Here is a 57,671-nt window from a genome sequence, read left to right as displayed (position 1 = left end):
CGGCTCCATCGCGAACCGGAAGACCCGCTGGACGGGCTTGGTGCACAGCAGCGTGACGACCGCCGCCGCGAGGACGGTCACGAAGATCTCGCCGGCCGGCTGGTGCAGCCAGGTGTGCTCGTACCAGCCGCGGTAGTCACCGGCCTTCACCAGGAAGCCGTGCAGCAGATAGCCGTAGAGCGTGCCCGCGCCGAGCGCCGTGAACCACATGTGGCGGCGCGGCACCCAGGCGAAGAAGCAGGCGGTCAGCAGCAGCGAGCAGCCGAACATGGCGAGCGTCATGACCGGCCCGGACCACCAGGGCGCGCCCAGTTCCTGCGCGGCGTCGCGGTGGTAGAACCACGCGGTCGCCATGCGCGGCACCGCCCACCAGCCGAACGCGAGGGCCAGCGCGAACACCGGCACGGCCAGGATGCGCACCGAACGCCGCCGAACCATGTGGAAGTGCTCGGGCTTCATGCACAGACCCAGCACGAAGTACGGCAGGAACTGCAGGACGCGCTGGAGGTCGAGGTCGTCGCCGATCTCCGGCGACATGGACGCGAGCATGGCGATGACGAGCGCGAGGGGCAGCGGGTGGCGCACCAGCTTCCAGACCGGCGTCGTCACCCGCCACAGGAACAGCGCGACCAGGAACCACGTCAGATACCAGGGGTCGAGCAGGCTGACCTCCTGCCCGGGGTCGTGGTCGACGACCCTCTTGAAGAGGGGATACGCCGTCTCGAAGAGGATGTACGGCACGGCGACGCCGGTGATCAGCCGCTTGAGCCGGCTGGGCCGCATGTCGAAACTGCGGGAGAAGAAGCCGGAGATGATGATGAACGCCGGCATGTGGAACGAGTACACGACCGTGTACGCGGCCTCCAGGACGCGGCTGTCGCCCTTCAGCGGCTCCCAGGCGTGACCGATGGCGACCAGCACGATGGCCAGGTACTTGGCGTTGTCGAAGAACGCGTCGCGCTGCTTGTTCTGCTGCGTGCTCCGGGGCTTGCTCTGCGGCGGGCGCGGCTGGACCGCTCCCGCGTCCGGCGGCTGTGCCGGGGGAAGCGGCGTCCTGCGACGGCCGTACGGTCGCAGCGAGTTCGTCACGGACCCTCCCACCGAGAACTCGGGAGTCCGGTCCGGGACCTCGCCGCGCTTGCGGGGGACGAGGCGGCGTGAAACATCTGAGGCACCCTAGCGTCGGGCGTGGGTTTTCGTAAAACCCTCGACGTCATTCCTGGTTTATGGCTGCGGATACCCCGGATTTCGCGGGAGTTGACATCCCGGTTGGCGTGACGACCGGCACACGGCTCACCCGATCGTGTACATCATATGCGCCCCACTTGTCACACTTCATCCGCCCTAAGTGGGGCATAAGACCAGCAGGCGACTCTTGCGGAATGTCCTCTTCCACGCCTCTTTGCCGGTCCCCGGCCCGGCCGTTGACGCTGCCTAGCAGCAATTCGAATTAGCTGCGAACGCGTTGTGTGGAGACGGAAACGATCCGACCGAATTCCTGTGCGGATACGTCGGCGAATTCCGGTCGGACACACGGCCGGTGAGGTTCGTACGGTCATCCGGGTACCCGGCGCGGCGCCGGCGAACCGGGCCGGTGCGGCCGGACGTTGCGTCACGGGCCGCATAGGGCGGCCCGGTTGGTGGCACGATGGTCCTGGCGGGGGTTGCCGCGGCACACCCCCGGGCCGGGAGAGCGGACGACCGAGGGTGTGATCAGTTGTGGCCATTTCGCTGTCAGTGGTGCTGCTGTTGGCGATCATCCTGGTGGTGCTGCTGAGAGGAGGCTCCCTCAAGGCCGGCCCCGCCATAGTCGCCGTACTGTTCGGCTTCTTCCTCGCCTCGACGGGCATGGCGCCGTCGATCAACAGGTTCATGAACTCCATAGCCGAAACGATCAACTCGATCAGCTTCTGAGCCCGGGCCCGGCCGCCCGGCCGCGGAAAACGCCTCGGGCCCGGTTCCTGGGAACCGGGCCCGACGGCCGTTGCAGAGCGGGCGACGGGAATCGAACCCGCGTAGCTAGTTTGGAAGACTAGGGCTCTACCATTGAGCTACGCCCGCACGTGGTGCGCCGCAGGTCCGGGGACCGCGGCACAGAAGGCATCGTAGCGGGTCGCCCCCCTTTGGCGCACACCCGCCCCCGCGCGGCACGCGCGCGCGTCGCGTCCCTCGCCCCGCGCGCCCCCGCCGCCTCCCGCGTACGCCACGACGCTCCGCGAATGCGGCCGACGCGCCGCCCGGCGGCATGTACCCTACGTGTCGCACCAGACGGGGTGTGGCGCAGCTTGGTAGCGCGTCCGCTTTGGGAGCGGAAGGCCGTGGGTTCAAATCCCGCCACCCCGACCAGACACGATCAGCCATGATCACCGCAGGTGATCGCCTTTTGGGCCGTGTACCGGCTGCCGTTACTATGCAAGCTGCACGCCCGTGTGTCTCATCGTCTGCAGTCCTCCGGGCGGCGAAATCGGCCGGGCCGCTCTGGCTCCGGCAGAAACCAAGCAGTCAGCCACAAGGAGACCGAACCGTGAAGAGCGCCGTGGAGACCCTGAACCCGACCCGGGTTCGGCTCACTGTCGAGGTGCCCTTCGAGGAGCTCAAGGACAGCCTCGACGCGGCGTACAAGAAGATCAACCAGCAGGTCACGGTGAAGGGCTTCCGCAAGGGCAAGGTCCCGGCCCGGGTCATCGACCAGCGGTTCGGCCGCGGTGCGGTGCTGGAGGAGGCCGTCAACGACGCGCTCCCGAAGTTCTACACCGAGGCGGTCAACGAGGCCGAGCTGAACCCGCTGGGCCAGCCCGAGGTGGACATCACGGAGCTGAAGGACGGCGAGACGCTGAACTTCACCGCCGAGGTCGACATCCGCCCGGCCATCGAGATCCCGGACTACTCCGGCATCGAGGTCGAGGTCGACGCCGTCGAGGTCACCGACGAGGACGTCGAGAAGTCGGTCGAGCAGCTCCGCGAGCGCTTCGCCTCCACCTCCCCGGTCGAGCGCGCCGCCGAGGACGGCGACGTCGTCACGATCGACCTGGAGGCCAAGGTCGACGGCGAGGTCCTCGAGGACGGCGTCGCCAACGGCGTCTCCTACACCATCGGCTCCGGCGAGCTGCTCGACGGCATCGACGACGCCGTCAAGGGCCTGTCCGCCGGTGAGCAGGCCACCTTCACCTCCGAGCTGAAGGGCGGCTCGGCGGCCGGCAAGGAGGCCGAGGTCACCGTCAAGGTCACCCAGGTCGCCGCGCGCGAGCTGCCGGAGCTGGACGACGAGTTCGCGCAGCTCGCCTCCGAGTTCGACACCCTCGAGGAGCTGAAGGCCGACAGCCGCAAGCGCCTGGAGAACATGAAGCAGTTCGACCAGGCCACGCAGGCCCAGGAGCGCGTCCTGGACAAGCTGCTGGAGCTGGTCGAGGTGCCCGTCCCCGAGAAGCTCCTCGAGGACGAGGTCAACACCCGCAAGCACAACCTCGAGCACCACCAGCTCGGCCAGATGGGCCTCGACCTCGCCAAGTACCTGGAGATCCAGGGCAAGACCGAGGAAGAGTTCGACAACGAGACCCGCGAGGCCGCGATCAAGGGCATCAAGACCCAGTTCGTGCTCGACGAGCTGGTCAAGCGGGAGAACCTCAACGTCAACCAGGAGGAGCTCACCGAGCACCTCATGCGCCGCGCCGCCTCCTCCGGCATGTCCCCCGACCAGTTCGCCCAGGCGGTCGTCGAGGGCGGCCAGGTGCCGCTGCTGGTCGGCGAGGTCGCCCGCGGCAAGGCCCTGGCCGTCGTGGTCGAGGCCGCCACGGTGAAGGACACCAACGGCGAGATCATCGACCTGGACGACGAGGACGAGACGGACACCGCGGCGGCCGAGACCGCCGGCGAGCCCACCGAAGCCGTGGCCGAGGAGAAGCCCGAGGCCTGAGCCCTCGGCACTCCACAGACGCCGCACAGCCGGGCCCCGAGACGCGCGAGCCTCTCGGGGCCCGTGGCGTACGCGCTACGCCCCCGGCGAACACCCCCGTTCCCGGGACTCCCCGGAGGGACCAGCGCGTTAGGGTCCATGAATACCAGGCATGAATACCAAGGGCAGTGGAGTCACCGAAGGGCTCCAGCCCGCAGGGAAACGTGAGACGGCCCGGCGCCGTCGTAAGACGAGCAGGTGGATACGTGACGAATCTGATGCCCTCCGCCGCCGGCGAGCCTTCCATCGGTGGTGGCCTCGGCGACCAGGTCTACAACCGGCTGCTCAACGAGCGGATCATCTTCCTCGGCCAGCCGGTGGACGACGACATCGCCAACAAGATCACCGCACAGCTGCTGCTCCTTGCCTCCGACCCGGACAAGGACATCTACCTCTACATCAACAGCCCCGGCGGCTCGATCACGGCCGGTATGGCGATCTACGACACCATGCAGTACATCAAGAACGACGTGGTGACGATCGCCATGGGCCTGGCGGCCTCGATGGGCCAGTTCCTGCTCAGCGCGGGCACCCCGGGCAAGCGCTTCGCCCTGCCGAACGCCGAGATCCTGATCCACCAGCCGTCCGCCGGTCTCGCCGGCTCCGCCTCGGACATCAAGATCCACGCCGAGCGGCTGCTGCACACCAAGCGGCGGATGGCCGAGCTCACGGCCCAGCACACGGGCCAGACCATCGAGCAGATCACCCGGGACTCGGACCGCGACCGCTGGTTCGACGCCTTCGAGGCCAAGGAGTACGGCCTCATCGACGACGTGATCGCGACGGCCGCCGGTATGCCGGGCGGCGGCGGCACCGGGGCCTGAGCCGACTCCGCGGGGGTTCACCGGCCCGTGGGGCGACGCACCGCCCCCCGGGGCCCCAAGGCCCCCGCGAGGCCCGCAGGCGGCGCTCAGCCCGCCCGGCGGGCTCCCGGCGCCCCAGCCAGACCCGGCCGACCGCCACAGCCCTTTTTCAGGAGAAACCGTGAACGAGTTCCCCGGCAGCGGCAGCTACGCCCGAGCCGAGTACACCGGCCCCTCGGCCGAGTCCCGCTACGTCATCCCGCGCTTCGTCGAGCGCACCTCCCAGGGCGTCCGCGAGTACGACCCGTACGCGAAGCTCTTCGAGGAGCGCGTGATCTTCCTCGGCGTCCAGATCGACGACGCCTCCGCCAACGACGTCATGGCGCAGCTGCTGTGCCTGGAGTCGATGGACCCCGACCGGGACATCTCGGTCTACATCAACAGCCCCGGCGGCTCCTTCACGGCGCTGACGGCGATCTACGACACGATGCAGTTCGTCAAGCCGGACATCCAGACGGTCTGCATGGGCCAGGCCGCCTCGGCCGCCGCAATCCTGCTGGCGGCGGGCACGCCCGGCAAGCGCATGGCGCTGCCGAACGCCCGGGTGCTGATCCACCAGCCGTACAGCGAGACCGGCCGCGGTCAGGTCTCCGACCTGGAGATCGCCGCCAACGAGATCCTGCGGATGCGCTCGCAGCTGGAGGAGATGCTGGCCAAGCACTCCACCACGCCGATCGAGAAGATCCGCGAGGACATCGAGCGCGACAAGATCCTCACGGCCGAGGACGCGCTGCAGTACGGCCTGATCGACCAGATCATCTCCACCCGGAAGATGAACAACGCCGAGGTCCGCTGAGGCGGAACAGGTACAGTCTGCTGCCCCTTGGCACGGTCCATGTGGAAGTGAACCGTGCCAAGGGGGGCCCGAACGAGGGGCCAGGCAAGGTACCGTCGGACATAAGGCAGCACCAGGAGCCGCTGGACCGCGAACGTCCAGTGGGCTCCCAGGCGAAGGGGAAGCACACCGTGGCACGCATCGGTGACGGCGGCGATCTGCTCAAGTGCTCGTTCTGCGGCAAGAGCCAGAAGCAGGTCAAGAAGCTCATCGCAGGGCCCGGTGTGTACATCTGCGACGAGTGCATCGACCTCTGCAACGAGATCATCGAGGAGGAGCTCGCCGAGACCAGCGAGGTGCGCTGGGAGGAGCTCCCCAAGCCCCGCGAGATCTACGAGTTCCTCGACGGGTACGTGGTGGGCCAGGAGGCCGCCAAGAAGTCCCTGTCGGTCGCGGTGTACAACCACTACAAGCGGGTCCAGGCCGGTGAGAACGGCGGGGCCCAAGGCCGCGACGACGCCATCGAGTTGGCGAAGTCCAACATCCTGCTGCTGGGCCCCACGGGCTCCGGCAAGACCCTTCTCGCACAGACCCTCGCCCGCATGCTGAACGTCCCGTTCGCGATCGCGGACGCGACGGCGCTGACGGAGGCGGGGTACGTCGGCGAGGACGTCGAGAACATCCTGCTGAAGCTGATCCAGGCCGCGGACTACGACGTCAAGAAGGCAGAGACTGGGATCATCTACATCGACGAGATCGACAAGGTGGCCCGCAAGAGCGAGAACCCGTCGATCACCCGGGACGTCTCCGGCGAGGGCGTGCAGCAGGCCCTGCTGAAGATCCTGGAGGGCACCACGGCCTCCGTCCCGCCGCAGGGCGGCCGCAAGCACCCGCACCAGGAGTTCATCCAGATCGACACGACGAACGTGCTGTTCATCGTGGGCGGCGCCTTCGCGGGCCTGGAGAAGATCATCGAGTCGCGGGCCGGGGCGAAGGGCATCGGCTTCGGCGCGACGATCCGCTCCAAGCGGGAGCTGGAGTCCAAGGACCAGTTCGAGGAGGTCATGCCGGAGGACCTGGTCAAGTTCGGCATGATCCCCGAGTTCATCGGCCGCCTCCCCGTGATCACCTCCGTCCACAACCTGGACCGCGAGGCCCTGCTTCAGATCCTGGTCGAGCCGCGCAACGCGCTGGTCAAGCAGTACCAGCGGCTGTTCGAACTCGACGGCGTGGAACTGGACTTCGAGCGCGAGGCGCTGGAGGCCATCGCCGACCAGGCCATCCTCCGCCAGACCGGCGCCCGCGGGCTGCGCGCCATCATGGAGGAGGTCCTGATGTCGGTGATGTACGAGGTGCCGTCCCGCAAGGACGTGGCCCGGGTCGTCGTCACGGCGGACGTGGTCCACTCCAACGTCAACCCCACCCTCATCCCGCGGGACGCCCGCGGCCGGGGCACGGGCGAGCAGAAGACGGCGTAGCCGCCCGGAGCGCACGGAAAAAACGGAAAAAGGGGCCCCGGTCGCCAAGACCGGGGCCCCTTCGCCGTCGTGCGGTGCGCGTCAGGCCTTGACGCGGACCTCGGGGCGGAGCTTGGCCGTGATGTCGATGGCGACGTCCTTGGTGACGCCCTGCGTGGCGTCGCCCGGCGAGACCATCGCGATGGTGCTGTAGTCGGCCCAGGCGCAGAACCAGTCCGTCTTCATCTTCTTGGTGGCCGCGTCCTCGCCCTTGACGGCCTGGCACTTCATGACCGCGCCGTCCAGCTCGGCCTCCTCGGGCTCGCCGACGACCTCGGACTTGTTCTTGGAGTCCTCGGCCTCCTTCTTGAAGTTCGCGAAGAAGGTGTCCAGGGCGGCCTCCGGGTCGGAGATCTCACCGTAGGCACCGGCGAGCGTGATGCCCTTCGCGGTGGCCAGCTCGGCCGGGTCGGGGGCCGTGGACGGGTCGCTGGGGTCGTAGCCGCTCAGGTCCGCCGTCGTGTAGAAGCCGATCACCGACTTGCCGTTCTTGACGCCGCTCTTCTCCAGCTCGTCGGCCGAGTCGCTACTGGCGCCCGCGCCCTCCTTGGAGGCCCGCGAGTACTCGTCGAGCACCTTCGCCGGCGTCGACAGCTTGTGCGCGCCGTCGTCCTCCAGGCCGCCCGCGCCGCCGCCCCCGCCGATCACGAAGTAGGCGCCCACGCCGATCGCCGCGACGACCGCCACCGCGCCGATGATCAGGCCCGTCTTCTTCCTGCCGCCGCCCGGGGCCGGGGGCTGGGGCATGCCGTACGGGGCCTGGCCGTGGGGCGGCTGCTGGCCGTACGGGGGCTGCTGGCCGTAGCCCGGCTGCTGGCCGTACGGCGGGGCCTGCGGGGGGACGCCCTGCTGCGGGTAGCCGTAACCCGGCTGGGGCTGCTGCGGCTGCTGGGGGTAGCCATAGCCGGGCTGGGGCTGCTGCGGCTGCTGGCCGTAGGGGCCCGGCTGGCCGTACGGCCCGGGCTGCTGGGGCTGCCCGCCGTACGGGCCCGGCTGGTTGTGACTCATCTCTGGGTTCCCCTCCAGATACTCATGCGGTTCGAACATCCTGGCCTACACCTGGCGTGCGCAGGTCACCGGGTACCGCACCGTTACAAAGGAATCGCGTTTCGGGACTGGGCCGTGACACCTCTAAACTGACCCCCGTGACCGAGAACACTCAGCAGCCGCACGCAGCGCCCACGACCGAACTGCCGACCCAGTACACGCCGGCCGAGGTAGAGGGGAAGCTGTACGAGCGCTGGGTGGAGCGGGGTTACTTCCAGGCGGACGCCAAGAGCGACAAGCCGCCGTACACCATCGTCATCCCGCCGCCGAACGTCACCGGCTCGCTCCACCTGGGCCACGCCTTCCAGCACACGCTGATGGACGCCCTGACCCGCCGCAAGCGCATGCAGGGCTTCGAGACGCTGTGGCTGCCCGGCATGGACCACGCCGGCATCGCCACCCAGAACAAGGTCGAGCAGCAGCTCGCCGAGGAGGGCAAGTCCCGCCAGGACCTGGGCCGCGAGGCGTTCGTCGAGCGCGTGTGGCAGTGGAAGGAGGAGTACGGCGGGAAGATCCTGGGCCAGATGCGCCGCCTCGGCGACGGCGTCGACTGGTCCCGTGAGCGCTTCACGATGGACGAGGGGCTGTCCAGGGCCGTCCTCACCATCTTCAAGAAGCTCTACGAGGACGAGCTGATCTACCGCGCCGAGCGCATCATCAACTGGTGCCCCCGCTGTCTCACCGCGATCTCCGACATCGAGGTCGAGTACCAGGAGGACGACGGCGAGCTGGTCTCCATCCGGTACGGCGAGGGCGACGAGAGCCTCGTCGTCGCCACCACCCGCGCCGAGACCATGCTCGGCGACACCGCGGTCGCCGTCCATCCCGACGACGAGCGGTACCGGCACCTCGTCGGCAAGAAGATCAAGCTGCCGCTGACCGACCGGTCCATCCCGGTCGTCGCCGACAGCCACGTCGACCCCGAGTTCGGCACGGGTGCCGTCAAGGTCACCCCGGCCCACGACCCGAACGACTTCGCCATCGGCCGGCGCCACGGCCTGGAGTCGGTCACGGTCATGGACGAGCGTGCCGTCATCACCGCGCACGGCCCCTTCCAGGGCCTCGACCGCTACGAGGCGCGCGCGGCGATCGTCGGCGCGCTGCGCTCGCAGGGCCGGATCGTCGCCGAGAAGCGGCCCTACGTCCACAGCGTCGGCCACTGCTCCCGCTGCCGCACGACCGTCGAGCCGCGGCTGTCCCTGCAGTGGTGGGTCAAGGTCGGCCCGCTCGCCAAGGCGGCCGGTGACGCCGTCCGCGACGGCCGCGTCAGGATCCACCCCGAGGACATGTCGAAGCGGTACTTCGACTGGGTCGACAACATGAACGACTGGTGCATCTCGCGCCAGCTGTGGTGGGGCCACCGCATCCCGATCTGGTACGGCCCCGAGGGCGAGGTCGTCTGCGTCGGCCCGGACGAGGAGCCGCCGGCCGGCGAGGGCTGGCGCCAGGACACCGACGTCCTCGACACCTGGTTCTCCTCCGGCCTGTGGCCGTTCTCCACGCTCGGCTGGCCCGAACAGACCGAGGACCTGCGGAAGTTCTACCCGACCGACGTCCTGGTCACCGGCCACGACATCATCTTCTTCTGGGTCGCCCGGATGATGATGTTCGGCCTGTACGCCATGGACGGCGAGGTGCCGTTCCGGACCATCGCCCTGACCGGCCTGGTCCGCGACGAGCGCGGCAAGAAGATGTCGAAGTCCTTCGGCAACGTCGTGGACCCGCTCGACTGGATGGACACGTACGGCTCCGACGCCGTCCGCTTCACCCTGGCCCGCGGCGCCAACCCCGGCACCGACGTGCCGATCGGCGAGGACTGGGTCCAGGCCTCCCGCAACTTCGCCAACAAGATCTGGAACGCCACCCGCTTCGCGCTGATGAACGGCGCGACGGTCGAGGGCCCGCTGCCGGACGCGTCCGCGATGTCGGCCACCGACCGCTGGATCCTGTCCCGGCTGAACAAGACGGTCGCCGCGGCCGACGCGTTCTACGACGACTTCCAGTTCGCCAAGCTGTCCGACGCGCTGTACCACTTCGCGTGGGACGAGGTCTTCGACTGGTACGTCGAGCTGTCCAAGACCACCTTCCAGGCGGGCGGCGAGGCCGCCGCGGTCTCCCGGCGGGTCCTCGGCGAGGTCCTCGACGTCACGCTGCGGCTGCTGCACCCGGTCGTCCCGTTCGTCACGGACGAGCTGTGGACGACGCTCACCGGCGGGGAGTCCGTGACCGTCGCCGACTGGCCGGCGGACTCGGGCTTCCGGGACGAGGCCGCCGAGCGCGAGATCGCCACGCTCCAGCAGGTCATCACCGAGGTCCGGCGCTTCCGCGCCGACCAGGGCCTGCAGGCCGGCCAGCGCGTCCCGGCGCGCCTGACGCTGGACGGCACGCCGCTCGCGCCGCACGAGCCGGCCATCCGGCAGCTGCTGCGCCTGCAGCCGGCCGGCGAGGACTTCGCGGCGACGGCGACCCTGCCGGTGGCGGGGGCCGAGGTCGCGCTGGACCTGTCCGGCGCGATCGACGTGGCCGCGGAGCGCAAGCGGCTGGCGAAGGACCTCGCGGCGGCGCAGAAGGAGCGCCAGCAGACCGAGGCCAAGCTGGGCAACGAGGCCTTCCTCGCCAAGGCGCCGGACCACGTCGTGGAGAAGATCCGCACGCGCCTGGCCACGGCGGAGGAGGACATCGCGCGGATCGAGGCGCAGCTGGAGAAGCTGCCGCCGGCGTAGGACTCCGTACGTGGAGGAGGGCCCCCGGTGCCGGCACGGCCCGGGGGCCTTCACGCACCTGCCCGCAGCGGTGCGGCCGCCGGGCCCCCGTAGACTGGCCCCGTGAGTGAGCTCCCCCCGCACGACCCCGAGCAGCCCGATCCCGCCGAGGCGTTCGACGAGATCGTCGCGGCCGAGACCGACCGCGATCCCGACCTCGCCGTCATCGAGGCCGGCAGCCGCACCCTGCGCACGCTGGGCGGCCCGCCCGACGCCGACGTACCGGCCCGGCCCGCCGACCCCGAGGTCGACCAGGCGCTGCGCGAGGTCGAGGCCGAGCTGGCGACGCGCTGGGGCGAGACCAAGCTGGAGCCGTCCGTCAGGCGCATCGCCGCGCTGATGGACGTCCTCGGGGAGCCGCAGCGGACGTACCCCTCCATCCACATCACCGGGACCAACGGCAAGACGTCCACCGCCCGCATGATCGAGGCGCTGCTCGGCGCGTTCGACCTGCGCACCGGGCGCTACACCAGCCCGCACGTGCAGTCGGTCACCGAGCGGATCAGCCTGGACGGGGCGCCCGTCTCCGCCGAGCGGTTCATCGAGACGTACCAGGACATCAAGCCGTACGTCGACCTGGTCGACACCCAGCAGGACTACCGGCTGTCGTTCTTCGAGGTGCTGACCGGCATGGCGTACGCCGCCTTCGCCGACGCGCCCGTGGACGTCGCCGTGGTGGAGGTCGGCATGGGCGGCTCCTGGGACGCCACGAACGTGATCGACGCGGACGTCGCCGTGGTCACGCCCATCGACCTCGACCACACCGACCGGCTCGGCGGGACGCCCGGGGCGATCGCCACGGAGAAGGCCGGCATCGTCAAGCAAGGCGCCACCGTCGTCCTGGCGCAGCAGCCCGTCGACGCGGCGCAGGTACTGCTGAAGAAGGCCGTGGAGGTCGACGCCACGGTGGCCCGCGAAGGGCTGGAGTTCGGCGTCCTCGCCCGGCAGGTGGCCGTCGGCGGGCAGCTGCTCACGCTGCGCGGTCTCGGCGGCGAGTACCCCGAGGTGTACCTCCCGCTGCACGGCGCGCACCAGGCACACAACGCGGCCGTCGCCCTCGCCGCCGTGGAGGCGTTCTTCGGGGTCGGCGCCCAGCGCGCCGAGCCGCTCAACGTCGACACCGTGCGCAAGGCGTTCGCGGCCGTGGCCTCGCCGGGCCGGCTGGAGGTCGTCCGGCGCTCGCCGACCGTCGTGCTGGACGCCGCGCACAACCCGGCGGGCGCGCGGGCCACGGCCGAGGCGATCGGTGAGGCCTTCCAGTTCAGCCATCTGGTCGGTGTCGTCGGCGCGAGCGACGACAAGGACGTACGCGGGCTGCTGGAGGCGTTCGAGCCGGTGTTCGCCGAGGTCGTCGTCACGCAGAACTCCAGCCACCGCGCGATGGACGCCGACGAGCTGGCCGCCGTCGCCGTGGAGGTGTTCGGGGAGGACCGCGTGCAGGTCGAGCCGCGGCTGCCGGACGCGCTGGAGGCCGCCGTCACGCTGGCCGAGGAAGAGGGCGAGTTCGCCGGCGGCGGCGTCCTCGTGACCGGCTCCGTCATCACAGTCGGCGAGGCCCGGCTGCTTCTGGGGAAGGGCTGACAATCCCGTGCGTACGCTCTGTTCCACGACGCTGATCAGTGAGTTCCTGATCATCGGATTCGCCGGTCTGGTCGCCATGAAGGACCCCGACCTGTCCACGTCCACGGTGTGGACGGTGTGCGGCGTCGCGATGTTCCTCAGCCTGGTGCTGTGCGGCATGGTGACCCGGCCGGGCGGTGTCGTGCTCGGCTGGGCGCTGCAGATCGCGCTGATCGCGGCCGGGACCGTGGTGCCGCTGATGTATTTCCTCGGGGTGGTGTTCGCCGCGCTGTGGTGGGCGTCGGTGCACTTCGGGCGGAAGGTCGACGAGGCGAAGGCCCGGTTCGCGGCCCAGGAGACGGAGAACGGTTCCGCACAGGCTGACGCTGTGTGACAGCGGCCCGGACACGCCCGGTAACCTCATGACCCCGCACACCCTTTGATCCGAAGGAGCCCGCCCGTGAGCCAGCGCACCCTCGTCCTCCTCAAGCCCGACGCGGTCCGTCGTGGCCTGACCGGCGAGATCATCAGCCGTGTCGAGCGCAAGGCCGGCTGGCGGATCACGGCGCTGGAACTGCGCACCCTGGACCAGGACACGCTGGAGCAGCACTACGGCGAGCACAAGGGCAAGCCGTTCTACGAGCCGCTGGTCGAGTTCATGTCGTCCGGCCCGGTCGTCGCCATGATCGTCGAGGGTGAGCGGGTCGTGGAGGGCGTCCGCGCCCTGGCCGGTCCCACCGACCCGATCGCCGCGGCGCCCGGCTCGATCCGCGGCGACTACGGCGTCATCGTCCGGGAGAACCTGATCCACGCCTCCGACTCCGAGGAGTCCGCCGAGCGCGAGGTGAAGATCTTCTTTCCGGGTCGCGCCTGACACTCCCGGCGACACGCGAAACACCGGCACCTGACGCCACGTCAGCACAATGCCCCGTCTGACCTGGGGCGGCCGCGAAACGCAGGCCGCCCTTCGGCATACGCGTGCCGATCGGGGGAACGAATGCCCCCGATGGCCCGTTCCACAGGCGGGGCGGCAGGTCATCTGCTGACAATGGCGAAGACCCTCGCGCAGTGTCCGTGCAGGCGCGTCTACCATGGAAGCCTTCACGTCACAGCACCCACTTCGCCGACCTGAAAAGCCCTCAAAAGCTCGTGGGAAGGCCAGACGAATCCTGATGGGGAACTCAATGTCGTTCATCGGCCGTGACATGGCTGTCGACCTCGGGACCGCCAACACGCTGGTGTACGTCAGGGGTCGCGGGATCGTACTCAACGAGCCGTCCGTCGTCGCGATCAACACCAACACCGGTGGCATCCTCGCGGTCGGTGCCGAAGCGAAGAAGATGATCGGGCGCACGCCCGGCAACATCGTTGCCGTGCGTCCGCTGAAGGACGGCGTGATCGCCGACTTCGAGATCACCGAGCGGATGCTCCGCTACTTCATCCTGAAGATCCACAAGCGGCGGTATCTGGCTCGTCCGCGGGTCGTCGTCTGTGTGCCGTCCGGCATCACCGGCGTCGAGCGCCGCGCCGTCATCGAGGCGTCGTCCCAGGCCGGCGCCCGCCAGGTGCACATCATCGAGGAGCCCATGGCCGCGGCCATCGGCTCCGGCCTGCCGGTCCACGAGGCCACGGGCAACATGGTGGTGGACATCGGCGGCGGCACGACGGAGGTCGCGGTCATCTCCCTCGGCGGCATCGTCACCGCCCAGTCCATCCGCGTCGCGGGCGACGAACTGGACAACGCGATCATCCAGCACATCAAGAAGGAGTACTCCCTCCTGCTGGGTGAGCGCACGGCCGAACAGATCAAGATCACGATCGGTTCGGCGTACGAACTCGACTCCGACGAGCACACCGAAATCCGCGGCCGGGACCTGGTGTCCGGGCTGCCGAAGACCGTCGTCGTCTCCGCCGCCGAAGTGCGCAAGGCGATGGAGGAACCGGTCAACGCCATTGTCGACGCCGTCAAGACGACCCTGGACAAGTGCCCGCCGGAGCTGTCCGGCGACATCATGGACCGCGGAATCGTTCTGACCGGCGGCGGCGCCCTGCTGCGCGGCCTGGACGAGCGGCTGCGCCGGGAGACCGGCATGCCGATCCACATCGCCGAGGACCCGCTGGACAGCGTGGCGCTCGGCTCCGGCAAGTGCGTCGAGGAGTTCGAGGCGCTCCAGCAGGTGCTGGACGCCCAGCCGCGCAGATGACACGACTCTTCGATTCCGCCGTACGGGATGTTCTTCTCTCGTGCGGCGGATCGTTGATGGAGAGACATCGATATACAGACATTGATATAGAGACGTCAATGCAAGAGACGTCAATGCAAAGACGTCGACACAGAGACGTCGGCAGAGGGACATGGGCCCCAAAAGGGGTCCGTCGCACATTCCGACGAGGAAGGCACGGCCGCCGCACGTGAGGGACACACGAGAGAGCCGGCTGCTCCTGGTGCTGCTGATCGCCATCGCGTTCGCACTGATCACGGTGGACATCCGCGGCGGGGAGGACTCACCGGTCGACGGTGCCCGGAAGGCCGCGGCCACCGTCTTCGGTCCGGTCGAGAACGGGGTGGCGGCCGCGGTCGACCCGGTCGGCAACGCGGTCTCCGCGATCCGCGACTCCGGCGAGCGGCACGACCGGATCGCCCAGCTGGAGAAGGAGAACGCGGCCCTCAAGGCGACACTCGGCAGCGACGACCGCAGCCGCAGCCGCCTCAAGCAGCTCGACAGCCTCCTGAAGACGGCGGGCAAGGGCCAGTACGGCATCAAGGGCGCCCAGGTCATCGCCATAGGAGCCGCCCAGGGCTTCTCCTGGACCATCACCATCGACGTCGGCGCCAACGACGGGGTCCGGCGGGACATGACCGTCCTCAACGGCGACGGACTGGTGGGCCGCGTGACGACCGTCGGCCCCGACACCGCCACCGTGCTCCTGGCCACGGACCCCGACTTCACCGTCGGCACCCGCATGGAGAACGGCGACGAACTCGGCTTCGCCGCCGGGCAGGGCGACCGCCCTCTGCGCGTCGAACTCCTCAACGGCAAGGCGGAGGTGAAGAAGGGCGACCGCCTCGTCACCTTCGGCTCCCAGGCCGACCGGCCCTTCGTGCCCGGCGTGCCCGTCGGCGTCGTCTCCCGCGTCGACCCCTCCGGCGGCGACCTGACCCGCACCCTGTACGTCACGCCCTTCGTCAGCTTCACCAAGCTCGACATCGTCGGCGTCGTCGTCCAGGCCCCGCAGAAGGACCCGCGCGACACCGTGCTCCCGGCCAAGCCCAAGCCGACCCCGACGCCCACCGTGACGGTGACGGTCACCCCGTCCGCCGAGGCGCCCGCCGACGGCGACGTCCCGCAAGAGCAGTAGGAGCTGTCACCCATGCGCGCCAACCGGATCCTGCTGTCCTCGTTCTTCGTCGTCGTCGCCCTGGTGATCCAGGTGAGCGTCCTCGCCCGCCTGCACCTGCCCGGCGCCGTGCCCGACCTGATGCTGCTCACCGTCCTCGGCCTCGCCCTGGTCTACGGGCACGTCGGCGGCGCCCTCGTCGGCTTCGGCGCCGGACTGCTCGCCGACCTCGCCCCGCCCGCCGACCACGCCGCCGGGCGCTACGCCCTCGTGCTGTGCGTCATCGGCTATCTCACGGGCCTCGTCAAGCCGGACAACGGCCGCCTGCGGTCCGCGACCGGCCCCATGGTCGTCGTGGTCGCCGCCGCCGTCGGCTCCACGCTGCTGTACGCGGGGGTCGGCGCCCTCGTCGGCGACACCGCCGCCCGCCACGTCGGCCTCGGCAGCCTGCTGTTCACCGCCGTCCTCTACGACCTGCTGCTCGCCCCGTTCGTCGTCCCCGGCATCATGGCGCTGGCCCGCCGCGCCGACAACGACCCGCTGGCCGACACCGGCTCCGCCGCCAACAGCACCGACATCTCCTCCGGCTGGCTCGCCTCCGGCACCGGACTGCGCATCGGCAGCCAGCGCGGCGGCGGCCTCGGCGGCGCCCTGAAGGTGAAGACGGCGCGCGCCCGGGTGGCCCGCGCCGGACGCATCAAGGGGGTCAAGCGGCTGTGACCGCGGCGCCGTACACGACTCGTATCCGTATCCCTGTCCGTACCCGTATGGGCACGCGCACGCGTACTCGCACCGAGAGGGGGAGGCGGCCCAGTTGAGCAACATCCCCGAGACCGGCCGGACTCAACGCGTCCAGATCCGGCTCGTCGTCATCCAGGTCCTCGTCCTCTCCCTGCTCGGCACCCTCGCCGGCCGGCTGTGGTACCTCCAGATCCGCGAGGGTGCCGCATACGCCAAGGAGGCCTCCGGCAACCACGTCCAGCAGGTCGTCCAGCCCGCCGTGCGCGGCTCGATCCTGGACGCCCGGGGCGTGCCCCTCGCCGACAACGAGACCCGGCTCGTCGTGTCCGCCTCCCGCACCGACCTGCTGAAGATGAAGGACGACGGCGACGCCGTCCTCACCAAGCTGGCCGGCGTCCTGGGCATGACGCCCAAGGAGGTCAAGCAGAAGGTCCGGCTGTGCGACGCCAAGACCCCGCAGCCCTGCTGGAACGGCTCGCCCTACCAGCCGATCCCCATCACCGACGAGGCCACCCCCCGGCAGGCCCTGCAGATCCGCGAACGCGCCGAGGACTTCCCCGGCATCTCCGCCGAACCGCAGGCCGTGCGCCGCTACCCGGCCCCCGGCAAGGCCAACACCGCCCAGGTCCTCGGCTACCTCTCGCCCGTCACCGACGAGGAGATCAAGAAGGCCCAGAACACCGACTCGCCCTACCTGCGCTCCGACCAGGTCGGCCGGTCCGGCCTGGAACGGCAGTACGACAAGCAGCTGCGCGGCAAGGCCGGCGTCACCCGCTACGAGGTCGACAACCTCGGCCGCGTCATCGGCAAGGCCGAGTCCGACCCGGCCGAGGCCGGCTCCAGCCTCGTCACCAGCCTGGACGCCCGCGTGCAGCGCATCGCCGAGTACGAGCTGAACGAGGCGATGAAGGCCGCCCGCAAGGAGCACGACCGCAACACCGGGACGAACTACAAGGCCGACTCCGGTGCCGTCGTCGTGATGGAGGCCAAGACCGGCCGCGTCGTCGCCATGGCGTCCAACCCGACGTACGACCCGAACGCCTGGGTCGGCGGCATCTCCGCCAAGGACTACGCGCGGCTCACCGGCAAGAAGTCCAACTACCCGCTGTTCAACCGCGCCATCCAGGGACAGTCGGCGCCCGGCTCCATCTTCAAGGTGATCCCGACCGCCGCCGCGGTCAACGCCGGCTACTCCTTCAACGGCCCCTACGAGTGCTCCAGCAGCTACTCCATCGGCGGACAGGTCTTCAAGAACTTCGAGTCCAAGGGGTACGGCGCGATCAGCCTCGGCCGCGCCCTGGAGGTGTCCTGCGACACCGTCTTCTACCGGCTCGCCCACGAGGAGTGGAAGCGCGACGGCGGCACCAAGCCGAAGAAGAAGCCCAACGACTGGTTCTACAAGACCGCCCACCAGTTCGGCCTCGGCAAGGAGACCGGCATCGACCTCCCCAACGAGGTCACCGGCCGCGTCCCCGACCGCCAGTGGAAGCTGGACTACTGGAAGGCCAACAAGGACGCCTGGTGCCGGACCGGCAAGAAGAACGGCAGCTACGCCGAGAAGATCGCCTACGAGAACTGCCTCGAGGGCAACCGCATGCGCGCCGGTGACTCCGTCAACTACTCCATCGGCCAGGGCGACACCCTCGTCACGCCCATCCAGATGGCCAGCATCTACGGCGCCATCTCCAACGGCGGCACCGTCTACCGGCCCACCGTCGGCAAGGCCGTCATCAGCGCCGACGGCAGGACCGTCACGGAGATCCAGCCCAAGGCGGCCAGCAGGCTGCCGATGACGCAGAAGACCCGCGACGAGATAGACGATGCCCTCGAGGGAGTCGCCACGCGCGGTACGGCCGCCTGGCGGTTCGAGGGCTGGCCGCAGGACAAGATCCCGATGCACGCCAAGACGGGTACCGCCGAGGTCTACGGCAAGCAGACGACCTCGTGGTTCGCCACGTACACCGAGGACTACACGGTCGTCATGACCATCTCCCAGGGTGGTACGGGCTCCGGCGCCTCGGGCCCCGCCGTCCGCAAGATCTACAACGCGCTGTACGGCGTCTCCGAGGACGGCGACATCAACCCGAAGAAGGCCCTGCTGCCGGCCCCGCAGAAGAGCCTGCCGAAGGTCAGGACGGACGGCACCATCGCCGCCCCGAAGCTCCCCGCCGACCCGGCCGCGCCCCTGAAGAAGGAGAAGGCCGGCGAGTCCGGCACCACCACGCCCGACGGACAGCAGCAGCCCGCCGGGACCGCCCCGCCGCAGACCGGGGGCAACCAGGACACCCGCAGGCGCCCGCGCAGGCGCGGCGGGACGAGGGGAAGCGGCGGGCCGCAGGCGTGCGGCAGGCTCACCAACAGCGGCAGGCTCACCAGTAACGGCGGGGCGAAGGGAAGCCGGAGGGCCCGACCATGACCGGCGTCAACAGCTTCCAGGTCTCCGGCTACGGCCCCAAGCGCGCGGGCTGGACGCGCCTGTTCGCCCGCGACTCGGCGGCGCGGCGGCTCGACTGGCCGCTGCTCCTCGCGTCGGTCACGCTGTCCGTGATCGGCTCGGTCCTGGTCTTCTCCGCGACCCGCAACCGCACCGACATCAACCAGGGCGACCCGTACTACTTCCTGGTCCGGCACATCATGAACACCGGCATCGGGCTCGCCATGATGGCCGGCATCGTCTGGCTCGGCCACCGCGCGCTGCGCACCGCCGTGCCGATGCTGTACGGCGCCTCCCTGCTGCTGATCCTGCTGGTGCTCACGCCGCTCGGCTCCACCGTCAACGGCGCGCACTCCTGGATCGTCCTCGGCGGCGGCTTCTCGCTCCAGCCGTCGGAGTTCGTGAAGCTCACGATCATCCTCGGCATGGCGATGCTGCTGGCGACCCGCGTCGACGCGGGCGACCGGCAGCACCCCGACCACCGGACCGTGCTCCAGGCGCTGGGCCTGGCCGCCGTGCCGATGCTCATCGTGATGCTCATGCCCGACCTCGGGTCGGTCATGGTGATGGTCATCATCGTGCTCGGCGTGCTGCTGGCCTCCGGCGCGTCCAACCGCTGGGTGTTCGGGCTGATCGGCGCCGGCACCGTCGGCGCGCTGGCCGTCTGGCAGCTCGGCGTCCTCGACGACTACCAGATCAACCGGTTCGCCGCGTTCGCCAACCCCGACCTCGACCCGGCGGGCGTCGGCTACAACACCAACCAGGCCCGCATCGCCATCGGCTCCGGCGGACTCACCGGCTCCGGCCTGTTCGAGGGTTCCCAGACCACCGGACAGTTCGTGCCCGAGCAGCAGACGGACTTCGTGTTCACGGTGGCGGGGGAGGAACTGGGCTTCGTGGGCGGCGGCTTCATCATCCTGCTGCTCGGCATCGTCCTGTGGCGGGCCTGCCGCATCGCCCGGGAGACCACCGACCTGTACGGCACGGTCGTCGCCGCCGGGATCGTCGCCTGGTTCGCCTTCCAGACCTTCGAGAACATCGGCATGACCCTCGGCATCATGCCGGTCACCGGCCTGCCGCTGCCGTTCGTGTCGTACGGCGGTTCCGCGATGTTCGCGGTGTGGATGGCGGTGGGGCTGCTGCAGTCGATCAGAGTGCAACGGCCGATGTCGGCCTGAGGGCGGTCCCCGGGGCCGTGGACGTGTGACGCGGCGTGCCCGACGCTGTGCCGGTACGCGCGCGTGCGGGGACAGCTGGAGGCACGCGCGCGTGCGGGGGACTGCTCCGGCCGGGTTAGTCTGGATGGTCACCCGCCCCCAGCCTCCGGCCGGGGGGACCTCCAGCCAGCACACGAAGGTTCCGTGAGATGCCTGCCGAAGCCGCCGAGTCTGTGCCGTCTGTGTTTCCGCAGCTCGAAGCTCTGCTCCCGCATGTGCAGAAGCCGATCCAGTACGTCGGCGGAGAGCTCAACTCCACGGTCAAGGACTGGGACTCCTGCGACGTCCGCTGGGCACTGATGTACCCCGACGCGTACGAGGTCGGCCTGCCCAACCAGGGCGTCATGATCCTCTACGAGGTGCTGAACGAGCAGGAGGGCGTCCTCGCCGAGCGCACCTACAGCGTCTGGCCGGACCTCGAGGAGCTGATGCGCGAGCACCGGGTCCCGCAGTTCACCGTCGACAGCCACCGCCCGGTGAAGGCCTTCGACGTGTTCGGCCTGTCCTTCTCCACAGAGCTGGGCTACACCAACATGCTGGCCGCCCTGGACCTCGCGGACATCCCGCTGGAGGCCCGGGACCGCGGCCTCGACGACCCGATCGTCGTGGCCGGCGGGCACGCGGCGTTCAATCCCGAGCCCATCGCCGACTTCCTCGACTGCGCCGTGATCGGCGACGGCGAGCAGGCGGTGCTGGAGATCACGGCGATCGTCCGCGCCTGGAAGGCCGAGGGCCGCCCCGGTGGCCGCGAGGAACTCCTCTTCCGCCTGGCGAGGACCGGCGGGGTATACGTCCCGCGCTTCTACGACGTCGAGTACCTCCCGGACGGCCGTATCGCCCGCGTCGTCCCGAACCGCTCGGGCGTCCCGTGGCGCGTCTCGAAGCACACGGTCATGGACCTGGACGAGTGGCCCTACCCCAAGCAGCCGCTGGTCCCGCTCGCCGAGACCGTCCACGAGCGCATGTCGGTGGAAATCTTCCGCGGCTGCACGCGCGGTTGCCGCTTCTGCCAGGCCGGCATGATCACCCGCCCGGTCCGTGAGCGTTCCATCACGGGCATCGGCGACATGGTCGAGAAGGGCCTGAAGGCGACGGGCTTCGAGGAGGTCGGCCTGCTGTCCCTGTCCTCGGCGGACCACAGCGAGATCGGCGACATCGCCAAGGGCCTCGCGGACCGCTACGAGGAGGACAAGATCGGCCTGTCGCTGCCGTCCACCCGTGTCGACGCCTTCAACATCGACCTGGCGAACGAGCTCACGCGCAACGGCCGCCGCTCGGGCCTCACCTTCGCTCCCGAGGGCGGCTCGGAACGCATCCGCAAGGTCATCAACAAGATGGTCTCGGAGGAGGACCTGATCAGGACCGTCGCCACGGCCTACGGCAACGGCTGGCGCCAGGTGAAGCTGTACTTCATGTGCGGCCTGCCGACGGAGACCGACGACGACGTCCTGCAGATCGCCGACATGGCGACCCGCGTCATCCAGAAGGGCCGCGAGGTCTCCGGCTCGAACGACATCCGCTGCACGGTGTCGATCGGCGGGTTCGTCCCCAAGCCGCACACGCCGTTCCAGTGGGCGCCGCAGCTGAGCGCGGAGGAGACGGACGCCCGTCTCACCAGGCTCCGCGACAAGATCCGCGCCGACAAGAGGTACGGCCGCTCCATCGGCTTCCGCTACCACGACGGCAAGCCCGGCATCGTCGAGGGCCTGCTGTCCCGCGGCGACCGCCGCGTCGGCGCGGTCATCCGCGCGGTCTACGAGGACGGCGGCCGTTTCGACGGTTGGCGCGAGCACTTCTCCTACGACCGCTGGATGAGGTGCGCGGCGAAGGCCCTGGCCCCCTACGGCGTGGACGTCGACTGGTACACCACCCGCGAGCGCGGCTACGAGGAGGTCCTGCCCTGGGACCACCTCGACTCGGGCCTCGACAAGGACTGGCTCTGGGAGGACTGGCAGGACGCCCTCGACGAGACGGAGGTCGAGGACTGCCGCTGGACCCCGTGCTTCGACTGCGGGGTGTGTCCGCAGATGGACACGCACATCCAGATCGGCCCCACGGGCAAGAAGCTGCTGCCGCTCACGGTGAAGAAGCCCGCGGGCACCGGCCATACGCACTGACAGGGCCGTGGACGAGACGAGGCCCCTCCTCCGGGAGGGGCCTTCGTCGTCTCGTGGGGCCGGTGCGGGCCGGGCGGCGGGCGGTCAGCGCTGCCCGTCGCCGGCCGGTTTCGGGGTCGCCGGGTGCTCCGCGGGACGCTGGCGGTGGCGCGGTACGGTCCGCCGGGGCGGCCGGGTCAGGGTGATCTGGCGGACGAGCTGCTGGAAGCACGTCAGGGCGGCGACCCCCGGCAGTGCGGCGGCGGCCGTGTCGGCGATCGTGCGGGGCGCCTGGACGACGCAGAGCAGTACCGCGACCGAGGAGAACAGCAGGACGACGAACCACGAGTGCACGGCGCGGCGCTGGTGCAGCGCGGCGCGGAGGACGGACAGCGACCCCGCCATCCAGGGCCCGTACACCAGCATGGGCCACCAGGCGGACGACGTGCCGGTGTGGTGCGCCGTGGTGACGAGGAGCAGCGGCTGGTAGGTGACGACACCGCTGAAGACGCTGACCATGGAGACGGTGACGGCGGCCAGCGCCGCGAGGACGTAACTGGCGACTCGCACGGCGTCCGGGCGGTGTCTCTCGCTGAGCTTGCGATGGCCCCGCCGGGTCCTGCGCACGGGTGGCAACTCCGCCGTCATGTCGTGCAGGTTCCGCATCGGGCTGCCCACCGGGGGAGCGGTGACCGGCTCCTCCTGGCGGGGTTGCGGCACGGCCGCGCGGTACTCGTCGTTGTGGGCCTCCTGGAGCAGACAAGCCAGCTCCTCGGCGGGGTCCCAGGGCGGGAGCGACGAATCCAAGGGCTCCGTGTGGACGCCGGTGGACCAGTGATCGAAGCGTTCGTCATTCATGCCGTTGCAATTCGACAGAAACGAGGTTTGTGCAGGTGATGGCACCGGTCGGCCCAGATGGGCTTGGCTTCGTCATATACGCACTAACGTCACGACTTTCACTTGGATGCGCGGCGATCGAGTGAACAGTCGGCTGGGAAATTTCATTCAAAAAGAGATTCCGTGTTTAATCTCTGCGCGCAGGAATTCATTTTTTCGACTGGTGTTCAGCATATGAGGCGCGTCGGGGACGACCCCGGACGGTGGACCGGCGGGAACCGTCCGGGCCCGGCACACGTACTCTTGGTAGACGTACGACCGCTCTCACGAAGGACTGAACGACACTGGGCAAGCGACAGCCCGAAGGCCCGCCGCCCGCACCCGCGGTGCAGCGCATCCGACTGCGCTACACCAAGCGCGGCCGCCTCCGGTTCACCAGCCACCGCGACTTCCAGCGCGCCTTCGAGCGTGCGCTGCGCCGCGCCGAGGTGCCGATGGCGTACTCGGCGGGGTTCACGCCGCACCCGAAGGTGTCGTACGCCAATGCCGCACCCACCGGCACGGGCAGTGAGGCGGAGTACCTGGAGATCGCGCTCACCGAGCCGCGTGATCCGGAGAAACTGCGCGTTCTCCTCGACGAGTCGCTGCCCGCCGGGCTCGACGTCATCGAGGCGGTCGAGGCCCGGACCTCCGGCCTCGCCGACCGGCTGACGGCCTCCGTGTGGGAGCTGCGGCTGGACGGCGTGGCCCCGGCCGACGCCGGCCGCGCGGTCGAGGCGTTCAACAGCGCCGAGACCGTCGAGGTGCAGCGCCTGACCAAGAACGGCGTCCGCACCTTCGACGCCAGGTCCGCGGTCGCGAGCCTGGAAAGCGTGGAAACGCACAGTTCCCCGGCTGATAGGCCGAGTGACCGGCCCTGTGCGATACTGCGGCTGGTTGTTCGGCACGTGACGCCTGCCGTTCGACCCGACGACGTCCTGTCCGGTCTCCGCGCCGTGGCCGACCTGGCGCCGCCGGTCCCCGCAGCGGTGACCAGGCTGGCGCAGGGGCTGTTCGATGAAGAGACCGGCACGGTGACCGACCCGCTCGCGCCCGACCGCGAGGCAGCTGCGACCGAGCCCCACGAGGCCGCCGCCACTGCCACCGCGACGGCGCCGATGCCGGAAGGTTCCGCGTAGGGACGGACGTCGAAAGCGCCGCCCTCGAACTCGGGAGCCACCTGGGTCGGGCAGCGCACCGACCAGAAGACTTTCGCCAGGCCGTGCGCATTCGGCGTACGGAACCGGCGAGACAGGACACAGAGAGCTCCCGAGTGGCGCCCGCGCCCCGGACGGCGGCACACGCGCATCGCGCGAGCCGCGGACGTCACCGGCATTCGCCGGACCAGGCGCGGCGCCCGGGAGCCTGACGGGAGAAACGCCCGCATGCTCGAGCCGACCGAACCCACCGAGGGTTCCGAACCCAACAACACACCCAGCGACAACCTGCCGCCGCGCCGTCGGCGCCGTGCCGCGTCCCGCCCGGCGGGCCCGCCCGCCACCACCACCGACACCCCGGCGGAGACCGTCACGCCGGCCATACCGGCCGCCGACCTCACCGCGAGCGCCGATGCCGCTCCGGCCGGGGAGAACCCGGCAGCCGAGGAAGAGACGGCGACCGCCGGCGAGGCCTCCGGGGAGACTCCCGGGGCCGCCGGGACGGCCCGGGTGGCCGAAGCCGCCGAGGCCGCGCCCAGCGGCCGTCCGCGCCGCCGCGCCGTGCGCCGTGCCTCCGCCCCCGCCGGGTCCCCGGCCGCGGCCGAGGCCGCCGAAACCGTCGTACCGGCGGTGTCCGCCGCGCCCCCCGCCGAGGCGAGCGCGCCCGCGGCACCGGCCGCCGACCAGATCGCCGACAGCGCCGGGAAGGTCGAGGAGACTGCCGAAGAGGCGGCCCCGCGCCGCACCCGGCGCCGTGCCACGCGCCGGGTGTCCGCGCCCGCCGGGGCGCCCGAGAGCACGGAGGCGCCGGTGACCTCTGGTGACGGCAGCACGACCGAAGCGACGGACCGCACGGCCGACGCAACCGGCAGCACGGCTGCGGCGACCGACCGCACGGCCGAAGCGGCCGGCGGCACGGCGGGAGCGGCCGACGGCGAAGAGACCGGCAAGGCCGTGAAGTCCGGCCGGGCCGCGAAGGGTGAGAAGGGCGAGAAGGGCGAGCGGACCCGGCGGTCCGGCCGTGGCAGCAGGGCCGCCAAGGCCGAGGCCGTCGAGACCGCAGCCGTCGAGCCCGCCGCCGAGGACGTCCCGGCCGAGGCGCAGCAGGCGCCCACCGTCGAGACCCCCGCCGCCGAGACCCCGGCCGTCGAGGCCCCCGCCGCTTCCGAGGAGCCCGCCCCGCGTCGCCGTCGTCGCGTCGTCCGCAAGGCCGCCGCCGGTTTCGCCGCGCCGCAGCCCGAGCCCACCGCGCCGGCACCGGCATCGGCACCCGCACCGGAGTCCGCGTCGGAGTCCGACGAGGCCGGGTCGCCGCGTCGCCCGGCGCGTCCCGCGGTCGCCGTGTTCCAGCCGCCGATGTTCACCGAGCCCAGGTTCCAGACGCCCGAGCGCGCCGCGGCCGAAGCCGCCGCCGAGACCGCCGTGACCGAGGAGCCCGAGGAGACCGACGACGAGGCCGAGGCGTTCCAGGAGGAGCAGCCCGCCGCGTCCCGCCGCCGGCGTCGCCGCCGCGGCGCCGCCTCCGACGAGACCGACAGCCGGGCCGAGAGCCGGGCCGCCGAGAGCCGGGTCGCCGAGACGCCCGCCGCCGAGGACGAGTCCGACGAGGCCGAGGACGCGGCCGAGGACCACGCCGACGGCGACGACTTGGAGGAGACCGGCTCGCGCCGCCGCCGTCGCCGGGGCGGCCGTCGCCGTCGCCGGGGCGAGGCCGCCGACAGCGAGCCGTCCGAGCCCGGCGACTCCGCGGACGCCGAGGAGACCGCCGCCGAGCAGGCCGCGCAGGACGCCGAGGACACCGCCGAGCAGGCCGAGGAGGACGCCGAGGATCCCTCCGACGCCGACTCCTACGGGGGCCGCGACGACCATGGCGCCGGTTCCAGCAGCAGCCGTCGCCGCCGTCGTCGTCGTCGCCGCGCCGGTGACACCGGTACGGACGTCGAGCCGACCCCGGACGACCCCGAGCGCACCGTCGTCAAGGTCCGCGAGCCCCGCAAGGCCGCCGAGCCGTCCGACGAGGTGCAGTCCATCAAGGGCTCCACGCGCCTGGAGGCGAAGAAGCAGCGCCGCCGCGAGGGCCGCGAGCAGGGCCGCCGCCGCGTGCCGATCATCACCGAGGCCGAGTTCCTGGCCCGGCGCGAGGCCGTCGAGCGCGTGATGGTCGTCCGGCAGCACGGCGACCGCACCCAGATCGGCGTCCTCGAGGACAACGTGCTCGTCGAGCACTACGTCAACAAGGAGCAGTCGACGTCGTACGTCGGCAACGTCTACCTCGGCAAGGTGCAGAACGTCCTGCCGTCGATGGAGGCCGCCTTCATCGACATCGGCAAGGGCCGCAACGCCGTCCTGTACGCCGGTGAGGTCAACTTCGAGGCGCTCGGCATGGCCAACGGGCCGCGCCGCATCGAGTCCGCCCTGAAGTCCGGCCAGTCCGTCCTCGTGCAGGTCACGAAGGACCCGATCGGCCACAAGGGCGCCCGCCTCACCAGCCAGGTCTCGCTGCCGGGCCGCTACCTCGTGTACGTGCCCGAGGGCTCGATGACCGGCATCAGCCGCAAGCTGCCGGACACCGAGCGGGCCCGCCTGAAGACGATCCTCAAGAAGATCGTCCCCGAGGACGCGGGCGTCATCGTGCGCACCGCCGCCGAGGGCGCCAGCGAGGACGAGCTGCGCCGGGACGTCGAGCGTCTGCAGGCGCAGTGGGAGGACATCCAGAAGAAGGCCAAGAGCGGCAACGCCCCGACGCTGCTGTACGGCGAGCCGGACATGACCGTCCGGGTCGTCCGCGACATCTTCAACGAGGACTTCTCCAAGGTCGTCGTCAGCGGCGACGAGGCCTGGTCGACCATCCACGGGTACGTGTCGCACGTCGCGCCCGACCTGGCCGACCGGCTGTCGAAGTGGACCTCCGAGGTCGACGTCTTCGCCACGTACCGGATCGACGAGCAGCTCGCCAAGGCGCTGGACCGCAAGGTCTGGCTGCCCAGCGGCGGTTCGCTGGTGATCGACCGGACCGAGGCGATGGTCGTCATCGACGTCAACACCGGCAAGTTCACCGGCCAGGGCGGCAACCTCGAGGAGACGGTCACCAGGAACAACCTGGAGGCGGCCGAGGAGATCGTGCGCCAGCTGCGGCTGCGCGACCTCGGCGGCATCATCGTCATCGACTTCATCGACATGGTGCTGGAGTCCAACCGGGACCTGGTGCTGCGCCGCCTGCTGGAGTGCCTGGGCCGGGACCGTACGAAGCACCAGGTCGCCGAGGTGACCTCGCTGGGCCTGGTGCAGATGACCCGCAAGCGGGTCGGCCAGGGGCTGCTGGAGTCGTTCTCCGAGACCTGCGTGCACTGCAACGGCCGCGGTGTCATCGTCCACCTGGACCAGCCGGCCGCGGCCGGGGGCGGCGGCAAGCGCAAGAAGCGTTCGCGGGCCGGTGCCGACCAGCCGCACGAGCACGAGGCGGCCGTCGCCGTCGAGACCGCCGAGGAGGAGGCGGAGAGCGAGGCCGAGGTCGTCGCCGAGGCCGCCGAGCCGGTGGCGCTGCCCGAGCCCGCCTTCGCGCCGGACGAGGAGCTGTACAGCAGCGTCGCCGAGGCGGAGGCCGCGGCCGGGCGGGGCCGCTCGCGCCGCAGGGCGTCCGCCCCGGCGGGCGCACCGCGCGGCGAGACGGCCGGGCACGAGCAGGCCCGGACGGAGCAGGCCAAGCCCGAGCAGGCCCGGACCGAGGCTCCCGTGGCCCAGGAGGTGCCGACCGCTCAGGACGTGACCGCCGAGGAGGAGGCCGAGCGTCCGGTGCAGCCGGAGTCGGCCGCCGAGGCGCTGGCCGAGCCCGCGGCCGTCGAGGACGCCGTCTCCGGCGCCCCGCAGCCCGGGGCCCGGCCCGCCGACGAGGCCGCGCCCCAGGGCCGTACGCGGCGTCGCGCGACCCGCAAGGCCACCGCGCCGGCCGGTTCGCCCCCCGGTGCCGAGGCCGCCGTGATGACGGTGTCCGAGCCGGCCCCGGCGCCCGAACCGCGGACCGAGGAGCCGGTCGCCGCCCCGCAGGCCGAGGCGCCCGCCGAGAGCGCCGCCCCGGCCCGCCCGAGGCGCCGTGCCGTGCGCAAGCCCACGACGCCCACCGCGTCCGAGGAGGCGGCCGTCGTGGTCCTCCCGTCGACGCCGGCGCCGGCGGAGACGCCCGCCGGGGCCGACGCGGAAACCGTCACCGGGGGTGAGGGTGGCGACGAGGCCGCCCCGGCCAAGAAGACGGCCCGCAAGGTGGCGAAGAAGGCGACGGCGAAGAAGGCCGCGACCAAGAAGACCGCGGCGGCCAAGAAGACGGCCGCGAAGAAGACGACGGCCAAGAAGGCGGCGGCGAAGACCACCAAGTCGGCCGCCAAGAAGACGACGTCGAAGAAGACCGCGGCGGCGGCCCAGCAGGCGCCGTCCTCGGTCACGGCGTCCACGGAGGACTGACCCGCCCGGCCCTCCGCCGTACCGGCGAGAGCGCGGGACCCCGATCGGCACGGGGTCCCGCGCTCTCCGGCATCGGGGGCCCGGTTTGACCCGTCAAGGCCGGTCACCGTAACCTTGACCGTCGGCGTGTCCATAGGTGCGCCACATCCCCGTAAACCTCTTCCTCCCGGTCCACACGGTTGGCCGGGAGAGGCCGTCCGCTGCCGGGCGGCTGGACTGCGGGGGTGCCGTTCCCGAGCGAGAGAGTGAGATCCGCGTGTACGCCATCGTGCGCAGCGGTGGTCGCCAGCACAAGGTTGCTGTCGGCGACATCGTTGAGGTTGACAAGATTTCCACTGCCAAGGTTGGCGACACGGTCGAGCTCTCGACCCTGCTCGTTGTCGACGGCGACGCTGTGACCAGCGACCCGTGGGTGCTGGCCGGCATCAAGGTCCAGGCCGAGGTCGTGGACCACCACAAGGGCCAGAAGATCGACATTCTGCGCTACAAGAACAAGACCGGCTACCGCCGTCGTCAGGGCCACCGCCAGCAGTACACGGCGATCAAGGTCACTGAGATCCCCGCGGCTGCGAAGTAAGGGACTGAGGAGAGATGGCACACAAGAAGGGCGCATCGTCCACCCGTAACGGTCGTGACTCCAACGCTCAGCGCCTCGGCGTGAAGCGCTTCGGCGGTCAGGTCGTCAACGCGGGCGAGATCCTGGTCCGTCAGCGCGGCACCCACTTCCACCCGGGTGCGGGCGTCGGCCGTGGCGGCGACGACACGCTGTTCGCGCTGCAGGCCGGTGCGGTGGAGTTCGGCACCAGCCGTGGCCGCAAGGTCGTGAACATCGTTCCGGTCGCCTGACCGGACAGCTTTCGCGAGGCGGACCTCACTTCCCCCTGGGGAAGCGGGTCCGCCTTTCGCGTGTTTCTCCCAACGTGCTTCTCACCGGCAGAGCACTCAAGACTTTCGCGTATGTAACTGGAGGCACATCCCATGACCACCTTCGTGGACCGCGTCGAGCTCCATGTCGCCGCGGGTAGCGGGGGCCACGGCTGTGCCTCCGTCCACCGTGAGAAGTTCAAGCCGCTCGGCGGCCCGGACGGCGGCAACGGCGGCCGGGGCGGCGACGTGATCCTCACCGTCGACCAGTCCGTCACGACGCTGCTGGACTACCACCACTCGCCGCACCGCAAGGCCACCAACGGCAAGCCCGGCGAGGGCGGCAACCGGTCCGGCAAGGACGGCCAGGACCTGATCCTGCCGGTGCCGGACGGGACGGTCGTCCTCGACAAGGCGGGCAACGTCCTCGCCGACCTCGTCGGCCACGGCACCTCGTACGTCGCCGCGCAGGGCGGCCGGGGCGGGCTCGGCAACGCCGCGCTGGCCTCCGCGCGCCGCAAGGCGCCCGGCTTCGCGCTGCTCGGCGAGCCCGGTGATCTCCAGGACATCGTGCTGGAGCTGAAGACCGTCGCGGACGTGGCCCTGGTCGGCTACCCGAGCGCCGGCAAGTCCTCGCTGATCTCGGTGCTGAGCGCCGCCAAGCCGAAGATCGCCGACTACCCCTTCACGACGCTCGTGCCGAACCTCGGCGTGGTGACGGCCGGCTCGACCGTCTTCACCATCGCCGACGTGCCGGGACTGATCCCGGGCGCCAGCCAGGGCAAGGGCCTGGGCCTGGAGTTCCTGCGGCACGTGGAGCGGTGCAGCGTGCTGGTGCACGTGCTGGACACCGCCACCCTGGAGTCCGACCGCGACCCGCTCTCCGACCTCGACGTCATCGAGGAGGAGCTGCGGCAGTACGGCGGTCTCGACAACCGGCCGCGCCTCGTCGTGCTGAACAAGATCGACGTGCCGGACGGCAAGGACCTCGCCGAGATGGTGCGGCCCGACCTGGAGGCCCGCGGCTACCGCGTCTTCGAGGTGTCGGCCGTGGCCCACATCGGGCTCCGGGAGCTGTCGTTCGCGCTCGCCGAGCTGGTGGCCGTGGCGCGTGCCGCGAAGCCGAAGGAAGAGGCGACGCGGATCGTGATCCGGCCCAAGGCCGTGGACGACACCGGCTTCACGGTGACCCGCGAGGAGGACGGGCTGTTCCGGGTGCGCGGCGAAAAGCCCGAGCGGTGGGTGCGCCAGACGGACTTCAACAACGACGAGGCCGTCGGCTACCTCGCCGACCGGCTCAACCGGCTCGGCGTCGAGGACGAGCTGCTCAAGGCCGGTGCCCGGTCCGGCGACGGCGTGGCCATCGGCCCCGAGGACAACGCGGTCGTCTTCGACTGGGAGCCGACCGTCATGGCCGGTGCCGAGATGCTCGGCCGGCGCGGCGAGGACCACCGGCTGGACGCGGCCCGGCCCGCGGCGCAGCGGCGCCGCGACCGGCAGGCGGAACGGGACGAGGCGGACCGCGAGTTCGACGGCTTCGAGCCGTTCTGACCGCGGCCCGCGGCAGGGACCGGGGCTGACGGCGGGAGCCCGGCCGGCGGCGGGGGCCCGGCTGGACGGCGGGCTTGGGCCGGCGATGAGGACGGGGCCAACGGTGAGGCCCGGAGTGAACTGCGGGGAAGCTTCCGGCACACCCCGGTGCAACCCCTCGTCCCCCGGTGACTCGTACCGGGCGGCACGATGATCCCCGTCGCGCAGGCACGGCCCGTGTCCGTCGGCTGACGGTCCTGTGGACCCGTTGCGGCCACGTCGCGTTCGTCGCGTCGTTTCCCCGCCGCAACGGGTTCTCTCTTGTCTGCCAATTTGTCATGCACGCGAACCGCTTCGTTCAGCGGGTGGACCGCCCGGCCGCGTGACCTCGTGGGGTGCCCAAGAGGTCCGCGAGGCAAGGGAGTTCGCCGATGACCGGCGCAGTATCGCCCGACCGACGCCGCTTTCTGACCGCCGGTGCCGCCGCCCTCGGCGCCGCCGCCTCCGCCCAGCTGTGGCTGCCGAACACCGCCCGGGCGGCCGGGACCCCGCTGCCCGACGGCGTGTTCAGCCTCGGCGTCGCGTCCGGCGACCCGCTGCCCGACGGCGTCGTGCTGTGGACGCGGCTCGCCCCCGACCCGCTGAACGGCGGCGGCATGCCCGGCCGTGCGGTGGCAGTGGAGTGGCAGGTCGCCGAGGACGCCCGCTTCAAGAAGGTGGTCCGCAGCGGCACCGCCCAGGCCCGGCCCGAGTACGGGCACAGCGTGCACGTGGACGTACGCGGGCTGCGCGCGGACCGCACGTACTGGTACCGCTTCCGCGCCGGCGGGCAGCTCTCGCGGACCGGCCGCACCCGCACCGCGCCGCACCGCTTCCACACGGGCGGGCCGCTGCGCCTGGCGCTCGCGTCCTGCCAGAACTGGCAGCACGGCTGGTTCACGCCGTACGCCGACATGCTGGACCAGGACCCGGACGTCGTGGTGTTCGTCGGCGACTACATCTACGAGTCCACGCCGTCGGCGACCGGCGTCCGCCGCCACGAGGGGACCGGCGAGCCGTACAGCCTGACCCAGTACCGCAACCGGTACGCCCAGTACCGCAGCGACCCGGACCTCGCGGCGATGCACGCGAACGCCCCGTTCGTGGTCACCTTCGACGACCACGAGGTCGACAACGACTTCGCCGGCGACATCCCGCAGGACCCGGCCAAGCAGCCGCACGACGCGTTCGTGGCCCGGCTGACCGCCGCCTACCAGGCGTTCTACGAGCACATGCCGGTCCGCGCCACGGCCGTCCCGAACGGCCCGCACATCCGGATGCACCGCCGCCTGGACTTCGGCCGGCTGGCCCGGCTCAACGTGCTGGACACCCGCCAGTACCGCAGCGACCAGGCCACCAGCCAGGCCGGCGCCCAGGACCCGGGGCTGACGATGCTCGGCGCCGAACAGAAGCGGTGGCTGCTGGAAGGGCTGTACCGCTCGCCCGCCCGCTGGAACCTGATCGCCTCGCAGATCATGATGGCCGAGACCGACCTGAAGGTCGGCGAGGGCAAGCTCTGGTACTACGACGCCTGGGACGGCTACCAGGCCGAACGCAACGCCTTCATGCGGCACTTCGCGAGGGTGGGCAACCCGGTGGTGCTCTCCGGCGACCGCCACCTGACGATGGTCAGCGACCTGAAGGCGGACTACGCGGACCCGGACTCCGCGGTCGTGGGCGCCGAGTTCGTCGGCACCTCCATCTCCAGCAACGGCGACCAGGACCAGGCCGCCTTCCGCGCGCAGTGGGACCCGCGCCGGGCGGACAACCCGCACTGGAAGCTGCTCGACGCCCACCGCGGCTACCACCTGTTCGACATCCGCCGCGACGGCATCGACGCGCAGGTCCGCGTGGTCGACACGGTCCGCGCGCCGCGGGCCACCGCGCGCACCCGCGCCCGCCTGCGCGTCGAGGCCGGGCGGCGCGGCGTGGAACTCGCCTGACACCGCGGCGCGACAGGAGCCCGGGACCGCATCACCGGTCCCGGGCTCCTCCGTTCCCCGCCCCGGGAACCCGGGGTGGCGAGCGACCTCCGCGAAGACGCGTACGGTTGACCGGAATCCGTGCGCGGACACGGCGTCACCCAAGGTGACGCCGTACTCCTGTGGAGTTACTCACAGCAACTGTCGGCGGTGGCTGTGCTCGATCACGGGAAATACCCGCCATCATCAGAAGTGCAAGGTGAATGACAGGTTGCGCGCACATTTGCGGCGAAGGGCGCTCACCTTGCACTGCGGTAACCACAAGTGGGACCATTCCAGGGTTCCCAGTCGCCCCAAGGTAGGTCACCTGTGTCCCAGCTCATAGCCAAGCCCCGTACCACCGCAGTGATCCTGGCCGGCGGTACCGGTCAGCGCGTGGGTCTGTCGATTCCCAAGCAGCTGCTGAAGATCGCCGGCAAGGCAGTCATCGAGCACACCCTGACCACCTTCGAGAAGGCCGAATCGATCGACGACGTCATCGTACTGATGGCGCCGGGATACGTGCCGGACGTCGAGAAGATCGTCGCCAAGGCCGGGTTCAAGAAGGTCTCCAGGGTCATCGAGGGCGGTGCCACGCGCAACGAGACCACCGAGCGCGCCATCGCGGCGCTGCACGAGGGCCTCGGCGAGGGCGAGGACCTCAACGTCCTCTTCCACGACGCCGTGCGCCCCCTGCTGTCGCAGCGCGTCATCGACGACTGCGTCGCCGCGCTCGACCGCTACCAGGCCGTCGACGTCGCCATCCCGTCCGCGGACACCATCATCGTGACCCGCACGCACGGCGAGGACGGTGAGTTCATCACCGAGATCCCGGACCGCTCCCGGCTGCGCCGCGGCCAGACGCCGCAGGCCTTCAAGCTGTCCACGATCCGCCGCGCCTACGAGGTCGCCGCCGGCGACCCCAACTTCCAGGCCACGGACGACTGCTCCGTCGTCCTCAAGTACCTGCCGGACGTGCCGATCCACGTCGTCGCGGGTGACGAGTACAACATGAAGGTCACCCAGCCCGTCGACGTCTTCATCGCCGACAAGCTGTTCCAGCTCGCCTCCACGGCCGTGCCCGAGCAGGTCTCCGAGGAGGCCTACCGCGAGCTGCTGACCGGCAAGACGGTCGTCGTCTTCGGCGGCTCCTACGGCATCGGCAAGGACATCGCCGAGCTCGCCCAGGGCTACGGCGCCACGGTGTACGCGCTGGGCCGCTCCACCACCGGCACCCACGTGGAGAACCCGGAGGAGGTCGACGACGCGCTGTCCAAGGCGTACGCCGAGACCGGGCGCATCGACTACGTCGTCAACACCGCGGGCGTGCTGCGCATCGGCAAGCTGGCCGAGACCGACAACGCCACCATCGAGGAGGCGCTGAAGGTCAACTACCTGGCGCCGGTGCAGATCGCCCGTTCGTCGTACAAGTACCTGGCCGAGACCAAGGGCCAGCTGCTGCTGTACACCTCCAGCAGCTACACGCGGGGCCGGGCCGAGTACAGCCTGTACTCCTCGACCAAGGCCGCCATGGTGAACCTCACCCAGGCGCTCTCGGACGAATGGGCCGGTGACGGCGTGCGGGTGAACTGCGTCAACCCGGAGCGCACCGCCACGCCGATGCGTACCAAGGCCTTCGGCCAGGAGCCGCAGGGCAGCCTGCTGTCCTCCGAGGCCGTCGCCCGTACCTCGCTCGACGTGCTGCTCTCCGAGCTGACCGGGCACGTGATCGACGTCCGTCAGCAGGACCCGACGGCGGCGGCGGGCAAGGCCTCCGGCTTCGAGCAGGCCCTGGCCAGTGTTCTTGACCGGCAGGACGGCGTGGCATAATCAACGTCAAATAGCCTTCTGATATTCAGGCCTCTGTGGCTGCCCGTTCGCGGAGCATTCACAGGGGCCTGAGTCCGTAAATTTCCTGGAGTGTTCACAGGTTCTTTTCCGGACTTTCTCGGCTTTGACAACCGGCACCCCTCTCAGAGCAGGTTCTCCGTGATATCCACCGCTATTCGCGTCGCCCGCGTGGGCAGCGCGGCCGAGCTGGCCGCGGCGGCCCTCATGGTGCTGGGTTTCCCGGCACTCATGCTGGCCGCGCTCGTTCCGAGCGTTCCCGCCTTCGCGGCCGCGGCCGCCGTGACGTACGTGGCGGACCACTATCTGCACCGCAAGGGCAGCTACCTGGTCAACCGCCTCAGCAAGGTGCGGGCCGGTCTGTCGATCCGCTTCCTCATCCGCCAGCTGCTGCTGATCCTGCTGCTGGCCCGGCTGTCCCTCGCGGACGAGCTGATCTACTACGGCGCCATAGCGTGCTTCATCGCCTTCTACGGGCTGCAGGCACCGCACGGCGCCCTGGTCACGCTGATCCGCAACCGCCGCCGGATGCCGGTCGCCACCCGCAACGTCGACCTGGCCTCCCGCATCCGCATCCCGGACGCCCCGCCGCGCCCGCTGCTGCACCGCTCCGCCGAGAAGATGCTCCACCTCGACCTGTTCGCGGTGACCGGCATCGTGATCGCCGCGGGGCTGGAGACGCCCGTGCCCGGGTTCCTGGGCATCGGCATCACGACGGCGCTGGCCGTGGCGTACGTCGCCGCGCTGGTGCCGTTCGTCCGCGGCACGCGGATCCCGCCGGGGGCCGAGACCGTCCTCGCCGCGGTCGACGACTGGCTGGCCGAGTACCGGCCGGAGACGGTGCTGTACTTCTCCGGCTCCCGGGACTCCGCGTACCAGGTCAACATGTGGCTGGACACGATGGAGCAGCTGGACACCAGGCCGCTGATCATCCTCCGCGAGCGCGCCATACTGAACAACCTCGCGCCCACCACGGTCCCCGTCATCTGCGTGCCCGGAGGGGTGCACCTGATGAACATGGACCTGTCCACGGTGCGGGTGGCGCTGTACGCGGCGAACGTCGGCAAGAACATCCACCTGCTGCGCGTGCCCACCATGAAGCACGTCTTCATCGGCCACGGCGACAGCGACAAGCTGGCCAGCGTCAACCCGTACAGCAAGGTCTACGACGAGGTGTGGACCGCGGGCCGCGCCGGCCGCGACCGCTACGCCATCGCCGACGTCGGCGTCCGCGACGACGACATCGTGGAGGTCGGCCGCCCGCAGCTCGCGCCGATCCGGACCTGGCAGGGCACGCCCGCCGGACCCGTCCCGACCGTGCTGTACGCGCCGACCTGGGAGGGCTGGGACGACAACCCCGGCAACACCTCGATCCTGCTGGCCGGCGAGAACATCGTGCGGCGCCTGGTGACCGCCGACCCGCCGGTCCGCGTGCTCTACAAGCCGCACCCGTTCACCGGCACCCGCAGCCCGCTCGCCAAGGCCGCCCACCAGCGGATCACCGCCCTGGTCACGCAGGCCGCCGCCGAGCGCGCCGCCGACCCGCGCTTCACCGCCGACCCGGCCGCGCAGAACGCCGCCAGGGCGGAGCTGGCCCGCATCGAGGCCCGCCTCGCCGAGCCGGCCGGTGGCGCCGAGAAGGGCGACGAGGCCGAGGCCACCCGGGACGGCATCGTGGACGTGGCCCGGCACGAGGAGGCCGCCCGGCTGCGCGCCGAGTGGAACGACGCCTACTGGCGTTCCTTCCCCGCCTGGGAGCACCGCGTCATCACGGGCGCCGAGCCCCGCCTGTACGACTGCTTCAACGTGTCCGACGCGATGGTCTCCGACATCTCCAGCGTGGTGTCGGACTTCATTGCCAGCGGCAAGCCGTACGCGGTCACGGACTCCGCCGGGCTGGGTGCCGAGGAGTTCAAGCGGCAGAACACCGCGGTGCGGGCCGCCGTGATCCTGTCCAACAGCGCCGCCGAGCTGGACGTGCTGCTCGCCGCCGTCCGCGACCCGGCCGCGGACACGCTCGCCGAGGACCGCAAGGAGCTCAAGCAGTACCTGCTGGGCCCCGACGAGCCGAAGTCCATCGTCCAGTTCAACACCGCCGTGGCCAACCTCGCGCTGAAGGCCGAGGCGCGCAATGTCGGCCAGGCGTCACGGATCGCCGCCGCCGATGCGGACGAGCTGGCCGACGCGATGCCCGCGCAGCGGGTGACCGCGACGGGCGACACGGACCTCTCGGCGGGCTGACCACGCTCACCACACCAGCAGGGCCCGGTCCCCGGCGAGTTCTTCCGCCGGGGACCGGGCCCTGCTGGTGTGTCCTCAGGCCGGGAGGGACGGCCGCCGCTGCGGCACGACCTCACCCTGCCGCGGAGCGGGCACCTCCGCCGCCAGGCGCCCCGCCACGCGCGCCCGGTGGGCCAGGGCCCGCGCGCACAGCGCCTGGACGGCCGCGTTGAACCGCTCCTGCGACGACGGCTCGTCCGGGCCGAGCAGCCGCAGCTTCAGCGCGGCACGCGCCCCGGCCAGCTCGTCCAGCTCGGGCCGGCGGACCGTCTCGAGCAGGCGGGGCACCCCGGCCGCGTCCGGCGTCAGCACGGTCGCCGCCGCCACCGTCGGGAAGGCCGCGCGGAAGGCGTCCTCGCCGAGCCCGCTGGTGTTCGCCACCGCGTACGGCTTGCCGCTCGCCAGGAAGTCGCTGATCACGCTGGAGACGTCGCTGATCAGCAGGTCGGCGACGTTGAAGCAGGCGTACAGCGCGGGCCGGGCGTCGGTGACGATCTGGTGCTCCCACGCGGGCAGCGACGCCCAGTACGCCTCCTCCCAGGCGGCCGTCGCCCGGGTCACGGCGTCCGCGCGGCCCGGTTCGGGCGCGGACTGGTGCAGCATCCGCTCCAGCTGGTCGGCGCCCGGGTGGAACGCGGACACGGTGAGCCGCTCCAGTTCCTCGGTGCGGCGCGCCAGTTCGAGCGCGGCGCCGGCCGGGGGACGCGGCCCGGTCCGCTCCCGGTTCGCCGCCCGGATCAGCTCCCGGATGCGCTGGTCGGCGGCGCCCGCCCGCGGGTCGACCGAGCCCGTCAGCGGATGCGGCTTGTACAGCAGCCGCACGCCGGGGTCGGCCAGCAGCGCCCGCACCAGGTTCTCGCCGGCCTCGATCACCGACGTGTTGCCGGGGTTGCCGTCCCAGCCCTCCCAGGTCGGCGCGTACAGCACGGTGGTGTACGCGCCGGTGGGCGGGCCCGCGTACGGCCGTACCGCGTCCAGCTGCGGGCGGCCGGTCTCCACGACGTCCTTGTCCTCGACGCCGACCTCGGCGAGCGCGTACCGCTCGCGCGCCGCGGGACCGGCCACCCACACCTCGTCGTACGCCTTCGCGTACGGGTTGCAGGAGGACAGCTTGTCGCTCTCGCCGTGGTTGACGAAGGTGTGCAGGATCGTGGGGATGCGCAGCACCTGCGAGGTCTTGCCCGAGTTCGACGGGTGGATGAGGACCTGGAGCGTGGAGTGCTCCAGGCGCATCAGCGTGGCCACCTTCGGCAGGCAGACGACGGGGATGTCCGTCGCCGCGATCTTCGGCACCATGAACCGCTCGCGCAGCACGATGACCGGCCGCCCGTCCAGCTTGGCGATCGGCTCCAGCCACATGTTCGCCTGGTAGGCCGAGGAGGCGCCGCCGGAGAAGTACAGCCCGACGGTCGGCCGGTACTGCGCGAGCCACGCGTCGAACCAGTCGAGCACCTCCTGCTCGCCCGCCGGACGGCGGCTCGGCAGCAGCCGCACCAGCAGGGCGCCCAGGCCCGCCAGGGCGAGCGCCAGGGACAGCGAGACACCGACGGCCGCGTACCGCGTGGCATCGCTCACGGCGGTGACCAGCAGCCCCGCGGTCGCGGGCAGGCCGAACAGCAGCAGCCGCTCACCGGGGCGGCGCAGCAGGCGGTGCGGCGCGGGGGACAGGCGCAGCGCCGAGGTGTCGATGTTGCGGGTGACGACGGGCAGCGTGCGGGTGCGGCGGACCAGGACGGAGACCGCCTGGATCGCGCAGTGCACCCCGTAGAAGGACAGCAGGCCGACGAGGAGGACGGCGTACTCCGTCTCCCGGTCCTGTTCGCCGAGGCGCAGCAGACCCACCACGAGCAGCAGGTCGCGCAGCACGTGCCGCACGGTGACGTCCGCGTGGGACTTGGCGAACAGGGTGAGCATGCCGCGCTGCCAGCGGTACACGACGCCCTCGACGGCGAGGGACGCGACGGTCGCGGCCAGCAGCAGCGGTATGTGCGGGTGCAGGGCGGCCAGGGCCTGCGCGGCGAAGGCGGCGGCGAGGGCCGCCACGACGAGCAGTTGCGCGACGGTCTGGCCGCTGGGCAGCCGTCGTCGCGGTGCGCGAACCGGCGAGGTGCGCACTGCCGGAACGCGGCGTCCGGGACGCCGCAGGGCGGAGGGTAGGGGCACTGAGGAGACTCCAGGGTCGTCGTGAGACGTGCTCCCGGTTAACGCCGGTCGGCTGTGGGACGACACGCGCGTGTACATGTCCGGGAGGTGTCGCGGAGTCTAAGCCCCCGTATCGGCCCCGTTCCAGTCCCCTCCCCCTCCGCGCCGCGGGGTTCCGCCCCTCCGCGTCCTCCTGGCGTCCGCCCCGCACGGCCCTTCGCAGCGGCCGGCCGACCACGCGGCGTGCCGTGCGGTGCACCGAGGCCGTCACCGGTGCCGCCGCGACGCTCGCTGCGGATGCCGCCGGAGTGCGAACCGTGAGTGAAACGTCACGCCGTGTGTCCGGGGGCTGGACCGCCGCGCGGCGCCCGGCCCCCTTCGCGTAGATTGCCGGGCGGGGCACCAACGCGCACGAGGGGAAAGAAGCCAAGGTGGCAGGGGCAAGGCAGGACGTGAGTGAGGCCCGCAGGATCGTCGTCAAGGTGGGCTCCTCGTCGCTGACCACCGCGTCGGGCGGACTGGACGCCGACCGGGTGGACGCGCTCGTGGACGTGCTCGCCAAGGTGCGCAGCGGAGGGGAGCGGGAGATCGTCCTGGTCTCCTCCGGCGCCATCGCCGCCGGGCTCGCCCCGCTCGGGCTGCGGCGCCGGCCCACGGACCTCGCCCGCCAGCAGGCCGCCGCCAGCGTCGGGCAGGGCCTGCTCGTGGCCCGCTACACGGCCTCCTTCGCCCGCTACGGCGTCCGCGTCGGCCAGGTCCTGCTGACCTCCGACGACATGAGCCGCCGCGCCCACCACCGCAACGCCTCCCGCACCCTCGACAAGCTGCTCGCCATGGGCGCCTTCCCGATCGTCAACGAGAACGACACCGTGGCCACCGACGAGATCCGCTTCGGCGACAACGACCGGCTCGCCGCCCTCGTCGCCCACCTCGTCCGCGCCGACCTGCTGGTGCTGCTGTCCGACGTGGACGGCGTCTACGACGGCGACCCGAGCAGGCCGGGCACCTCCCGGCTGGCGGAGGTGCGGGGCCCGCAGGACCTGGCGGACGTCGAGATCGGCAGCGCGGGCCGGGCCGGCGTCGGCACCGGCGGCATGGTCACCAAGGTCGAGGCCGCCCGGATCGCCGCCGCCGCCGGCATCCCCGTCGTGCTGACCAGCGCCGTCCGTGCCGCCGACGCCCTCGCGGGCAACGACACCGGCACCTACTTCCACCCCACCGGCAAGCGCTCCGCCGACCGGCTGCTGTGGCTCCAGCACGCCTCCACCCCGCAGGGCTCGCTCACCCTGGACGACGGGGCCGTGCGCGCGGTCGTCGAGCGCCGCACGTCACTGCTGCCGGCCGGGATCGCCGCCGTGGAGGGCGAGTTCAGCGCCGGGGACCCGGTCGAGCTGCGGGACGGCACCGGGCGGGCGGTGGCCCGCGGCCTCGTCAACTTCGACGCCAGGGAGATCCCCCGGCTGATCGGCCGCTCCACCCGGGAGCTGGCCCGCGAACTCGGCGCCGCGTACGAACGCGAGGTCGTACACAGGGACGACCTGGTGATCCTGCACCCGTAAGGACGTCCGTGGGCGCCTCCGCCGAGGCGCCCCTTATGGGACGAAACGTCGGCCCTCCTCGGTGGACGTTCCGTAAAACCGCCCCGCGGACCGGTGCGGCCTGCTCAACTTTGTCTCGGCGACACGTTCCGCTCGTACGCGGTGCGCGTGCACCGCGTGAGCCCTTGCGTAAAGGAGGCCGTCGTGAGACGAGTGCGCCCTGGGGTGGCGGCGCCCCGCGGTGCCGCGGGCTCCCGCGCGAACGGCCGGGAGCGGGCCCTGACGAGCGTCGCGGCCGGGGACCGCTTCCAGGTCGACGCGGAACCCGAGGACCTGCCCCGCCTGTGGCACGTCACCCTCAGCGTCTCCGGCGAGGAGGCCCCGGTCGAGAAGGTCCGGCGCTCCCTCGAACAGCTCGCCCACGACCACCCCTTCCTGCTGACCAGCAGATACGCGGGCGACCACGCCGAGATCCGGTACTGGGAGGAGGCCCGCGACCTGCACGACGCCGCCGCCGTCGCCCTGCGCCTGTGGGGCGAGCACCGCCAGAGCGCGGGCCTGCCGCCCTGGGAGATCGTCGGCCTGGAAGTCATCGACCGCGCGACCTACCACCAGCGCCTCGCCGAGGGATACGGCCCGGCACCCGCCACCCCGGTGGGCGTTCACCCCTTTTGATCCCTCCTGTGAGCATTCGATGCTTGTCTCGGGGTTTGGGATGCCTGGTGAACCAGCGCGCCCGGCGCACTACCCTTCCCTCATGACCACGCTCTCGCCGTACGACTCGATGTCCCCGGTCACCCGGGCCGCCTACCGTGCCAAGGCCGCCGCCGCCACCCTCGCGCCGCTCCCGCGCGCCGAGAAGGACGACGCGCTCCTCGCCGTCGCGGACGCCCTCGAAGTCCGTACGAGCGAGATTGTCGAGGCCAACGCCAAGGACGTCGCCAAGGCCCGCGAGGCCGGCACCAGCGAGGCCATCGTCGACCGGCTCACCCTCACCCCGGAGCGCGTGCGCGCCATCGCCTCCGACGTGCGGGACGTCGTCGCACTGCCCGACCCGGTCGGCGAGGTCGTCCGCGGCAACACCCTGCCCAACGGCATCGACCTGCGCCAGGTCCGCGTCCCGCTCGGCGTCGTCGGCATCATCTACGAGGCCCGCCCGAACGTCACCGTCGACGCCGCCGCCCTGTGCCTGAAGTCCGGCAACGCGGTCCTGCTGCGCGGCTCCGCCTCCGCCTACGAGTCGAACACCGCCCTGGTGCGCGTCCTGCGGGACGCCGTCGGCGGCGCCGGGCTGCCCGCCGACGCCGTGCAACTGGTGCCCGGCGAGAGCCGCGACAGCGTGCGCGAGCTGATGCGCGCCCGCGGCCTGGTCGACGTGCTCATCCCGCGCGGCGGCGCCTCCCTGATCAACACCGTCGTCCAGGAGTCCACCGTCCCGGTCATCGAGACCGGCACCGGCAACTGCCACGTCTACGTCGACGCCCACGCCGACCTCGACATGGCCGTCGACATCCTGATCAACTCCAAGGCGCAGCGGCCCAGCGTGTGCAACGCCGCCGAGACGCTCCTGGTCCACCAGGACATCGCCGCCGAGTTCCTGCCGCGCGCCCTGGACGCCCTCGCCGACGCGGGCGTCACCGTGCACGCCGACGAGCGCGTGATGGCGTACGCGAAGGAGTCGCGGGCCACCGTGGTCGAGGCCACGCCCGAGGACTGGGAGACCGAGTACCTCTCCTACGACATCGCCGCCGCCGTCGTCGACTCCCTCGACAAGGCCGTCGAGCACATCCGGCTGTGGACCTCCGGTCACACCGAGGCCATCGTGACGACCTCGCAGCAGGCCGCCCGCCGCTTCACCCAATTGGTCGATTCCACGACGGTCGCCGTGAACGCCTCCACGCGCTTCACGGACGGCGGCCAGTTCGGCTTCGGCGCCGAGATCGGCATCTCCACCCAGAAGCTGCACGCCCGGGGCCCCATGGGCCTTCCGGAGCTCACCAGCACGAAGTACATCGTCACCGGCGACGGGCACGTACGCCGCTGACACCGGCCCCGTCGGCATACGGACGAATGTCCGTACCGTCTGCCCAAACCGACCCCCCAGGTCTACTCTGGATCCGTGCCGGAGGACGTGGGGGGTTCGCCGTTCCCTGACGGCTGGGAGCCCGACGACGACCACGACCGCGGGGTGTCGGACGAAGAGTTCGCCTCCGTGGTCTTCGACGAGGCCTTCGTCCGGGCGGCCGAGGTGCACGAGCCGACCGCCGTCGAACGCCTCCTGGCCGCCGCGCAGGCCAGACACGAGGCCTCCGAGGCGGAAGCCCGCCGCGAGCACTACGCCGACGGATACGGCCCCGACGACCACGGCGACTTCGGCCCGGACCGGGACTGGGACGACGGCGACGACCCGGACGACGCCGACGGCCGCCACGGCGGACCCGGCCACGGCAAGCGGATCCGCTGGCACCGGCCCGTGGCCTGGGTGCTCGCCGTGCTGATGGGCGTCGGCATGGTCGCGCTCGCCTTCACGGCCGTCTACCGGGGCGCCTCCTCGGGCAGCCGCGACCAGATCCCGCCCCCCGCCTCGACCGGCCTGGAACAGGGCACGGCGGCCTCCCCGTCCGTGCCCGTCGGCCACCCCCCGCCGGCCGTCCCGGTGCTGCCGCGCACCCCCTGAACAGGCGGCCCGGCAGCGCCCGGCCCGGGGCCCGCCCCGGCCGCGGCGACCGCCCGCGACCGGGGTGAGAACCTGTCGGAACTTGTCGCCGACGGCCGCGTTTACCCGGCCTCCCGCAGACCTACCCTGAAGGTATGGGAGGGCTTGGAGACCCGCCCGAGGGACCGCCCGCGGGTGGCCCCGGAGGTGGCGAGGAGGAGTACCGGTCCGTCGTCTTCGACGAGTCGTTCGTCAATGCTGCCCGCCTCCAGGAGTACTCCGCGCAGGAGCGCATCACCGACCACGCGCCCGCCGTACGCCACCGCCCGCCCGCGCGCCGCAGCGGCCTGCCCCGTCAGGCACTGGTCCTCGTCCTGCTGATCGCCGTCGCCTTCGGCACCGCCCTCTACATGGGCGTCCGGCACCCCTACCCGGCCCCGGCCGCCCAGAGGCCCGCCGAGCCGCTGCGGATGACCGTCGTGCCGCTCGCCCCCGGCGGCCGGGTGCCCGGGGCCGCCGACCCCCGCTCCCTGTTCGAGCACAGCCCCGCCGCGCAGTTCCGCGTCGGCGCCGAGGGCATCCCGCTGCCGCCCGCCCGGCGCACCGCCCACTTCTCCGACGGCCAGGTCATCACCGCGCTGAGCACGGCCAAGGACTACATCGTGCGGTCGGCGCTCGACCCCGACGTGCTCACCGGCGGGGACCTGCGCTCCGTGCGGGTGCTGCTCGACCCCGACCAGCTCGGCCAGTTCGACCAGAGCTTCGAGCGCCCCGCCGCCGACGGCCGGCACACGCCGACCGGCTGGCTGATCCGCCTCGACCCCGCCCGCGCCGAACTCGCCGACCGTGAGATCCGCGTCCAGGGCAGCCTGGCGGCCGTCGAGGCGGACGCAGCGACCCTCGAGGTCACCGCGGACCACACCACCGTCTACGCGCTGCGGCCGGCCGGCGCCGGCGACAAGGCCGAGGCTTCCCTGTTCACCGTCCGGCGCGAGCTGCACTTCCGCTTCGACCGCGAGGACCTGCGCCTGCACCAGGCCCAGGTGCTCGTCTCCCACGTCCAGGCCGGGCCGCTGTCCTGCGCCGAGGACGCCGCGAACCGGCTGCGCCCGCTGCTCGCCGGCCAGAGCGCCGGGGAGGGCGGCCCGGCCGACACCGACCCGTACGCGACGGGCAGCGCCACCGCCCTGTGCGGATCGCTGGCCGAGAGCGCGCTGCCCAAGGTGTGACGGGCGCGGCACACGGTGTGGCTGCGCTCCGGTGTGACGGGTGCCGGCGTCAGCCCCCGTCGCGCGGCGGCGTGTCGTCGGACGAGCCGGCCGGCCGGTCCTTCGGCGTGGAGGCCGTGAATCCGCCGAAGCCGCGCCGCACCCGGTCGCCCAGGTCCCCGGCCCCGCCGGTGATGTCGCTGACCAGCTTCATCAGCGGATCCTTCGAGTTCTTCACATCGCTCGCGTAGCTCGCCGCCGACTGCCGGAAGGAGTCCCGCACCGAGGTGTCGCCGTCCTCGCCGCGCCGCGGGTAGTGACCGTCCATGATCCGCTGGAAGTCGCGGGACCCGGCCCACTTCTTCAGCTCGGCCGCGCGGACGGCGGTGAAGGGGTGGGAACGCGGCAGCACGTTCATGATCTTCAGCACCGAGTCGCGCAGGTCGCCGCCCGCCTCGTACTCCTCGGCCTGGGCCAGGAACGCGTCCACGTTCATCTCGTGCAGGTGGTTGCCGCCCGCGATCTTCATCAGGCCGCGCATCGAGGCCTCCAGGTCCTGGCCGACGAGGAGGCCGGCGCGGTCCGCGGACAGCTCCGACTTGCGGAACCACTCGCGCAGCGCGGTCACGATCGCCATGATCGCCAGGTTGCCCAGCGGGATCCACGCCACCCGGACGGCGAGGCTGGTCAGGAACAGCAGTATCGTCCGGTACACCGAGTGGCCGGACAGCGCGTGCCCCACCTCGTGCCCGACGACCGCCCGCATCTCCTCCTCGTCGAGCAGCTCCACCAGGCCGGTGGTGACGACGATGATCGGCTCGTCCAGGCCGATGCACATCGCGTTGGGCTGCGGGTCCTGGGTGACGTACATCGGCGGGACCTTCTCCAGGTCCAGGATGTAGCACGCGTCCCGCAGCATGTCGTTCAGGTGCGCGAACTGCTGGTCGGAGACGCGCACCGAGTCGGACAGGAACAGCAGCCGCAGGCTCCGCTCGGGCAGCAGGCCGCTGAGGGCCTTGAACACCGTGTCGAAGCCGGTCAGCTTGCGCAGCGCCACCAGGGCGGAGCGGTCGGCCGGATGCTCGTACGCACGCGAGGAGATCTCCGGGAAGCGCCTGCGCTGCCTGCTCGGCACGCGCTCGTGCCCGCTGTGCTGGTGGCCGTCGGACATGTCTTCCCCCATGTGCGGTCTGTATGGCCGTGCGTCCTGCATGGCCCTGGCGGGCCCTTGTAGGCCCTTGCGGGCTCTGTGCTGCCGCCCTGCGGATTCCGTGCGGCCCTCGTGCGTCCTTCGCGCCCCTTGGCGTCCTTCGGTCCCGGAAGCCGGGTCCATGACGGTGGTGGGCCGCGTGCTCACCGTGTGCTTCCTGCCGCGGGCCTGCAAACGGAAGGACGACTGGCGCCGCCGGAAGGTTCCCCAACGGTGGAGTCGGCGTGAGCCCCGCCGAGGCGCCCGCATACCATGGGCCGACGTCTTTATCCCGCCCACACCGGATAGGTCCTGCCGAAGATGAGCTTCCACAGCACCGCTGCCCAGTTGGTCACCCTCGCCGCCGAGGGCGAGAAGCACGGCGGAAACCACGAGAGCCTCAACCCGTACGTCACCGGCGGCGGCGCGCTCCTCGTCCTGCTGCTCCTGCTGTGGATCACCACGCTCTTCAACCGCGACCGCTGAGCCCCGCCGGGCGCCCGCCCCGGGCGCCCCGGGAGGTCCCGGGACCGGGCCGGTAGGGTCTGCACGCATGGGAGAGCAGGACATGCCTACCGGTCCGGTGAACGACACGGACGGCCCCGCACGGTCGGGCAAGCGCCGTCTCGGCGTCATGGGCGGCACCTTCGACCCGATCCACCACGGGCACCTCGTGGCGGCCAGCGAGGTCGCCGCGCAGTTCCACCTCGACGAGGTGGTGTTCGTCCCCACCGGCCAGCCGTGGCAGAAGAGCCACCGCGCGGTCTCCCCGGCCGAGGACCGCTATCTGATGACGGTCATCGCCACGGCGGAGAACCCCCAGTTCTCCGTCAGCCGCATCGACATCGACCGCGGCGGCCCCACCTACACCGTGGACACCCTGCGCGACCTGCGCGTCCTCAACCCGGACACGGACCTGTTCTTCATCACCGGTGCCGACGCCCTCGCCCAGATCCTCACCTGGCGCGACAGCGAGGAGCTGTTCTCCCTGGCACACTTCATCGGTGTCACCCGGCCCGGCCACCATCTGACGGACGCCGGGCTTCCGGAGGGCGGCGTCTCGCTCGTCGAGGTCCCGGCTCTCGCCATCTCCTCCACGGACTGCCGTGCGAGAGTCGCCAAGGGTGACCCCGTCTGGTACCTGGTGCCGGACGGAGTCGTGCGCTACATCGACAAGCGCGAGCTGTACCGCGGCGAGTGAGCCGAGAGGGGCACCGGTGAACGACCGATACGACGCTGGCTACGGGGGCGACCAGTACGAACTCGTCGGCTACGACGAGTACGGCCGGCCTGTGTACCGCCAGGTCCCGGCGCACCAGCAGCAGCCGCAGCAGGCCTACGACCCGTACGCACAGCAGGGCTACGCCTACGACCCGTACGCCACGGGCACGCAACAGCCGGCGCAACCGTACGACCCGTACGGCCAGGGCTCCTACGGCACTCAGGCCCCCTATGACACCCAGGGCTCTTATGACACCCAGGGTTCCTACGACTCTCAGGGCACCTACGACCCCTACGGCGGCGGGCAGCAGGGCGGTCCCGCGGCGGCGCCCCACGACCCCTACGGCCAGGCCGCGGCGAGCGGGCAGCAGCCCCGGGCCGCCGAGCAGCAGCAGACCGCGTACATCCCGCAGCAGGCCGCCCCGGCCGAGGACGCGGAGGCCGGCGGGCAGAACGACGGGCGCGACGACGGGGAGTACCGCACCGAGCAGTTCGCCTTCGTCGAGGACCCGGACGACGACTCCGAGGACGTCATCGACTGGCTGAAGTTCACCGAGAACCGCACCGAGCGCCGCGAGGAGGCCAAGCGCCGCGCACGCGCGCGCGTGATGGCCCTGGTCGTCGTCCTCGCCCTGTGCGCGGCCGGCGGCGTCGGCTACCTCTGGCACGCCGGGAAGCTGCCCGGCCTGTCCTCCTCCGGCTCCGCGAGCGGCGGCCCGGCGGCCGCGGGCGCGCAGAAGCGCGACGTGATCGTCGTCCACCTGCACGACACCAAGGGCGGCAGCACCGCCACCGCGCTGCTCGTGGACAACACCACCACCAAGCGGGGCACCACCGTCCTGCTGCCCAACTCCCTCGCCCTGACCAGCGACGACGGCACCACCACGACGCTCGCCAAGTCCGTCGGGGACGACGGCACCGACGGCACCCGGCAGGCCCTGGACACCGTCCTCGGCACCAGCATCCAGGGCACCTGGCGCCTGGACACGCCCTACCTGCAGAACCTGGTCGACCTCGTCGGCAACATCGAGGTCGACACCAACGCCGACGTCCCCGACCCCGACGCCAAGAAGAAGAAGGGCGCGAGCCCTCTCGTCCGCGCGGGCGACAACCAGACCCTCAGCGGCAAGATGGCCGTCGCCTACGCCACGTACCAGGGGCCCGGCGAGGCCCCCGAGGCCCAGCTGGAGCGGTTCGGGCAGGTCATGCAGAGCGTGCTGCGCAAGATGACGTCCGACCCGGACGCCGCCACGACCACGATCCAGACGCTCGGCCAGATCCTCGACCCGTCGCTGACCGACAAGGACCTCGGCACCTTCCTCGCCGGTCTCGCCGACCGGGCCAAGGGCGGCGACTACAGGACGGCGCTGCTGCCGGTCCGGGCGGACGGCACCCTCGACAGGCAGGCGAGCGACAGCGTCGTGGAGGACGTCCTCGGCGGCACCGCCAAGAGCCCCGACAAGGACGCCGCCGTCAGCGTGTCCGTGCGCAACGCCACCGGCGACAAGAGCACCACCGAGAAGGCCCGCGTCGTGCTCCTCAACGGCGGCTTCACCTTCCTCGACGGCGGCACGGCCGACGCCGCGGCGACGTCCGCCGTCACCTACGCCGACGCCGCCGACAAGGAGAACGCCACCGAGGTCGCCAAGACCCTGGGGCTGCCCACCGGCTCCGTCACCAAGGGCAAGGTCTCCGGGAACGCCACCGTCTCGGTCGTCCTGGGCCAGGACTACGAGCCGTCGGGCGCTTCCGGCCGGCCGTGAGACCCTTGATGTCAACCGACCGCCGATCGAAAGCCTTGCAGTGACCGCAACGGAACGCTCTCACGAGCTGATCAACACCGCCGCCCAGGCGGCTGCCGACAAGCTCGCGCACGACATCGTCGCCTACGACGTCAGCGACGTACTGTCGATCACGGACGCCTTCCTGCTGGCCTCCGCGCCCAACGACCGCCAGGTCAAGTCCATCGTCGACGAGATCGAGGAACGCCTCCACAAGGAGTTCGGCGCCAAGCCGGTCCGCCGTGAGGGCGACCGCGAGGCCCGCTGGGTCCTGCTCGACTACGTCGACATCGTCGTCCACGTCCAGCACAGCGAGGAGCGGGTCTTCTACGCCCTGGAGCGGCTGTGGAAGGACTGCCCCGAGCTGGAACTGCCCGAGGACGCCCGTGCCACCCGAGGCAAGGCCGAGGAGCACGCCAGGCTGCGGGCCGAGGAGGAGGCCGCGGATCTGGGCGGCGACTGGTGAGCGCCACCGGCGAGGTGGGCGCGCGCCGGGGCCGTCGCATCATCCTGTGGCGGCACGGCCAGACCCTGTGGAACGTGGAGCGCCGTTTCCAGGGCACCACGGACGTCCCGCTCACCGAGACCGGCGTCGGCCAGGCCCGCCGCGCCGCCCGGCTGCTCGCCTCCCTGGGCCCCGACGCGATCGTCTCCTCCGACCTCCAGCGCGCCGCCGGCACCGCGGCCGAGCTGGCCGCGCTCACCGGCCTTGAGGTCACCCTCGAGGAGGACCTGCGCGAGACGTACGCGGGCGTGTGGCAGGGGCTCACGCACGACGAGATCATGGCCCGGTACGGCGAGCAGTACGCGGCGTGGAAGCGCGGCGAGCCGGTGCGCCGCGGTGGCGGCGAACTGGAGACCGAGGTCGCCGACCGCGCCGCCCCGGTGGTGCTCCGGCACGCCGAGAAGCTGCCCGACGAGGGCACGCTCGTCGTCGTCAGCCACGGCGGCACGATCCGCACCACCATCGGCCGTCTGCTGGGCCTGCCGCCCCGCGCCTGGGAGAGCCTGGGCGGCCTCACCAACTGCTGCTGGTCCGTCCTCGGCGAGGGCGGCCGGGGCTGGCGGCTGCTGGAGCACAACGCCGGCACCCTGCCGGAGGCGGTCCTCGGCGACGACGACTGAGGTGCCCTCCGACCTGCGCGGCAGCGGCGGGACCCGGATTTCACTTTCTGGCAGGTCGCAGGCTAAAGTTCTTCTTGTTCGCCCCGCTGAGCGGGGCGAGGCATCATGCGGCTCACGCCGCGTGGCGCGCGGGGCTATAGCTCAGTTGGTAGAGCGCCTGCATGGCATGCAGGAGGTCAGGAGTTCAATTCTCCTTAGCTCCACGGACGAATCCCGTCCCCTCCGGGGGGCGGGATTTTTCGTTCCCGCGCTTGAGCGGCCGAAGTCCGTGCGGCGTACGCCCCGGCGAGGGGTGCGTGCCCGGACTGGAACTGAGGCGTCGCTGACCGTATTGCTCCGGCCGTGGCAGAATCAGATGGCCGGAAGGGAGCGCGGCCCGACGGGAGGGAGTTGCGATGCCTGCGAGCATCCTCGGGGAGGTCGACGACCTCTCCGACGTCAGCGTGACAGGGGACACCACCACCCGCCTCAGCTGCCCCTCCTGCGGTTCCGCCCACGTGGCCCAAGTACTCGGTGACAACGGCGGGATTTCCTACGTGTGCACGGCCTGCGGCCACAGCTGGAGCTGATCGATGGGTGCACACAGGCGAAAGTGCGACTGGTGCGGCAGCGGGACACCGATCGTGCGCGACATGGAGCCGATCAATCCCGACTACCAGTACTGGTGCGAGGAGTGCGCGCGGGCGCTGATCATAAAGGGCGACCCGATCGAGACGTACCGCGAACTGGAGGGCGAGCCGATCTACGGCCGTCTCCTGGAGGAGCACTGCACCCTCAAGCGGTTCTACTCGTTCGTCACGGCCTGACGCCGGGCGGCAGCGGCAACGGGCACGCACGCGTGGGGGCATGGGCGGCCGGGTCCGGCCGGACCGGAAAGGATTTGGTGTTGTGCCGGGGGGAGCGTGTAATGTTGGCGTCGCCGCCGGGGAGACCGGGCGGAACACCGCAAGGGGCTATAGCTCAGTTGGTAGAGCGCCTGCATGGCATGCAGGAGGTCAGGAGTTCAATTCTCCTTAGCTCCACAGAAGTCGAAGGCGGGTCATCCGATCGGATGACCCGCCTTCGTCGTTGAGCGGGCTTGAGCGGCTCTCAGCGTCCCAGGGCGCGGCGGCCCCGGCCCTGGGGCAGCGCCGGCAGGTTGCGGGTGGGCGCCTGCACGCGCGTGTCCTCCTCGATGCGCAGGGCGAGCGCGGGGCACCGGCGCACCGCGCGCATCGCCTTCGCCTCCGCGTAACGCGGGATGTCCGCCTGCGCCACCGTAGGGAAGCCGTCGGCGCCGAGCTGGAAGACCTCTGGGAGGAGGTCCGCGCACAGGCCGTGGCCCCGGCACAGCGTCCAGTCGACGTGGATCCTCCGGCGGCCGGGGCTGTTCTCCTCGGCCGCGCCGCCGCCGGGGACGCCCGTCGGGGCCCCGCCCCCTTCGAAGAGCGGCAGAACGCCCTGTACGGGCCGCCCGCAGCCGTGTCCGAGGACATGGGCGGCGAGGTCGTCGGTGAAGGCCCGGACGGTCGACTCGATGAACATCGCCGAGCCGTCCGGGTGCGAACACGCCCCGCGCCGCTTCACGTTCCGCGCGACCTGCCTGAGCGCCTCCAGGGCGGCCGGGCCGCCGCCGTTCAGGACGTCCGCCAGGCCGCGCGCCGCCGCCGGCAGGCCGAGGGAGCACGGGCCGCACTGGCCCGCGCTCTCCCCGGCCAGCCACTGCGCCACCCTGAGCGACTCGCCCAGCGGGCAGGTGTCCTGACCGATCGGCAGGATCGCGCCCGCGCCCAGCGAACCGCCCGCCCGGTCCAGGGAGTTGCGCGAGACGACGGCCTCGTCCAGGCGCGCCGGGTCGATCCACTTGCCGTGGTAGCCGCCGGTCAGCACGCCCTGCGGCAGCGGCGGGGCGCCCGCGAGCCGGAGGACGTAACGCAGCGGCACGCCCGTGGGGACCTCGATCACCATCGGGCGGGCGACCGCGCCGGAGACCGTGAGCATGACGGTGCCCGGCTCGTCGTACAGGCCGGTGTTGCCGTAGCGGTCCGGGCCGATGCGGGCGGCCACGGCGAGCTGCGCGAACGTCTCGGCGTTCGACAGCAGGGTGGGCGCGCCGCCGACGCCGCTCCTGGAAGCGCTGACCTTGCGGCCCGGCGGGATCGCCGGGCCGCCGTCGATGGAGCGGATCAGTGAGGCCGCCGCGCCCGTGATCATGCGCACCGGGTTGCGCTGCACGCGCGCGCGGAGCGGGGAACGGCGTCCGTCGCTCAGGCCCCGCTCGGCCAGCGCGGCCTCCATCGAGCGCTGCGTGGACTCCCGGGTGACACCGACGACGAGCCGGCGTGCTCCGAGGGCCTCGGCGCACAGCAGCGCGCCGTCCAGGATGAGGTGCGGGGCGCGGTTGATGAGCACCGTGTCCTTGCGGCAGGCCGGTTCGTCCTCACTGCCGTTGACGACGACGACCGGCCGTACCCCGCGTCCGATCGCCGACTCGGCGACCGACCGCAGCTTCTTGTGGAAGGGGAACCCGGCGCCGCCGCGCCCCCTGAGGTTGATGCGATCGGCGAGCTGCGCGAGCTGTTCGCCGCCCAGCGGTTCGAGCGGCCCGTGCACCTTCAGGTGCATCGGCAGGTCGAGTCGTTCGACAAGGTCGAAGCCCGACGTGAGCTGGGGAAGACCGACCACGCGGACTTCGGGTACGTCGGGCAGGGCCTCGTTCACTCAGAGCCTCCGGAAGGCGTGTTCCAAGGTTCGCCCGGAACCGGCGCGCCGAAGTCGTGGGAGGCACCGGGCGGTGTTTCTGTGGCGGGACCGCTGGTGTACGTGTCGTCCGGGTAGTACGTGCCGTGGCGGGCGTTCGTCTCACCGGTGTCGTACACGTCACTCGACCCGTGGCCGAAGGCGCCCGGGTTGCCATGGACCGGGATGGTGTATTCCGTGTCGCCGAGCGGGTCGTAGGACGACGGCGGGGCCTCGCCGACCGGCGGCGGCGACGGGACGGGCCAGCTGCCCGAGGCGCTCGTGCCGCTGTCGGCGTACGGCACCGGCTCCGCGGGGCGCGTCTCCAGGGGTGCGTCCACGCGCGTGGCCGCACACTCGGCCGCGAAGGGCTGCCGGCGCTGCCCGCGCGAGGAGGCCGAGACGGCCCGGTAGGCGGCGGCGAAGCCGTGCACCGGCTGCCGCTCGGCCGTCGCGTACGGGCTTTCCGCGCGTGTGTCGTACGGCGCTTCCGTGCGTGCCGCGTACGGGCTTTCCGCGCGGGTTTCGTACGGCGCTTCCGTGCGTGCCCGCGGGTTCGGCTCGTGGCCGGGCAGCGGCGGCCTGGCCGCCCTGGTGCGGTGCGCGTCCGGGGCGGCCTCCTCGGCGGGCTGCTCGTCGCCGCTCAGGAAGGCGGTGATCCGGTCGGCGACCCGGCGCTTGACCGGGCGGGGCGCCGCGCGCAGCGCGAGGGCCGCCAGCACCCCGAGGACGCACAGGCCGTACAGGAACACGAAGACCGGCTTGGCGGCGCGGCCCGCGTAGAGGCCGTGGACCAGGGCGGCGCACCAGGCCGGGTAGGCCAGCATGTGCATGGTCCGCCAGTGGGCGGCGACCGGGGCGGGTGAGGCGAAGGCGCTGCGCAGCGCGCCGGTGATGCCCACGAAGACCATGAGGAGCCCGGCGGCGGACCCGAGCCCGATCAGCCCTTCGCTGCCGGTGACGCCCAGCGCGAAGGGGAGCACCGCGGCGATCGGCTCGGTGTGGTCGAGCGCGATCTTGGTGATGACGTGCAGCAGCAGGAACGCGATCGAGGCGACCGCGGTCGTCCGGTGGACCGCCTGCCCGATGATCCGCCGGCGCGCGTCGAGGACGATCCGGTCCTGGGCGACGAGGCCCCAGACCACCGAGCAGCTGAGCGAGACGAGGGACAGCACGCCCGCGCCGAAGTTCAGGAATTCCCGGACGTCGTCGCCTCCGGCCAGCACGATCACGGACGTGAGGAGCAGTGCGACGGCCGATGCCGTCCCGTAGGCCGAGCGGCCCGAGCGGGGGAGGGAGCGGTGACTGCGGCGAGGGTTCATGGGGGCGACTCCGAGCAGAATCGGGAAAGCGGTCCCGCTGCCGCACTCTAGGTGGCGCCGTACTGATGGGTAGGGGGTTTCAGTTATTGCGCTGTTATCAAACGACAATGAGGTCGTTGCGTTGCCCCATTGCGGTTGTTACGCGGAGTAACTATTGACCCCCGGAGCGACGTCGATCCGTCGTCGCGGCCCGATCTGCGGCTGCGGTACCCTGGCGCCATGCGTGCCGTACGCCTTCTGCTTAGCGAGCCGCGCTGATCAGTCCTGGCCCCCGCGCGACCGGGTGCCGGAATCGGCGCGGCGTCCCCTCCTGTGCGAGGGGATTTTTCGTTTCTTGAGAAGTCGCAGCCGCTGGCAGAGACGATCGATGGAGCTTTGAGGACATGAGCGAGACGAACCCCGCTGCCACCGCCGGGTCGGCGGAGGCAGCGCCGCACCGCTACACGGCCGCCGTCGCGGCCGAGATCGAGGCACGCTGGCAGGACTTCTGGGACGCCGAGGGCACCTACGCCGCGCCGAACCCGAGCGGCGACCTGGCGGGCGACCCCGAGCTGGTCGCCAGGCCCAAGAAGTTCATCATGGACATGTTCCCGTACCCCTCCGGTGCGGGCCTGCACGTCGGCCACCCCCTCGGCTACATCGCCACCGACGTCTTCGCCCGGTTCCAGCGCATGACCGGCCACAACGTCCTGCACACCCTCGGCTTCGACGCCTTCGGCCTGCCCGCCGAGCAGTACGCCGTGCAGACCGGCACGCACCCGCGTGTCTCCACCGAGTCCAACATCGAGAACATGAAGGCCCAGCTGCGCAGGCTGGGCCTGGGCCACGACAAGCGCCGGTCCTTCGCCACGATCGACCCGGACTACTACAAGTGGACCCAGTGGATCTTCCTGCAGATCTTCAACTCCTGGTATGACGACGAGGCGAAGAAGGCCCGGCCGATCTCCGAGCTGATCGCCCGCTTCGAAAGCGGCGAGCGTCCCGTGCCCGGCGGGCGCCCCTGGAGTGAGCTGACCGACGCCGAGCGCGCCGACATCCTCAGCGAGTACCGCCTGGCCTACGCCTCCGACGCACCGGTCAACTGGTGCCCCGGCCTGGGCACCGTCCTGGCCAACGAGGAGGTCACCGCCGAAGGCCGCTCCGAGCGCGGCAACTACCCGGTCTTCAAGGCCAAGCTGCGCCAGTGGAACATGCGCATCACCGCCTACGCCGACCGGCTGCTGGAGGACCTCGACGCGCTGGACTGGCCCGAGGCCATCAAGCTGCAGCAGCGCAACTGGATCGGCCGCTCCGAGGGCGCCCGCGTCGACTTCCCCGTGGACGGCGAGCACATCACCGTCTTCACCACGCGCCCGGACACCCTGTTCGGCGCGACCTACATGGTGCTGGCGCCCGAGCACCCGCTGGTCGAGAAGTTCACTCCGGCCACCTGGCCCGAGGGCACCCACGACGTGTGGACCGGCGGCCACGCCACGCCCACCGAGGCCGTCGCCGCGTACCGCGCGCAGGCCGCCTCGAAGTCCGACGTGGAGCGGCAGGCCGAGGCCAAGGACAAGACCGGCGTCTTCACCGGCTCCTTCGCCACCAACCCGGTCAACGGCGAGCAGGTCCCGGTGTTCATCGCCGACTACGTCCTGATGGGCTACGGCACTGGCGCGATCATGGCCGTACCGGCGCACGACACGCGTGACTTCGCCTTCGCGCGCGCCTTCGAGCTGCCCATCCGCTGCGTCGTCGAGCCGACGGACGGCCGCGGCACGGACACCTCCACCTGGGACGACGCCTTCGCCTCGTACGACGCGAAGATCATCAACTCGTCCAACGACGACGTCTGCCTGGACGGCCTGGGCGTCGCCGAGGCCAAGGCCCGCATCACCGAGTGGCTGGAGCGGTCCGGCGTCGGCGAGGGCACCGTCAACTTCCGCCTGCGCGACTGGCTGTTCAGCCGCCAGCGCTACTGGGGCGAGCCCTTCCCGATCGTCTACGACGAGGACGGCGTCGCGCACGCGCTGCCCGAGTCGATGCTGCCGCTGGAGCTGCCCGAGGTCGAGGACTACTCGCCGCGCACCTTCGACCCGGACGACGCCGACACCCAGCCCGAGACGCCGCTGTCCCGCAACGAGGACTGGGTCAACGTCACCCTGGACCTGGGCGACGGCCGCGGCCCGCGCACGTTCCGGCGCGAGACCAACACCATGCCGAACTGGGCCGGTTCCTGCTGGTACGAGCTGCGCTACCTGGACCCGCACAACTCCGAGAAGCTGGTCGACCCGGCCGTCGAGCAGTACTGGATGGGCCCGCGCGAAGGCCGGCCGCACGGCGGCGTCGACCTGTACGTCGGCGGCGCGGAGCACGCCGTGCTGCACCTGCTGTACGCCCGCTTCTGGTCCAAGGTGCTCTACGACCTGGGACACGTCTCCTCCGCCGAGCCGTTCCACAAGCTGTTCAACCAGGGAATGATCCAGGCCTACGTGTACCGCGACAGCCGCGGCATCGCGGTGCCGGCCGCCGACGTGGAGGAGCGCGACGGCGCCTACTACTACCAGGGCGAGAAGGTCTCCCGGCTGCTCGGCAAGATGGGCAAGTCCCTGAAGAACGCGGTCACGCCGGACGAGATCTGCGCCGAGTACGGCGCCGACACGCTGCGCCTGTACGAGATGGCCATGGGCCCGCTGGACGTCTCCCGGCCGTGGGACACGCGCGCGGTGGTCGGCCAGTTCCGGCTGCTGCAGCGGCTGTGGCGCAACATCGTCGACGAGAACACCGGCGAGGTCACCGTCGTCGACGCCGAGCCCGGCGAGGACACGCTGCGTGCCCTGCACAAGGCGATCGACGGGGTGCGCGGCGACCTGGAGAACCTGCGCTTCAACACCGCCATCGCCAAGATCACCGAGCTGAACAACCACCTGACGAAGGCCGGGGGCCCGGTGCCGCGGTCCGTCGCCGAGCCGCTGGTGCTGATGGTCGCGCCGCTGGCCCCGCACATCGCCGAGGAACTGTGGCGCAGGCTGGGGCACACCGAGTCGGTCGTCCACCAGGACTTCCCGGTCGCCGACCCGCAGTACGTGGTGGACGAGACCGTGACCTGCGTCGTGCAGGTCAAGGGCAAGGTCAAGGCCCGCCTGGAGGTCTCCCCGGACATCTCCGACGACGAGCTGGAGAAGGCCGCGCTGGCCGACGAGAAGGTCGTCGCGGCGCTGGGCGGCGCCGGCATCCGCAAGGTGATCGTGCGCGCGCCGAAGCTGGTGAACATCGTCCCGGCGTGACGCCGGGCGCCGCGCCCGCGCGAGCTCGGGGTAGTCCCCTACGGGCAGGTTCGGGGTTCGCCAGGAACTCCGAACCTGCCCGTAGCGTTTACCGTTGAAGAGCGGCGCGTAACAGCCCGTGGCCGTCTAGGAGGAGCATCGTGGAAGCAGTCATCGCCGTGTTCGCCCTGCTTTTCGTGCTGCTCGTGGTGC

Annotated in this window: 44 protein-coding genes and 4 tRNA genes (2 of these 48 cut by a window edge); 40 read left to right on the top strand and 8 right to left on the bottom strand. The window is 71.3% G+C overall.

Translation table 11 applies throughout. From position 1 onward, the window contains the following. Window positions 1-1,089 carry the 5' portion of an acyltransferase family protein gene (locus AB0M97_RS20570; protein WP_365962343.1) on the bottom strand. Its footprint begins 99 nt before the window's first position, so 1,089 of the gene's 1,188 nt are visible here — the first part of the coding sequence; the start codon lies at window positions 1,087-1,089; its stop codon lies beyond the left edge, outside the window. 630 nt (window positions 1,090-1,719) lie between these two features. Between AB0M97_RS20570 and AB0M97_RS20565 the strand changes: the two genes are divergently transcribed. Next, window positions 1,720-1,914, top strand: a complete 195-nt coding sequence (locus AB0M97_RS20565; RefSeq protein ID WP_279553010.1) for a hypothetical protein — start codon at window positions 1,720-1,722, stop codon at window positions 1,912-1,914. 76 nt (window positions 1,915-1,990) lie between these two features. On the opposite strand, the gene AB0M97_RS20560 is transcribed toward AB0M97_RS20565, so the two are convergent. Continuing rightward, window positions 1,991-2,061: transfer RNA gene (locus AB0M97_RS20560), tRNA-Gly, on the bottom strand. 208 nt (window positions 2,062-2,269) lie between these two features. Between AB0M97_RS20560 and AB0M97_RS20555 the strand changes: the two genes are divergently transcribed. From AB0M97_RS20555 to clpX, 5 genes are all read left to right on the top strand, one after another. Further along, window positions 2,270-2,346, top strand: a tRNA-Pro gene (locus tag AB0M97_RS20555). A 178-nt stretch (window positions 2,347-2,524) separates the two neighbouring features. Continuing rightward, on the top strand, window positions 2,525-3,913 hold the full coding sequence (tig, locus tag AB0M97_RS20550; RefSeq protein ID WP_365962342.1) for a trigger factor: 1,389 nt from the start codon (window positions 2,525-2,527) through the stop codon (window positions 3,911-3,913). 257 nt (window positions 3,914-4,170) lie between these two features. After that, window positions 4,171-4,776, top strand: a complete 606-nt coding sequence (locus AB0M97_RS20545) for an ATP-dependent Clp protease proteolytic subunit (protein ID WP_365962361.1) — start codon at window positions 4,171-4,173, stop codon at window positions 4,774-4,776. A gap of 160 nt (window positions 4,777-4,936) precedes the next feature. Beyond that, window positions 4,937-5,611, top strand: coding sequence for an ATP-dependent Clp protease proteolytic subunit (locus AB0M97_RS20540; RefSeq protein WP_365962341.1), 675 nt, complete (start codon window positions 4,937-4,939; stop codon window positions 5,609-5,611). A gap of 170 nt (window positions 5,612-5,781) precedes the next feature. Further along, window positions 5,782-7,068 (top strand): ATP-dependent Clp protease ATP-binding subunit ClpX, encoded by a 1,287-nt coding sequence (gene clpX / locus AB0M97_RS20535; RefSeq protein WP_365962340.1) that lies wholly within the window; start codon window positions 5,782-5,784, stop codon window positions 7,066-7,068. Between the two features lie 81 nt (window positions 7,069-7,149). Here clpX and AB0M97_RS20530 read toward each other — a convergent pair whose 3' ends face one another. Continuing rightward, a complete protein-coding gene (locus tag AB0M97_RS20530) occupies window positions 7,150-8,115 on the bottom strand; it encodes a hypothetical protein (RefSeq protein ID WP_365962339.1) in 966 nt (321 codons plus the stop codon). Window positions 8,116-8,252: 137 nt separating this feature from the next. On the opposite strand from AB0M97_RS20530, the gene AB0M97_RS20525 reads away from it, so the two are divergent. The 10 genes from AB0M97_RS20525 to AB0M97_RS20480 all read left to right on the top strand — a co-directional run bounded on the left by AB0M97_RS20525 (window position 8,253) and on the right by AB0M97_RS20480 (window position 22,324). After that, window positions 8,253-10,877 (top strand): valine--tRNA ligase, encoded by a 2,625-nt coding sequence (locus tag AB0M97_RS20525; protein ID WP_365962338.1) that lies wholly within the window; start codon window positions 8,253-8,255, stop codon window positions 10,875-10,877. Between the two features lie 102 nt (window positions 10,878-10,979). Then, window positions 10,980-12,497, top strand: a complete 1,518-nt coding sequence (locus AB0M97_RS20520) for a folylpolyglutamate synthase/dihydrofolate synthase family protein (RefSeq protein WP_365962336.1) — start codon at window positions 10,980-10,982, stop codon at window positions 12,495-12,497. Between the two features lie 7 nt (window positions 12,498-12,504). Further along, the gene (locus AB0M97_RS20515) at window positions 12,505-12,870 is read left to right on the top strand and encodes a DUF4233 domain-containing protein (protein ID WP_365962335.1); all 366 of its coding nucleotides are present in this window, start codon (window positions 12,505-12,507) and stop codon (window positions 12,868-12,870) included. Between the two features lie 66 nt (window positions 12,871-12,936). After that, a complete protein-coding gene (gene ndk, locus AB0M97_RS20510; RefSeq protein ID WP_365962334.1) occupies window positions 12,937-13,350 on the top strand; it encodes a nucleoside-diphosphate kinase in 414 nt (137 codons plus the stop codon). Window positions 13,351-13,660: 310 nt separating this feature from the next. Next, window positions 13,661-14,680: a rod shape-determining protein gene (locus tag AB0M97_RS20505; protein ID WP_365962333.1), complete on the top strand. Its 1,020-nt coding sequence runs from the start codon at window positions 13,661-13,663 to the stop codon at window positions 14,678-14,680. A 208-nt stretch (window positions 14,681-14,888) separates the two neighbouring features. Next, on the top strand, window positions 14,889-15,836 hold the full coding sequence (gene mreC / locus AB0M97_RS20500; protein ID WP_365962332.1) for a rod shape-determining protein MreC: 948 nt from the start codon (window positions 14,889-14,891) through the stop codon (window positions 15,834-15,836). A gap of 12 nt (window positions 15,837-15,848) precedes the next feature. Next, window positions 15,849-16,535, top strand: coding sequence for a rod shape-determining protein MreD (gene mreD / locus AB0M97_RS20495; protein WP_365962331.1), 687 nt, complete (start codon window positions 15,849-15,851; stop codon window positions 16,533-16,535). A gap of 94 nt (window positions 16,536-16,629) precedes the next feature. Next, window positions 16,630-18,972: a penicillin-binding protein 2 gene (gene mrdA / locus AB0M97_RS20490; protein ID WP_365962330.1), complete on the top strand. Its 2,343-nt coding sequence runs from the start codon at window positions 16,630-16,632 to the stop codon at window positions 18,970-18,972. Next, entirely contained in the window at window positions 18,969-20,168 is a 1,200-nt protein-coding gene (gene rodA / locus AB0M97_RS20485; RefSeq protein WP_365962329.1) for a rod shape-determining protein RodA, read from the top strand. Before mrdA ends, rodA begins: the two co-directional genes overlap by 4 nt. Window positions 20,169-20,356: 188 nt before the next feature. Then, on the top strand, window positions 20,357-22,324 hold the full coding sequence (locus tag AB0M97_RS20480; RefSeq protein ID WP_365962328.1) for a TIGR03960 family B12-binding radical SAM protein: 1,968 nt from the start codon (window positions 20,357-20,359) through the stop codon (window positions 22,322-22,324). Between the two features lie 84 nt (window positions 22,325-22,408). Here the strand turns inward: AB0M97_RS20480 and AB0M97_RS20475 are convergent, their stop codons facing one another. After that, window positions 22,409-23,161: a hypothetical protein gene (locus tag AB0M97_RS20475; protein ID WP_365962327.1), complete on the bottom strand. Its 753-nt coding sequence runs from the start codon at window positions 23,159-23,161 to the stop codon at window positions 22,409-22,411. 365 nt (window positions 23,162-23,526) lie between these two features. Here AB0M97_RS20475 and AB0M97_RS20470 point away from each other — a divergent pair, with 365 nt between their 5' ends. The 8 genes from AB0M97_RS20470 to AB0M97_RS20435 all read left to right on the top strand — a co-directional run bounded on the left by AB0M97_RS20470 (window position 23,527) and on the right by AB0M97_RS20435 (window position 37,274). Further along, window positions 23,527-24,318, top strand: a complete 792-nt coding sequence (locus AB0M97_RS20470; RefSeq protein WP_365962326.1) for a TIGR03936 family radical SAM-associated protein — start codon at window positions 23,527-23,529, stop codon at window positions 24,316-24,318. A gap of 246 nt (window positions 24,319-24,564) precedes the next feature. Next, complete coding sequence (locus AB0M97_RS20465) at window positions 24,565-28,791, top strand: Rne/Rng family ribonuclease (protein ID WP_365962325.1); 4,227 nt, start codon at window positions 24,565-24,567, stop codon at window positions 28,789-28,791. Window positions 28,792-29,047: 256 nt separating this feature from the next. Then, a complete protein-coding gene (gene rplU / locus AB0M97_RS20460; protein WP_004931419.1) occupies window positions 29,048-29,368 on the top strand; it encodes a 50S ribosomal protein L21 in 321 nt (106 codons plus the stop codon). A gap of 14 nt (window positions 29,369-29,382) precedes the next feature. Further along, a complete protein-coding gene (gene rpmA, locus AB0M97_RS20455) occupies window positions 29,383-29,637 on the top strand; it encodes a 50S ribosomal protein L27 (protein WP_030051735.1) in 255 nt (84 codons plus the stop codon). Between the two features lie 132 nt (window positions 29,638-29,769). After that, window positions 29,770-31,206: a GTPase ObgE gene (gene obgE / locus AB0M97_RS20450; protein ID WP_365962324.1), complete on the top strand. Its 1,437-nt coding sequence runs from the start codon at window positions 29,770-29,772 to the stop codon at window positions 31,204-31,206. Window positions 31,207-31,616: 410 nt separating this feature from the next. Next, entirely contained in the window at window positions 31,617-33,167 is a 1,551-nt protein-coding gene (locus AB0M97_RS20445) for an alkaline phosphatase D family protein (RefSeq protein ID WP_365962323.1), read from the top strand. Between the two features lie 348 nt (window positions 33,168-33,515). Beyond that, entirely contained in the window at window positions 33,516-35,015 is a 1,500-nt protein-coding gene (locus AB0M97_RS20440) for a bifunctional cytidylyltransferase/SDR family oxidoreductase (RefSeq protein ID WP_365962322.1), read from the top strand. 159 nt (window positions 35,016-35,174) lie between these two features. Continuing rightward, window positions 35,175-37,274 carry a hypothetical protein gene (locus AB0M97_RS20435; protein WP_365962321.1) on the top strand — a complete coding sequence of 700 codons (2,100 nt, stop codon included), beginning with the start codon at window positions 35,175-35,177 and terminating at the stop codon, window positions 37,272-37,274. Between the two features lie 75 nt (window positions 37,275-37,349). Here AB0M97_RS20435 and AB0M97_RS20430 read toward each other — a convergent pair whose 3' ends face one another. Next, on the bottom strand, window positions 37,350-39,554 hold the full coding sequence (locus AB0M97_RS20430; protein WP_365962320.1) for a hypothetical protein: 2,205 nt from the start codon (window positions 39,552-39,554) through the stop codon (window positions 37,350-37,352). Window positions 39,555-39,907: 353 nt separating this feature from the next. Here AB0M97_RS20430 and proB point away from each other — a divergent pair, with 353 nt between their 5' ends. The 5 genes from proB (at window position 39,908) to AB0M97_RS20405 (ending at window position 44,878) form a co-directional block, all read left to right on the top strand. Continuing rightward, window positions 39,908-41,014 (top strand): glutamate 5-kinase, encoded by a 1,107-nt coding sequence (gene proB, locus AB0M97_RS20425; protein ID WP_365962360.1) that lies wholly within the window; start codon window positions 39,908-39,910, stop codon window positions 41,012-41,014. 192 nt (window positions 41,015-41,206) lie between these two features. Then, window positions 41,207-41,668, top strand: a complete 462-nt coding sequence (locus AB0M97_RS20420; RefSeq protein WP_365962359.1) for a hypothetical protein — start codon at window positions 41,207-41,209, stop codon at window positions 41,666-41,668. 82 nt (window positions 41,669-41,750) lie between these two features. After that, the gene (locus AB0M97_RS20415) at window positions 41,751-43,037 is read left to right on the top strand and encodes a glutamate-5-semialdehyde dehydrogenase (protein ID WP_365962319.1); all 1,287 of its coding nucleotides are present in this window, start codon (window positions 41,751-41,753) and stop codon (window positions 43,035-43,037) included. A 75-nt stretch (window positions 43,038-43,112) separates the two neighbouring features. Further along, complete coding sequence (locus tag AB0M97_RS20410; RefSeq protein WP_365962318.1) at window positions 43,113-43,670, top strand: hypothetical protein; 558 nt, start codon at window positions 43,113-43,115, stop codon at window positions 43,668-43,670. A 134-nt stretch (window positions 43,671-43,804) separates the two neighbouring features. Further along, complete coding sequence (locus AB0M97_RS20405) at window positions 43,805-44,878, top strand: hypothetical protein (RefSeq protein ID WP_365962317.1); 1,074 nt, start codon at window positions 43,805-43,807, stop codon at window positions 44,876-44,878. A 49-nt stretch (window positions 44,879-44,927) separates the two neighbouring features. Here AB0M97_RS20405 and AB0M97_RS20400 read toward each other — a convergent pair whose 3' ends face one another. Then, window positions 44,928-46,028, bottom strand: a complete 1,101-nt coding sequence (locus AB0M97_RS20400) for a M48 family metallopeptidase (RefSeq protein WP_365962358.1) — start codon at window positions 46,026-46,028, stop codon at window positions 44,928-44,930. Window positions 46,029-46,367: 339 nt separating this feature from the next. Here AB0M97_RS20400 and AB0M97_RS20395 point away from each other — a divergent pair, with 339 nt between their 5' ends. From AB0M97_RS20395 to AB0M97_RS20355, 9 genes are all read left to right on the top strand, one after another. After that, the gene (locus AB0M97_RS20395; RefSeq protein WP_365962316.1) at window positions 46,368-46,532 is read left to right on the top strand and encodes a hypothetical protein; all 165 of its coding nucleotides are present in this window, start codon (window positions 46,368-46,370) and stop codon (window positions 46,530-46,532) included. 67 nt (window positions 46,533-46,599) lie between these two features. Beyond that, entirely contained in the window at window positions 46,600-47,247 is a 648-nt protein-coding gene (gene nadD / locus AB0M97_RS20390; RefSeq protein WP_279551154.1) for a nicotinate-nucleotide adenylyltransferase, read from the top strand. 16 nt (window positions 47,248-47,263) lie between these two features. Further along, entirely contained in the window at window positions 47,264-49,030 is a 1,767-nt protein-coding gene (locus tag AB0M97_RS20385; protein WP_365962315.1) for an LCP family protein, read from the top strand. A gap of 40 nt (window positions 49,031-49,070) precedes the next feature. Further along, window positions 49,071-49,514: a ribosome silencing factor gene (gene rsfS, locus AB0M97_RS20380; RefSeq protein ID WP_365962314.1), complete on the top strand. Its 444-nt coding sequence runs from the start codon at window positions 49,071-49,073 to the stop codon at window positions 49,512-49,514. Further along, window positions 49,511-50,173, top strand: coding sequence for a histidine phosphatase family protein (locus AB0M97_RS20375; RefSeq protein ID WP_365962313.1), 663 nt, complete (start codon window positions 49,511-49,513; stop codon window positions 50,171-50,173). The genes rsfS and AB0M97_RS20375 overlap by 4 nt, the downstream gene beginning before the upstream one ends. A 130-nt stretch (window positions 50,174-50,303) precedes the next feature. Next, window positions 50,304-50,376, top strand: a tRNA-Ala gene (locus AB0M97_RS20370). A 192-nt stretch (window positions 50,377-50,568) separates the two neighbouring features. Beyond that, window positions 50,569-50,742, top strand: coding sequence for a hypothetical protein (locus AB0M97_RS20365; RefSeq protein ID WP_365962312.1), 174 nt, complete (start codon window positions 50,569-50,571; stop codon window positions 50,740-50,742). A gap of 3 nt (window positions 50,743-50,745) precedes the next feature. Then, on the top strand, window positions 50,746-50,979 hold the full coding sequence (locus tag AB0M97_RS20360) for a hypothetical protein (protein WP_006136074.1): 234 nt from the start codon (window positions 50,746-50,748) through the stop codon (window positions 50,977-50,979). Window positions 50,980-51,122: 143 nt separating this feature from the next. Further along, window positions 51,123-51,195 (top strand) — tRNA-Ala (locus tag AB0M97_RS20355). 67 nt (window positions 51,196-51,262) lie between these two features. Here AB0M97_RS20355 and AB0M97_RS20350 read toward each other — a convergent pair. Next, complete coding sequence (locus AB0M97_RS20350; RefSeq protein WP_365962311.1) at window positions 51,263-52,873, bottom strand: NADH-ubiquinone oxidoreductase-F iron-sulfur binding region domain-containing protein; 1,611 nt, start codon at window positions 52,871-52,873, stop codon at window positions 51,263-51,265. Beyond that, on the bottom strand, window positions 52,870-54,213 hold the full coding sequence (locus AB0M97_RS20345; RefSeq protein ID WP_365962310.1) for a cytochrome b/b6 domain-containing protein: 1,344 nt from the start codon (window positions 54,211-54,213) through the stop codon (window positions 52,870-52,872). Before AB0M97_RS20345 ends, AB0M97_RS20350 begins: the two co-directional genes overlap by 4 nt. 383 nt (window positions 54,214-54,596) lie before the next feature. Between AB0M97_RS20345 and leuS the strand changes: the two genes are divergently transcribed. After that, window positions 54,597-57,479 carry a leucine--tRNA ligase gene (leuS, locus tag AB0M97_RS20340; RefSeq protein ID WP_365962309.1) on the top strand — a complete coding sequence of 961 codons (2,883 nt, stop codon included), beginning with the start codon at window positions 54,597-54,599 and terminating at the stop codon, window positions 57,477-57,479. 140 nt (window positions 57,480-57,619) lie between these two features. Beyond that, window positions 57,620-57,671 carry the 5' portion of a hypothetical protein gene (locus AB0M97_RS20335; protein WP_365962308.1) on the top strand. It continues 677 nt past the right edge of the window, so only the first 52 of its 729 coding nucleotides appear in the window; its start codon is at window positions 57,620-57,622; the stop codon falls past the right edge of the window.

The sequence above is a fragment of the Streptomyces sp. NPDC051207 genome (assembly GCF_040682395.1).
GTDB lineage: Bacteria > Actinomycetota > Actinomycetes > Streptomycetales > Streptomycetaceae > Streptomyces.
The sequence above is the reverse complement of the archived record's forward strand: the minus strand, read 5'-3'. Positions and strand labels throughout refer to the sequence as shown.

What these genes read in the sequence shown, in the direction of transcription:
- AB0M97_RS20545 (WP_365962361.1), top strand. Translation starts at nt 4,171, where the DNA reads ATGCCCTCCGCCGCCGGCGAGCCTTCCATCGGTGGTGGCCTCGGCGAC.
- AB0M97_RS20530 (WP_365962339.1), bottom strand. Translation starts at nt 8,115, where the DNA reads ATGAGTCACAACCAGCCGGGCCCGTACGGCGGGCAGCCCCAGCAGCCC.
- AB0M97_RS20505 (WP_365962333.1), top strand. Translation starts at nt 13,661, where the DNA reads ATGTCGTTCATCGGCCGTGACATGGCTGTCGACCTCGGGACCGCCAAC.
- mreD (WP_365962331.1), top strand. Translation starts at nt 15,849, where the DNA reads ATGCGCGCCAACCGGATCCTGCTGTCCTCGTTCTTCGTCGTCGTCGCC.
- rodA (WP_365962329.1), top strand. Translation starts at nt 18,969, where the DNA reads ATGACCGGCGTCAACAGCTTCCAGGTCTCCGGCTACGGCCCCAAGCGC.
- AB0M97_RS20480 (WP_365962328.1), top strand. Translation starts at nt 20,357, where the DNA reads ATGCCTGCCGAAGCCGCCGAGTCTGTGCCGTCTGTGTTTCCGCAGCTC.
- AB0M97_RS20475 (WP_365962327.1), bottom strand. Translation starts at nt 23,161, where the DNA reads ATGAATGACGAACGCTTCGATCACTGGTCCACCGGCGTCCACACGGAG.
- AB0M97_RS20465 (WP_365962325.1), top strand. Translation starts at nt 24,565, where the DNA reads ATGCTCGAGCCGACCGAACCCACCGAGGGTTCCGAACCCAACAACACA.
- rpmA (WP_030051735.1), top strand. Translation starts at nt 29,383, where the DNA reads ATGGCACACAAGAAGGGCGCATCGTCCACCCGTAACGGTCGTGACTCC.
- obgE (WP_365962324.1), top strand. Translation starts at nt 29,770, where the DNA reads ATGACCACCTTCGTGGACCGCGTCGAGCTCCATGTCGCCGCGGGTAGC.
- AB0M97_RS20445 (WP_365962323.1), top strand. Translation starts at nt 31,617, where the DNA reads ATGACCGGCGCAGTATCGCCCGACCGACGCCGCTTTCTGACCGCCGGT.
- AB0M97_RS20430 (WP_365962320.1), bottom strand. Translation starts at nt 39,554, where the DNA reads ATGTACACGCGCGTGTCGTCCCACAGCCGACCGGCGTTAACCGGGAGC.
- AB0M97_RS20415 (WP_365962319.1), top strand. Translation starts at nt 41,751, where the DNA reads ATGACCACGCTCTCGCCGTACGACTCGATGTCCCCGGTCACCCGGGCC.
- AB0M97_RS20405 (WP_365962317.1), top strand. Translation starts at nt 43,805, where the DNA reads ATGGGAGGGCTTGGAGACCCGCCCGAGGGACCGCCCGCGGGTGGCCCC.
- AB0M97_RS20400 (WP_365962358.1), bottom strand. Translation starts at nt 46,028, where the DNA reads ATGTCCGACGGCCACCAGCACAGCGGGCACGAGCGCGTGCCGAGCAGG.
- AB0M97_RS20395 (WP_365962316.1), top strand. Translation starts at nt 46,368, where the DNA reads ATGAGCTTCCACAGCACCGCTGCCCAGTTGGTCACCCTCGCCGCCGAG.
- nadD (WP_279551154.1), top strand. Translation starts at nt 46,600, where the DNA reads ATGGGAGAGCAGGACATGCCTACCGGTCCGGTGAACGACACGGACGGC.
- AB0M97_RS20365 (WP_365962312.1), top strand. Translation starts at nt 50,569, where the DNA reads ATGCCTGCGAGCATCCTCGGGGAGGTCGACGACCTCTCCGACGTCAGC.
- AB0M97_RS20360 (WP_006136074.1), top strand. Translation starts at nt 50,746, where the DNA reads ATGGGTGCACACAGGCGAAAGTGCGACTGGTGCGGCAGCGGGACACCG.
- AB0M97_RS20345 (WP_365962310.1), bottom strand. Translation starts at nt 54,213, where the DNA reads ATGAACCCTCGCCGCAGTCACCGCTCCCTCCCCCGCTCGGGCCGCTCG.
- leuS (WP_365962309.1), top strand. Translation starts at nt 54,597, where the DNA reads ATGAGCGAGACGAACCCCGCTGCCACCGCCGGGTCGGCGGAGGCAGCG.